We start from the raw sequence: 56,033 nt of genomic DNA, 5'->3' as shown, positions 1-56,033 counted from the left end.
GCGGGGCCGCGGCTTCCTCCGCCTCTCCGCCCACCTCTACAACACGGCGGACGACTACGCCCGCTTCGTGGAGACGGGGGTGCCCGCCCTCGCGCGCCTCCATGCGGATCGCATCGCCGACGAGGCCGCTCCGCTCGCAGCCCTCCCCACCGCGGCCGCGAACCTCTCCTGACCCCCCACCCCGACCCACCCCACCTGCACCACCCCACCGCACTCTCGACAGCACGGAGGAAACATGAAGCACCGCTCAGCGTCGTTCGTGGCCATGATGGCCGCCGGCGCCCTCGCCCTCACCGGTTGTTCCGGCTCGACCGGTGACGACGGAGACGTCACCCTGCAGATGGTCGAAACCCTGACGAACCCCGCCAGGCAGGAGATCCTCCAGGAACTCATCGCCGGCTTCGAGGAGGAGAACCCGGGCGTCACCGTCGAGCTCGTCTCTCCCCCGACCGAGCAGGCACTCACGACCGTGCAGCAGATGTTGCAGGCCGGGAACGGTGTCGACGTCCTGGAGGTCCAGGACTCCACCGTCGGACCGTTCACCTCCAACGACTGGCTCTACGACATGAACGACGACCTGGCCGATTGGGAAGGCTGGGACGCCCTCACCCCGAACGCCGCGGCGTTCGCCAACCAGGAGGGCCCGACCTACCTCATCCCCTACGGCTTCTACGGGCTCAGCCTCTTCTACCGCACCGATCTCATCGAGGAAGCCGGCTTCGACGGGCCGCCGAAGAGCTGGGACGAGATGATCGAGATGGCCTCCGCCATCAACGACCCCTCCGCGAACACGTACGGCTACGCCTTCCGCGGCGGGACCAACGGATCGTCGAACGCCGTCGCCATCATCACCGCCTACGCGGCCGACGAGATCGACCCGGAGAACGCCTTCCTCCTCGCCGACGGCTCCTCCGTCTTCGCGACCGACGAAGCGCAGGACGCGATGGACGACTACCTGGATCTCTTCACCAACGGGTCGCCGCCCTCGTCGATCGCCTGGGGCTACCCCGAGATGGTGCAGGGCTTCGCGTCCGGCTCCACCGCGTTCCTGCTCCAGGACCCGGAGGTGATCGCGACGATCCGCGACGACTCCACCCTCGAGGAGGACCAGTGGAGCACGACCCCGCTCCTCGTCGGCCCGTCCGGCAAGGCAGCCCAGCCCCTCGCGTCCGCCGGTTGGGGAGTCGCGGAGAGCAGCGAGCACAAGGAGGAGGCCGTGGCCCTCATCGAGTACCTCTCGACGGGCGAAGCGCCGCTGACGTTCGCGAAGGGCAACTCGCTCGTGCCGATCCTGACGAGCGCCGAGGACGACCCCTTCTTCAGCGAGGGACCGTGGGCGACCTACGTCGCGATGAACGAGGACCCCGACACCTACATGAACGTCATCCAGCCGCGCTCCGTGTCCTGGTGGCAGGAGTGGCAGGAGAAGTCGGATCGAGAGCTGCAGTCCGTGCTCCTCGGTGAGATGACGAGCGAGGAACTGCTCGCCGAGTGGGACACCTACTGGTCCGAGAAGTACGCCTCGGAGGAATGACGCCGTGACGACAACCGCACCGGGGCGGCGGGCCGCAGAGCCCGCCGCCCCGGCGGACCCGCCCGGCGGACGCTCCAACCGCCGGGCGTTCACCCGCCGACGCGCCCTCACTATCGGCGCCTTCCTGGCCCCGGCCTTCATCGCCGTCGCCGTGTTCACCTACTACCCCATGCTCGTCGGCAGCCTGGGCGCATTCCGCACGTGGACGATCTACAACGTCGCGGACCAGCCCTGGTCTGGCCTCGACAACTTCCGCACGATCCTCGCGGACCCCCTGTTCTACGGGACCGTCATGAACACGATCGTGTGGGTGGTCGGCTCGATCGTCCCGCAGTTCGTGATCGGCTTCGCTCTCGCGCTGTGGATGCGCCGGAAGTTCCGCTTCCGCGGCCTCTACCAGGCGCTCGTGTTCTTCCCGTGGGCGATCTCGGGCTTCCTCATCGGAGTGCTGTTCCGCTGGATGTTCAACAGCGAGTTCGGGGTGATCAACGACCTCCTCCTGCGCAGCGGGCTCGTCGAGAGTCCGCTGCCGTGGCTCGCGTCGCCCGCGCTCGCGATGCCCGCCGTGATCATCGCGAACATCTGGTACGGCGTGACGTTCTTCGCGATCATGATCCTCGCGGCCCTCCAGTCGGTGCCGGACGAGCTCTACGAGGCCGCGGCGCTCGACGGCGCCGGGAAGGTGCGCGTCTTCTGGAACGTGACCGTGCCGTACATCCGCACGACCCTCGCGCTCACCGTCCTCCTCCGGACCATCTGGATCTTCAACTTCCCCGACCTCATCTTCGGCATGACCGCCGGAGGACCGGGAGGGCGCACCCACATCGTCACGAGCTACATGATCGAGATCACGCAGCAGGGCGAGTACGGGCGTGCGAGCGCTCTCGGACTCATCGTCATGCTCGTGCTCGCGATCTTCGCCGTGTTCTACCTCCTCGCGACGCGGGAGAAGAAGGAGGCGTACCGATGATCACGTCGCAGTCCCTCTCGGGCAAGGTCGTGCGCTTCGTCGCGCTCGGTCTCTGGCTCGTCATCACGCTCTTCCCCCTCTACTGGATCGTCATCACCGCGGTGAAGCCGCGCAGCGACATCTACGCGTTCCCCGTGGAGTACTGGCCGCAGTCGTTCTCGCTCGAGAACTTCATCACGCTCTTCCGGGTGTCGAACTTCGGGACCTACCTGACGAACAGCATCATCGTGTCGGTCTCCGCCGCGACGTGCGTGACGCTCATCTCGCTCCTGTCGGGATACGTGATCGCCCGGTTCGAGTTCAAGGCGAAGGGCGCCGTTCTCATGGCGTTCCTCGTGACGCAGATGATCCCCGGTTTCATCGCCCTCGGCCCCCTCTACCAGCTCATGGTGAACCTGGGACTCGTGAACGAGCGCAGCGGGCTCACCCTCGTGTACATCGCGATGTGCATCCCGTTCTCGACGATCATGCTGCGCGGGTTCTTCGAGAACGTGCCGGACGCACTCGAAGAGGCCGCGATGATCGACGGCTGCAGCCGCATCGGCGCGCTCTTCCGCGTTCTCGTGCCCGTCATGACCCCGGGTATCGTCGCAGCCTTCATCTTCAACTTCGTGAGCTGCTGGAACGAGCTGTTCCTCTCGGTGACGCTGCTGACGTCGGATGCGAACAAGACGGTGCCGACGGCGCTCAACGGCTTCATCACGAGCTACAACATCGACTGGGGTTCGATGTCGGCCGCTGCGGTGCTAACGATCATCCCCACGATGGTCATGTTCGCCTTCGCGAGCAAGTACATCGTGCAGGGCCTCACGTCGGGCGCGGTGAAGGGCTGATCGGGTCCGGCATCCGATTCGTCCTCGCGGCGGGAGGCGTTGGTCCTCGCGGCGGACGCCCCGGACGGCGTCCGATCCGTATGGTCGTCGTATGAGCACCCGAGCGCGGACAGCGAAGCGGCGACCGACCATCAAGCGGCGGCGGCGCCGCGCCGTCACGCTGCTCGTCGGCACCGCGATCCTCGGCGCCGTCGTGGTCGGGGCGATCTCGTCGTTCGGTCCGGGCGCGGGCGACGATGCCGACGCACGCGGCGACGGCGCCCCGATCGAGCTGTTCGCCGGCCCCCCGGAGGACTGCGCGGGCGGGGCCGTCATCGACGGCTGGACCGAGGGCACGCTGCACCTCGACGTGCGCGACGTCGAGTCGGGGGAACCCGTGCGCGAGGTCCGGAGCGAGGACCCGGCCCCCACCGGCAGCACCATGAAGCTCCTCACCGCGGCGGCCGCCGTGACGTCGCTCGGGCCAGACACCACCCTTCAGACGCGCGTCGTGCAGGGCGACGACCCGGGCACGGTCGTGCTCGTGGGCGGAGGCGACCCGACGCTCAGCCGCCTCCCGAGCGGGCAGGACGGCGTCTACCCGGGCGCGCCCCACCTGGACGAGCTCGCCGCGCAGGTCCTCGACGCGCGCGCCGCCGATCCGCGGCTGCGCGACGAGCCCATCGTGCGCCTCGACGTCGATGCGAGCCTCTTCGGCGGGTCCCCGTGGCTCGACAGCTGGCCCGAGTCGGCGCGCACCTCCGGCTCGGTGTCGAACATCACGGCCGTCATGGTGGACGGCGATCGCGACGACCCGACGAACGCGTACTCGCGCCGCGGCGAGGCCGCCGTCGATCGTGCCGCGCAGGCGTTCGCGAAGCTCCTCGGGAAGGACGTGTCCGTCGGCCCCCTCGTCGAGGCCCCCTCCGACGCCGCCGAACTGGGCATCGTGCGCTCCGCCCCCGTGCGCGAGCTCGTCGCGCACCTCCTGACCCACTCGGACAACACCCTCGCGGAATCGCTCGCCCGACTCGTGGCGGTCGACGAGGGGACGGGCAACGATTTCTCGGCCGTTCAGGCGGGCACGACGGCGGCCCTCGACCGTCTGGGGCTGTCGACCGACGGTCTCGTGCTCGCGGACGGCTCGGGGCTGAGCTCGGAGAACGCGGTCCCCGCCGGCGCCCTGTCCGAGCTGCTCGTCGAGGTCGCGCGCGGTGCCGGCGACCTCGCCATCGTGGACGACGGCCTCGCGGTGGCCGGGCAGAGCGGCACGCTCGCGGAGGACGGTCGCTTCTCGGGTGAGACCGCCGACGCCGCGGGGCACCTCCGGGCGAAGTCCGGAACCCTCACGGGTATGTCCGGCCTCGCGGGCATCGCCGAGGCCGCCGACGGATCGACGGTCGCGTTCACCATCTGGGCGGAGGACCTGGAGCCGGGCGCCGCCACGACGACCGCGCGCGACGCGGTCGACACCCTCGCCGCCGAGGTCTACCGCTGCGGCGCGTCTCTCTAGCGGTACCCGGGAACCCTCAACCGACCAGGCGGTGGTCGTGGGCGAAGACCACGATCTGAACGCGGTCGCGGAGTGTGAGCTTCGCGAGGATGCTGCTGACCTGCGTCTTCACCGTCGACTCGCTCACGAACTCGCGCTCGGCGATCTCCGCGTTCGACAGGCCGCGGGCGACGAGTCGGAACACCGCCTGCTCGCGCGTGCTCAGCTCGCGGAAGGCGGGAGGCGGCGGGGGCGGGGGTGCGGCGAGCACGTCCGTGGCGAACAGCTCACCCAGTTCGTCGGCCGCGAGCACCGTGTTACCCGCGTGTACCGCCCGGATCGCGGCCGTGAGGAACGCGGGGGTCGCGTCCTTCAGGACGAATCCGCTCGCGCCGTGGCGGATGGCCGTGGCAGCGGCACGATCGAGGGCGAAGGTCGTGAGCACGATCACGCGCGGGAGCGCGGCCTGTTCGAGCGACGAGCGGCCGCCGTCGAAGAGCGCCCGTACCGTCTCGACCCCGTCCATGACGGGCATCCGGATGTCGAGGAGCACGACGTCGGGGCGGGTCTCGTCGATGACGGCGAGGGCCGCGGCACCGTCGCCGGCCTCCCCCACGACCTCCATGTCGGTCTGGGCGTCGAGGGCGACCCGGACGCCGCCACGGAAGAGCTCCTGGTCGTCGACGAGCACGATGCGGATCACGGCGCACTCACCGTCCGGTCGATCGACGGGGTGACGGGCTCACGCGGCGGCGCGGCCGGAGCGATCGTGGTCGCGGGCGCCCCGTGCCGGACGGGCCCGGTGGAAGGTCCCGTCAGAGGTCCGGCGACCGGGCTCGCGAGGGGCACGCGCGCCCGAGCGGTGAACACGCCGTCGACACCCTCGGCCTCGACACTCCCGCCGATCGCCTCGACGCGGGCGCGCATCCCGGAGATCCCCGAACCGGACCCGGACGCCGTGTCCGCACCCGGCGCGACCGGCGTCGCCGCGTTCTCCACCTCGAGCACGACGTCGCCGGAACGCCACACCTCGCGCACGTGGATCGTTGCTCCCGGGTCGCCGTGGCGGAGTGCGTTCGTCAGCATCTCCTGCGCGACGCGGCGCACGATCACGGAGCCCGACGCATCGAGCGGGCGGTGCGCGCCCCGCACGGAGCGCTCGACCGTGACCCCGGCCGCGCGGATCTGCTCGACGAGCGTGTCGAGATCCGCCGGTTCGTCGTCGGCCCCCTGCGGGGTCATGCCGCTCAGCACCTCCCGCACCTCGTGGAGCGAGCGGCGGGCGGTGTCGGCGATCGTCGCGGACACCGAGCGGATGCGGGCCGTGTCGTCGAGGAACTGCACCGAGTCGGCCTGGGCGATGATCACGGCGAGGGAGTGACCCACGATGTCGTGCACGTCGCGCGCCATGTCCGCGCGCAGCTTCTCCGCCTCCGCGACGCCGAGCGCCCGCTCGGTGCGGTCCTCGGCGAGGACCCGTCGCTCGGATTCGTGGCGCTGCGAGCGGAACGACCGCACGGCGAAACCGGCGAGCCAGGACGCGGCGAGCACCCCGACGGGGGCGATGGCGGCGGCGAGCGGGATGCCCATCGCGAAGATGAGGTAGCGGGTGCCGGACTGCACGAGGTAGTCGGTCGCGACGAGCCCGCCGACGAGGGCCGAGGCGCCCGAGGCGACGAGTTCGACCCGGGACCCGTGCCGCGCGGCGGAGTACAGCACGAGCAGGATCGCGATCGCAGCGAATCCCGGCCGCTCGTTGACGAACATCTGGGAGAGCGCCATCGCCCACGCCGCGATCAGCGCCGTGCCGGGGGTCACGCTGCGCAGCGCGATCGTGACGAAGGCCAGGATCGCGACGGGGATGCTCGCCGTCTCCACGTCGAACGGCGGGAAGAGCCCGAGCAGCGTCACGACCATCGCCGTCACGACGTCGGTCGTGAAGCGCCAGCCCTTCAGGCGGTCGAGCAATAGAGCGGTGTCCATCGTCCAGGTCCTCCCGCGCGGCGGAGCCCATCGAGCAGGCACGGTCGCGCGGAGCCAGCCTAGGAGGCCAGGGGGTGATCGCGCGTCCTCCTGACGTACCAGTTCGCTCGGATCGCGGTCAGTCGGCGGAGGGAAGCGCGACGGGCCAACGCCCGCGGATGCGCGCGCGCCAGCGGCGCACGGGCGAGGCATCCCGGCCGCCGACCCGCAGCGTGTGGAAGGCGCGACGGTTGCGCGTCCACATCGAGGCGAGACCCGAGAACGGCCGGGCGGAGATCGGCATGGTCAGTTCGCGGTCCAGTCGGATCCGGTGGTGCCGCCCGAGTACGACGCTGAGGTCCATGTCGTCGTGCACCTCGGGGTCGTCGCGCCGCACCGCGCACCGCACCGCGCGCCAGGCGGACGCGCGCATCGCGAAGTTCGATCCGAAGAGCGGCCAGTGGGCGAGCGCGCTGCCCACGAGCAGGAAATACGCCTCCATGTAGAGGTAGCGGGCCAGGTGCACCGCCGGGCCGCTCAGGTCGGGGAACGTGCCGGGACCGGTCACCGCGTGCACCTCGGGGTCGGCGAGGTCCGCGACGATGCGTTCGATCCACCCCGCCGGCGGTTCCGAATCGGCGTCGATCCGGGCGATGATGTCGCCGAGGGCCGCGTCGTAGCCCGTACTCGCCGCCGCCGCGATGCCCGGGTGCGGCTCGAACACGACGCTCGCCCCGCCGGCGGCGGCGACCGCCGCACTGTCGTCGACGCTCGCGTTGTCCACCACGATGACCTCGAACGGCGCAACGGTCTGCGCGGCGAGCGCAGCGAGGCACACCCGGAGGTGGTCGGCGTCGTCCTTCACGGGGATGACGACCGACACGCGCGGCGGCCCGATGGCCCGCCGCGCGTGTCCGGGTGGTGCCGGGGAATCACCACTCACGGCGTCGGAGCCCCGCCGTTGACGTTGAGGGTCTCGCCGACCACGTAGCTCGACTCAGCGGACGCGAGGAACACGTATGCCGGGGCGAGCTCGGCGGGCTGGCCGGCCCGGCCGAGGGGCATACCCTTGCCGAACTCGGGCAGGTCCTCCTTGGGCTGCCCGTCGGACACCTGCAGCGGCGTCCAGATCGGGCCCGGCGCGACGGCGTTCACGCGGATGCCCTTCGGCGCGAGCTGCTGCGCGAGCCCCTTCGTGAAGTTGTTGATGGCGGCCTTCGTCGAGGCGTAGTCCACGAGGGTCGGGGACGGCGTGTACGCCTGCACCGACGTCGTGTTGATGATGGTGGAACCGGCGGGCATGTGGGCGAGGGCCGCGCGCGTGATCCGGAACATCGCGAGGATGTTCGTGTCGAAGGTGTCGATCAGCTGGTCGTCGTCGATGTCCTCGAGGGACTCCTGCGCGACCTGCTTGCCCGCGTTGTTCACGAGGATGTCGAGGCCGCCGAAGGCCTCGACGGCCTGCGTCACGATGTCCTGGCAGTAGGCGGGATCACGGAGATCGCCGGGAGCTGCGACGGCCTTCCGGCCGGCGTCCTCGATGAGGCCGACGATGCGCTGCGCATCCTCCTCCTCCTCGGGCAGATAGGAGATGAGGACGTCGGCGCCTTCACGCGCGAAGGCGATCGCGGTGGCGGCTCCGATGCCGGAATCCCCGCCCGTGACGATGGCGCGGCGTCCCGCGAGCCGACCGGTGCCCCGGTAGGTGAGCTCGCCGAGGTCGGCCTGCGGGCCGAGCTGGGCGTCGAGGCCGGGCTCCGGCTGGTCCTCGTTCGAGGAGGGGGTGATCGAGGGGTAGCGCGTGGTCGGGTCGTCGAAGGTGTACTGATCGGTGGTCATGGTGTCTCCCTCTGTCGCGTTCGTCGGTCGTACTCGGGGTGATGCGTCTCCACGCTACGACCGGGCGGAACGCCCGCCTCCCCATTGTCAGCCCTCCCGCGCGGGTGGTAGGCCCAGAACCGTCGTGGGCCCGCAGGACCAAGGTCCCTGGTCGCGTCTGTGGCCCCTGGGAAGACTTCAGGGGTTCCCACGAAAGGACCAGTGGTGCACTCCCTGCTCGACCCCCACTTCGCCTCGGCCGGCTCTCCATCGGCCGGTTCCCGATCGATCACCCTTCCCGCGATCGCCCCGGGCCCCGACGGCCCCGTGTGTATCGTCGCCCGCCGCCCCCGTCGTTCGGAACGGGCGACCGACCGCTCGCCCCTCGGCGTCGTGGTGCTGTGCGTCTCCCCTCTCGCGGCGCGCCGGCACGTGGTGGAGGCCGTCGCCGCGAGCATCGTGGCGGGAATCGCACGCTCGTGTCGTTCCCCGTCGGCGCCGCACCGCTCACGCGCACAGCCGTGCGCCTGCTCGTCGACCGGTTCGGCACCGAGCGCATCTCGATCGTGACGGGGGCCGCGCTCGCCGGGGACCCCGACGCCGAACTCGGCCACCTCGTGTCCGTCGACGGGGTGGCCGTCGGGATCCCCGACGGGGACTCGCTCCCACATGGTTCCGGGGACTCCGCGTTCCGGCGTCTCGCCCTCGCCGCTCTCCTCACCGATGCTTTCCCCCTGGCCGAATGGTCCCGGCGTCTGGCCGCCGCGCGATGACGCCGTCGGGCCACCGCGGGACGAAGGTCCCTCGCCTCGGACCCGTCCCGGACGGAGACTGGAAGAGGACGAGCAGACCGCACCGGTGGGTGCGCGCGACTCCGGACGGACGGAGGCCCGCGGTGGACGACAACACGATCGTCGTCGGTGTCGACGGCTCCCAGCCCTCGCACGCGGCACTGCGGTGGGCCGCTGCGCGAGCGGAGCGCTCCCGCAGCCGGTTGCTCATCGTGCACGTCCTCGACGGGAGCCGGACGGGAGTCGGCGACGGGCCGGACGACTCCGCCCTGCGCGACGCTCGCGCCCTGCTCGAGACCGAGCGCGGGATCGCGGCGAGCGCCGCTCCCGGAGTGACCATCGACACGGACGTCACGGACGGGGATCCGGTGTGGTCCCTCGTCGACGGCTACCCCGCCGCGCGGCAGATCGTCGTCGGATCGCACAAGACCGGCTTCCTCCGCGGTGCGTCCTTCGGCTCGCGGTCACTCCAGCTCGCCGCGGCGGCGGCCGCTCCCGTCGTCGTCGTCCCGCCGACGGGCGATCCGGTACGCGCCGGTGTGGTCGTGGGCGTCGACGAGTCCCCCGACGGTCGGACGGCCCTCGAGTTCGGCGTGCGCCACGCCCGCGCGGAGGCGCAGGAGCTGATCCTCGTCCGGTGCGTGCCGTCGACCCGCACCCTCGGGCGGTTCCGTAGCGGAACGGAGGACGCTGACGCGTCCGCCGCCGTGGCCCGCGCCCGTCGACGCGTCGCGGACCTCGACCCCGACCTCCGCGTGCGGTCCCGCATCGTGCACGGCGACCCCGCCCAGGCACTCATCCGCGCCTCGACGCGCGCCGCGCTCCTCGTGGTCGGACGCTCGCAGGGGGACGCCCACCCCTCATCGATCGGCCGGGTGACCCACGACGTGCTGTTGAACCTCGGTGTCGCGACGGTCGTCGTGGGCGCCGTTCCGTCCCCCTCCGCTCTGCGCTAGCCGGTACGACGGGACGTTCGGCCCTGGGATCGGCGGGCCGACCCGGTGAGGATTCGATCATGAGCCGCGACGACGAGAGCATCACCGACACGATCGAGCACCTGACGACGGCCGAATGCTGGCGCCTGCTGGAGCGGGCCGACCTGGGACGCCTGGCCATGGAGGGCACCGACGGTGCACCCGACGTCTTCCCCGTGAATCACGTGGTCCGGTCCGGTCACCTCTACTTCCGGACGGACCCGGGGTCGAAGCTCAGCGGCGTCGTGCGCACACCGACGGTCGCGTTCGAGGCCGACGGCTGGGACGGCGCGTTCCGCTGGAGCGTCGTCATGCGGGCCGCGGCGTCCGCCGTGCGCCTGCTCGACGACGCCCCGCTCGACGAGATCGCACCCGCGCAGGCCGGTGACAAATCCATCGTCGTGCGCCTCGTGCCGACGTCGATCTCGGGCCGCCGCTTCCGCGACGCGCGGACCGTCTCGACGCCGGTGTCCTCGGACGACGAGGTGCCCTCCATCGACCGCAAGCCCGTGCACATCCCGCGGTTGCCGCCTCCCGGAGGCGACGTCACGTCCGGACCGAGGGATCACCGACCCTGAGTACGAGCGGACAGCGGAGGGCGGACGGACCATACTGGGGGAGTCCCCGCCGTGACCGATCGCGGGAGACACGACGGCTCGGAGGCGACGACGTGCACGAATCGCGCGACAGGGACTCCGCGGAGCCCTCCGACTCCCCCGGCTTCGCAGCCTCCACAGACGGCGCGACATCCCCCGATCGCACGGAGTGGGCCGAGCGCGTGCTCCAGTCACAGGAACGGCTGCGGGCCCTCATCACCGCGAATCGCGCGATGGTGGACGAACTCGACCTCGAGCGCGTCCTCCGCACGATCGTGGAGGCAGCCGTCGACCTCGTGCACGCCCGGTACGGCGCCCTCGGCGTCATCAGCCCGGAGGGCGGGCTCGAGCGGTTCATCCACGTGGGCGGCGAGCCCGATCTCCCCGACGTCATCGGCCACTACCCGCACGGCCGCGGCCTCCTCGGCGCTCTCATCGACGACCCGCGCCCCATCCGCCTCGAGCACCTCTCCGGTGACAGCCGCTCGAGCGGTTTCCCCGAGGGGCATCCGCCCATGGACAGCTTCCTCGGGGTCCCCATCCGTGTGCGCGACGAGGTCTTCGGCAACATCTATTTGACGGAGCACACGGATGGCGGGTTCTCCGAGGAGGACCAGGAGCTGCTCATCGGCCTCGCGGCCACGGCGGGCGTCGCGATCGACAACGCCCGGCTCTTCCAGGAGACCCGGCGGCGGCAGCAGTGGAGCGCGGCCTCCGCCCAGATCGCGGCGTCCCTCCTCTCCGGCGGTCGCGACGACGCCCTCTCGACCATCGCGGAGACGACCGCGCAGCTCGCCGACGCCGAGGTCGTGTGCGTCGTGCTCCCCCACCGCGACGACCTGCTCGTGGTCGACACCGTCGGCGGCGTGGACGGCGACCGGTTCCGCACCCTCGTGTTCCCGCGGGAGGGCAGCGTCTCCGCTCGCGCGCTCGACTCGGGAGCCCCCCTCCGCCTCGACGACCTCGGTGCGGTCTCGACGAACGAGCCGGGCGTCACCGTCCTGCTCGGGCCGAGCATGGTGATCCCTCTGCACGCCGATGACACGACGATCGGCACCCTCACGATTTCCCGCTCCGCCGGACGCCCCCGCTTCTCGGACTCCGACCTCGAGCTCGCCTCGGACTTCGCCGACCAGTGCGCGATCGCGCTCTCCCTCGAGCAGGGTCGCGCCGCGCGGGAGAAGCTCTCGGTGCTGCAGGACCGCGGCCGGATCGCGCGCGACCTGCACGATCACGTCATCCAGCGCCTCTTCGGCGCGGGCCTCAGCCTGCAGGCCGTCGGGTCCGAGATCGACGACGATCGGGTCCGCGAGCGGATCGACGAGCAGGTCACGGCCCTCGACGACGCGATCGGATCGATCCGCACCGCGATCTTCGCCCTGACGTCGCGGCGTCCGCGGGAGTCGGTCAAGCACCGCATCATGGACGTCGTGACGGGGCACGACCACACCGGCGGTCCGTCCGCCCGGCTCCTCCTCACCGGCCCGATCGACTCGACGGTGCCGGAGGACATGATCGACGATCTGCTCGCCGTCGTCTCGGAGGGACTCGCGAACGTGGCGAGGCACGCCCACGCGGCCTCGGCCACCGTGAGCGTCACCGCGGAGCCCGACCGGCTGCTCGTCCTCGTGGAGGACGACGGCCGGGGACCGGCGGGGGCGTCGCGGCGCAGCGGCACCGCGAATCTCGCCGAGCGCGCCGCCCGCTGGGGCGGCGGCGCGAGCCTCGGCCCGCGGGAGCCGAGCGGATCCATCCTCGAGTGGTTCGTCCCACTCACCACTTCATCCGGGAGACGCGCATGACGACGGTATTCCTCATCGACGATCACGAAGTGGTGCGGCAGGGGGTCGCCGGCCTCCTCGGACGGGAACCCGATCTCGAGGTGATCGGGGAGGCGTCGACCGCCAGGGAGGCCCGAGCGCGCATCGCCGCGACCATCCCCGACGTCGCCGTCATCGACGTGCGCCTGCCCGATGGCAGCGGCATCGACGTGTGCCGCGACATCCGCTCGGCCCACCCAGAGGTGCACTGCCTCATCCTCACCGCGTACGACGACGACGACGCGATGTTCGCCGCGGCCCTGGCCGGAGCAGCGGGTTACGTGCTGAAGGACATCCGCGGGGCGAAGCTCGTCGAGAGCATCCGCGCCGTGGCCGCTGGACTCAAGCTCATCGATCCGCACGTGAGGCGCTCGATCGTCACGGAGGCGGCTCCCCCGCCCGACCGGATCGAAATCGCCCTGTCCCTCCGCGAACGGCAGGTGCTCGACCACATCGCCGACGGGCTGACGAACCGCCAGATCGGCGAACAGCTGGGCCTCGCGGAGAAGACGGTCAAGAACTACGTGTCGTCCCTGCTCGACAAGCTCGGGATGGAACGCCGCACCCAGGCCGCCGTCTACGGGGCGGAGCGCCGCACGCCCTGACGCGGGCTCGAGACCGCGGGGACGACGAGCACCGGGCATGCCGCGTGCCGCACGCATTGATCGCTCACGGACCCGAGGAGCAGCGACGCGAAACCGCCGCGACCGCGCGAGCCGACGATGAGCATCCGCGCCGGGTGCGCGGACCGCAGCAACACCTCTGCCGCGTGTCCGAGGACACCTCGGTACGAGACGGCGACGCCCGGATACCGGGCCACGATCGCCGCACTGTCCTTCTCGAGGCGAGCGCGCACGACCTCGTCGACGTCCGTGAGCGGTGCCGCGTACCCCTCGACGAAGATCGCCCCCGGCGGGGCGGTGTCGATCGTCCACGAGCGCACCACCTCGACGTGGGCACCGAGATGCGTCGCGAGGTCGAGTGCGGCGGCGAGAGCCGCATCCGCCCCCGATGAGCCGTCGTGTCCGACGACGAGCGGCCCGTCCGCCCCGTCCTCCATTGCCTGTCCCGTTTCGCGGCTCATCGTCTTCCCGTCCTCCGTCGAATGCACGGGCCTCGTCGCCCACCTCCGTCGATCATCCGCCGAGCGGTGCGAATGGGACAGAGTCTTTGGTCCCGCTCCGGCGCCAGGACGAGCACGGCACCCACAGGGACTGGCCGATCACCCGTTCGACCCACGGGACGTTCGGCCCTGGGCGAGATGCGGCCGGCCGGTCATCCTGAAGACGACCGGCCGCAGGGCCTCGTCACTGTCACTGTCGATCGAGGAGGATCTCCGATGACCACCACACGAACCACCGAGACGCCCAAACCGCGCACGTCGAGGACGGAGGCGTCCACGTGCATCGGCGTGGGTGTCGACGCGTCGGTCGAGTCGTCCGTCGCCCTCGCCTGGGCACTCGATCGTTCCCGCCGCACCGGCGACGCCCTCCGGCTCGTGACGGTGGTCGAGGAGGAGGCCGGGTCCATGGGAGCCGACTACGCCCGAACCGTCACGCGGGAGGCCTCCGAGAGGATCGCGTCCGTCGCCCAAACCGCTCGCGCCGAGGCCCCCGAGACGACGATCGATCTCGAGGTCGTGCACGGACCGGTGTCCTGGGCGCTGTCCCGCGCCGTCGGGCCGGCAGACCTCCTCGTGGTCGGCACACCCGTCGGCCATCCCGGCGGTGACCGCGTGCTCGGATCGCGCAGCGTGCAGATCGCGGCGGCCGCCCGGTGCTCCGTCGTCGTGGTCCCGCCGCGGCTCGGGGATCACCGCTCGGGGGTGGTCGTGGGCGTCGAGACGGTCACCGACATCGAGACCCTGATCGAGGCCGGGAGACGGGAGGCCGCACTCCTCGGCGAGCCGCTCCTGCTCGTCCACTGCTCTCCGCACCGCGGGTCGAGTGCCGACCGGGTCCTCGCCGCCATCGAACGTGCCGTCGCGCGCACGGCGGACGACGCGACCGCCATCGCGGTCCGCGGCGTCGTCGGCGATCCCGTCGAGAAACTCGTCGAGCTCGCCGGCGACGCCTCGCTGCTCGTCCTCGGACGGTCGCGGTCCCCCGAGCTCAATCCTCTGGGCACGACGTGTCACCGGGTCCTCTCCCACGCGCCCTCCGTCGTGTTCATCGCCGGGATCGACGCGGCGAGCGAACGCCTCGTGGTCTCCAGCGACACATCGGACCTGGACGTGTCGGACTGATCAGCCCGGGACGAGATGATCCGGCGTCACCCGAACAGCCGCTCCGAGGCGAGGCGTGCTCCCTCGCCGAGGGAGGCGAGCTTCGCGACGGCGATCTGCGGGTGGATGCGTCCGCCGAGCCCGCAGTCGGTGGACGCGATGACGTTCTCGGCGCCGACGAGCGACGCGAACGCCTCGATGCGGTCGGCGACGAGCTCCGGGTGCTCCACCACGTTCGTCGCGTGCGAGACGACACCGGGCAGGATCTTCTTGCCGGCGGGGAGTTCGAGGTCCCGCCAGATCTTCCACTCGTGGGCGTGACGCACGTTGGCCGCTTCGAACGAGTACTGGCCGGCGTCGATCGCGAGCATGAGGTCCGCGATGTGGCGGAACTCGATGTCCGTCGTGTGAGGGCCGTGCCACGATCCCCAACACAGATGGAAGCGGATGCGGTCCTGGGGCAGGTCGCGGAGCGCGTAGTTGAGCGCCTCCACGCGGATGCGCGTGAAGGCGCGGTAGTCTTCGACGCTCGGCTCCGGGTTGATCTGGTCCCAGTTCTCCGCGATCGACGGGTCGTCGATCTGCAGGGTCAGTCCCGCGTCGAGGATCGCGGTGTATTCCTCGCGGAGGACGTCGGCCCACGCCCAGATGTGCTCCTCGTCGGTGGCGTAGTGGTCGTTCGCGATGCGCGCGCCGCTGCCCGGTGAGAGGGAGGTGATGAAGCCCTCCTGCGCCCCGGTCTCGGCGAGCGCCGCTTTCAGGTTCGCGATGTCGGAGGCGATCGCCTCGTGTCCCACGTACGAGAGCGGGCCGGTCGTCGACGGGAACGCGGTGGCCGTGTTCCCGGTCGAGATGCCGGACGTCGGGTCCTGGTAGGCGTCGGCGAAGATCGTCCAGTCGCGCCGGTCGGGGAAGCTCGTGAGCCGCACGTCGCCAGGAGCCGAGCGCACGGGCTGCTGGGAGAAGATGTCGGATCCCGTCACCGAGAGACCCGCCACCCGCTGGAACGAGTACGACCACCACGCGCCGTAGTCGACGGCGCTCGTCATGGCCTTGCCGTATTCGCCGTCGCCGACGATCGTGATTCCGAGATCGAGCTGCCGGCGCACGAGGTCCGCGACGGCGTCCGTCAGCAGGCGCTCGAACTCGTCTGTCCGCTCGAGCGTGAAGCCGTCGTCCGCGAGGCGGCGCGCGTCGTTCGCGGCGATCAGTTCCGGGGTGCGCGGCAGGCTGCCGGCGTGGGTGGTCTCGATCCTGCGCGTGGTCATCGCCAGTCCTCCGTCGATCGGGCGCCGGCTTCGGCGCGTCGGTGCAGTCATCCTCCCGCGCCCCACCTCCGCCGTCACCCCCGGAGGTCACCGTCCGTCACACACGCCCCACCCCGTAAAATGGGGAGTCACCCTCCGCAGCGTCGCGGCACACCCACCACCGCTGCCCGGAAGGCCCCATGTCCACGCTCACCTCCCCGTCCACGCGCCTCGCGCGAATCGTCGACCACACCCTGCTGAAGCCCGAGACGACCGCGGCCGACATCGCCGCCCACATCGACGAGGCCGTCGAACTCGGCGCATTCTCGGTCTGCGTGTCTCCGTCGTTCCTGCCCCTCGACATCCCGACGGGCGCCGATCTGGCCGTCGCCGTCGTCGTCGGCTTCCCCTCGGGCAAGCACACGACGGCCGTCAAGACCGCCGAGGCGATCGAGGCCGTCGGGCGCGGCACGGATGAGATCGACATGGTCATCGACATCGGAGCGGCGAAGGCCGGCCGGTTCGACCTCGTCGAGGCCGACATCGCCTCCGTCCGGGGCGCGATCCCGGCCCCGCGAATCCTCAAGGTGATCATCGAGTCCGCCGCGCTCACCGACGACGAGATCGTCGGAGCCTGCCGCGCGGCCGTCGCCGCCGGCGCCGACTTCGTCAAGACCTCCACGGGCTTCCACCCCGCCGGCGGAGCGACCGTGCACGCCGTGCGTCTCATGAAGCAGACCGTCGGCGACGCGGCCGAGGTGAAGGCGAGCGGCGGCATCCGCAGCCTCGCCGACGCGCAGGCCATGATCGATGCGGGCGCGACGCGCCTCGGCCTCTCCGGAACGCGCGCGATCCTCGCGGAGGCGGCGGGAGAATCCCCCGCCCCGTCCACCCCCGACGCCTACTGAGTTCTCTCCTCGTCGCGCATGCCCGCGGGGAACGGGCGACCCTCACGACCCATGACGTCCGGGTCGCCCGATACGGTGGTCCCGTCCTCCTCGTCTGAGCCCACCCTCACCTCTCCCCACGGTCAGGAGCAGTCCGATGCCGATCATGCGCACTCCGCACGCCGAACTGGAGTACCTCGACGAGGGCCCGACCGACGGCCGCCCCGTCGTGCTCGTCCACGGATTCCCGGATGAACCCTCGACCTGGGACGGCGTCGTGGCGGCGCTCCCGGAGGGTCTGCGCGTCATCCGGCCGACTCTCCGCGGGGTCGGCCGCAGCCGTGTCATCGACCCGCTCGCTCGATCCGGGCAGGTCGCCGCACTGGCCACGGACCTGCTCGACCTCATCCGGGCCCTCGAGGTGGGCCCGGTCGTCCTCGTCGGACACGACTGGGGCGCGCGCGCCGCGCACGCTGCCGCATCGATCTCTCCCGCGCTCGTCGACAGGCTCGTGACGATCTCCACCGCGTACGGCCCCGGTTCCGACCTCACCCCGCGCGAGCGGCTGCACGACGCGTCCGTCGCGTGGTATCGCTACTGGCTCTGCACCTCCGCGGGCGCCGATGCCTTCCGCGCGAATCCCCAGGCGCTCGTCCGCTGGGCGTGGGACGACTGGTCGCCGCGACTCGAGCTCCCGAGCGCCGAGATGAGTCGCATCCTCACCGCGGTCGACACACCCCAATTCGCCGACACGGTCGTGCACTACTACCGCCACGGGGCCGGCGAAGCCGCCGGTTCGTCGGTCTACGCGCAGACGCAGGCGCTCCTGGACACCTGGCCGACGATCGACGTGCCGACGACCTTCCTCATCGGGACCGAGGACGGCTGTGAGACCCTGCCGCCGGCCCGGACGAACGCCTCCCTGTTCTCGGCCGGCCGGCGGCTGATCGAACTCGACGGTCTCGGCCACTTCATCCCCCGTGAGGCACCGTCCGCCGTGGCCGAGGCGATCGTCCGACAGCTCGAGGGCTGACCCCGCGCCCGCGGCCACGCCCTTGCCCGGGCGGCTCACCAGACGGTGAGGCCCCGGGACCGGAACTGTCCCCGCACGCGCTCGACGAGGGCATCGTCCGGCGGCCTCGTGTCGGCGAGCGTGTACGGCACGCCGAGCCGCTCCCACTTGGACGACCCCATCTGGTGGAACGGCAGCACCTCGACGCGCTCGACCGTCGGCCAGCGCGAGACGATCTCCGCGACCGCCTCGACGTTGTCGAAGCCGTCGGTGAGGCCGGGCACGAGCACGAAACGCACCCAGATCCGATTCCCCCGTGCCGAGAGGCGGTCCCCGAAGGCGACGGTCGGCGCGAGCTCGCGCGTCGTCACCTGCCAGTAGGTCTCCGCGAGCCCCGACTTCACGTCGAGGAGCACGAGGTCCGTGTCGTCGAGGAGCGCATCGGAGGCACGCGCGCCGAGGTTGCCCGACGTGTCGAGCGCCGTGTGCACCCCCATCGCGCGGCACGCCGCGAAGATCCGTTCCACGAACGTCGGCTGCATGAGCGGTTCGCCGCCCGAGATGGTGAGACCTCCCCCGGTCGCCGCGAACACCGACCGGTAGCGCGCCACGCGCTCGACGATCGTGTCGAGGGTCGTGTGCGTGCCGTCGCGCATGTGCCACGTGTCGGGGTTCTGGCAGTACTGGCAGCGCAACGGGCAGCCCGAGAGGAAGAGCGTCATCCGCGTTCCGGGGCCGTCGACGGCCGTCACGAGTTCCCACGAGTGCACGATCCCGGCGTCGCCCGTGCGCCGGGCCTCGAGTTCCGGTGACCGAGCAGGCTCTCTTCCGAGGCCCACGGGGATCCGAGTCCTGGTCGTCACGGTGTCCGCCTAGACCGAGCCGTGGAAGGTGCGGCTGATGACGTCGCGTTGCTGCTCCGGTGTGAGCCGGACGAAGTTCACGGCGTATCCCGACACCCGGATCGTGAGCTGCGGGTAGTTCTCGGGGTGTGCCATCGCGTCCTCGAGCGTTTCGCGTGTGAGCACGTTGACGTTGAGGTGGTAACCGCCCGCGCCCGTGTAGGCGTCGAGCAGGCCCACCAGGTTGTGCGCCCGTTCCTCCGGTGTGTGGCCGAGGCCGGTCGGGACCACCGTCGTCGTGAGGGAGATCCCGTCCTGAGCGGACTCGTATGGCAGCTTCGCGACGCTGAGCGCCGACGTGAGCATGCCGTGCGTGTCTCGACCGTTCATGGGGTTGGCTCCCGGGGCGAACGGGGCACCCGCGCGGCGACCGTCCGGCGTGTTGCCCGTGGTCTTGCCGTAGACGACGTTCGACGTGATCGTGAGCACCGACTGGGTGTGCACCGCATCGCGGTAGGTCGGGTGGGTCCTGAGCATCGCCATGAAGCGTTCGACCACCTCGACCGCGATGTCGTCGGCCCGATCGTCGTCGTTCCCGAAGGTGGGGAAGTCCCCCTCTACCGCGTAGTCGACGACGAGTCCGCGGTCGTCGCGGACCGCCGTGACGCGGGCGTAGCGGAGGGCGGACAGCGAGTCGACGACCACCGACAGGCCGGCGATCCCGCACGCCATGGTGCGGAGGACCTCCCCGTCGTGCAGCGCCATCTCGAGCCGTTCGTATGCGTACTTGTCGTGCATGACATGGATGCAGTTGAGCGCGTCGATGTACACGCCGGCGAGCCATTCGAGCAACTCGAGGTAGGCGGGCCACACGGTGTCGTAGTCGAGGACGTCGCCAGCGAGGGGCTCGCGCCCCGGGACCACGAGTTCGCCGGTCAGTTCGTCGCGCCCGCCGTTGACCGCGTAGAGCAGCGCCTTCGCGATGTTGACGCGGGCTCCGAAGAACTGCATCTGCTTCCCGACGCGCATGGGTGAGACGCAGCACGCGATCGCCGCGTCGTCGCCCCAGCTGTCGCGGATGAGGGCGTCGGACTCGTACTGGATCGCCGAGGTGTCGATCGACACGCGAGCGCAGAACGTCTTGAACCCCTCGGGGAGCGCATCCGACCAGAGAACGGTGAGGTTCGGTTCCGGAGCGGGTCCGAGGTTGTAGAGGGTCTGCAGGAACCGGAAGGCGGTCCGGGTGACGAGGGGGCGTCCGTCCTCTCCGATCCCTCCGATGGTCTCGGTCACCCAGGTGGGGTCGCCCGAGAAGAGGGCGTCGTACTCCGGCGTGCGGAGGAAGCGCACGATGCGCAGCTTGATCACGAGATCGTCGATGAGCTCCTGCGCCTCGGTCTCGTCGAGGAAGCCCTCGGCGACGTCCCGTTCGATGTAGGCGTCGAGGAACGCCGTGTTCCGTCCGAACGACATCGCGGCGCCGTTCTGCTCCTTCACCGCCCCGAGGTAGGCGAAGTAGAGCCACTGCACGGCCTCCCGCGCGTTCGCGGCCGGCCTCGAGACGTCGAAACCGTAGGACGCGGCCATCGCGATGAGCTCGCGGAGCGCGCGGATCTGTTCGGCGTTCTCCTCGCGGTCGCGGATGACGTGTTCGGAGGAGGTCAGCTCGTCGAGCCGGGCGCGCTCCTCTCGCTTCGCCTCGATGAGTCGATCGACTCCGTAGAGCGCGACCCGGCGGTAGTCGCCGATGATGCGTCCGCGGCCGTAGGCGTCGGGCAGACCGGTGATGAGGTGGCTGTGGCGCGCCCGCTTCACGGCCGGCGGGTACACGTCGAAGACACCGTCGTTGTGCGTCTTGCGATACGTCGTGAAGATCTTCTCGAGATCGGCCGGCACCTCGTAACCGTAGGTCTCGAGGGCGTTCGCGACGAGACGCCAGCCACCGAAGGGCATGATGGCGCGCTTCAGCGGCGCGTCCGTCTGGAGGCCGACGATGATCTCGTTGGCCTCGTCGATGTATCCGGGGGCGTGGGAGGTGATCGTCGAGGGCGTCGAGGCGTCGACGTCGAGCACGCCGCGCTCGCGTTCGGCGGGGAAGAGGGCAGAGACGCGATTCCATACGGCCGTCGTTCGCGGGGTCGCACCCCTCAGGAAGGCGGCGTCACCGGCGTACGGCGTGAACGTGCGCTGGATGAAGTCGCGGAGGTCGATGCGTTCCGTCCAGGGCCCGCGGGGGAACCCGCGCCAGGCGTCGAGCGCCGTATCGGCTGCGAGCGTGTCGGCGGGGAGAGCGTCGATGGGGATCTCACTGATCGTCATGAGGCCGACGCTAGGCCTCTCTCGCGCGCGCCGACAGGGACTTTGGGCCCACCGCATCCCACGGGACGAAAGGCCCTCGTCCCGCTCCCACGGACGGCGCAGAGTCGGACGTGACGAGAGGATCACGCCGTGAGCAAGAGAGTCGACAACGACGAATGGGCCGCCCTCAAGCGTGCCCTCCGTCGCCGGATGGATGCGCGAACCGCCGCTGGACGTCGCGGGACCTTGGACCCTAGGGCCGAGCGGAGCGGCTCGGAAGACTGAGGATCACCGAGAACGACCACCCCACCGCTTCACCTCTGAAAGGAACGACACCATGACCGCCACAGCCCCTCGAGTGAGCACCACCCCTCGGACCGCTCCGCTCGAACCGCTGGCCCTCGCCACCGAGAAGAGCATCGTCACGACGGCCACCGGTCGTCGCAGCCTCGCCGTGCTCCGCCTCGCCACGGGGTTCATCTTCCTGTGGGCGTTCCTCGACAAGACATTCGGTCTCGGCTTCTCGACCCCCGTCGAGCGGGCCTGGGTCAACGGAGGCGCCCCCGCACAGGGCTTCCTCATGAGCGAGGGGGTCGTCGGTCCGTTCAAGGACGTGTTCGCGAGTCTCGCGACACCCCTCACCGACTGGTTGTTCATGGCCGGCATGCTCGGCATCGGCGTCGCGGTGATGGCGGGGATCGGCCTCCGCGTGAGCGCCGTCGTCGGCTCCCTCATCATGGTCCTGATGTACGTCGCGGAGTGGCCCTTCATGGCCAACGCCGCCTCGACCAACCCTCTCGTCGACTACCACATCATCTACGCGCTCGCCCTCATCGTGATCGCGGCCGTCTCGGCCGGCGACACCTGGGGAATCGGCGCCTGGTGGAAGAGCCTGCCCCTCGTGCGGGCGCAGCGCTGGCTCGTCTGAGTCCTCGAGGCTCTGACTCGAGGAGAAATGGACGGTGCCGCCGGGATCCCCCGGCGGCACCGTCCATTTCGTCGATCAGCGAGTCGTCAGTTCCGTGCGGCCTTCGCGGCCTTCTCAGCCTTGGCCGCCTTCTCCGCCTTCTTCTCGGCGGCGAGCGCGGCCTCCTCACGGACGGCGGCGAACGTCGCGCGCTCCGTCACGAGCCACTCCGGCATCTCCTCGAGGAGAGCCTTGATCTCGGCGGTCGTGAGCACGTCGGGGGCCTCGGCCCGGGCGAGACCGGAGTTGGAGATGCCGAGCTTGCGCGCCACCTCGGTGCGCGGGTGGGGGCCCGTGCGGCGCAATTCCGCGAGCCACTCCGGCGGGTTCGCCTGCAGCTCGACGAAGTCGTCGCGCGTCAGCGGCCCCTCCTGGAACTCGGTCGGGGCGGCGGGCAGGTAGATCCCGAGCTTCTTGGCGGCCGTCTCCGGCTTCATCGTCTGGGTCTTCTTCTGCTCACTCACGTCCCCAGGGTATCGCCTCCCCCGGCGGACTCAGCGCGTGACGTCGTGGAGGTGGTGCTCGGGGTCGTGGAGCAGGTACCGCGCGAGGGACGAAACGGTGAAGCGCGAACCGTCACCGCGGAGCGCCGTGCGCTCGAGAGCGGTGTCGGGGATGACGTCGAGCGCTGCCGTGAGCCGCTCGGCCGCCGCGACGAGATCGTCCGCCACGACCGCGGGATCCTGCGCGGCGTAGTCCTCCTCGATCGCCGTCGCGTCCTGGTCCCAGTTCGGGAACGCCGGATCATCCCGCTCGAGCATGAGGCGGAAGCGGCCGTCGAAGATCCGGAAGACGTCGCGCACGTGCGCACCGTACTCGAGGGCGGACCAGGTCCCGTCGTCCGGGCGCTCGCGCACCTCCGGCCGAGCGAGCACCGCCGGCCATGCGGCGGCGTTCGTGCGAAGGCGGTCGGGGACGTCTCGGAACGTCAGGCCCTCGGGGTCGAAGCCGCACTCGGGGCACGGCTCGTCGAGGACCCAGGTCCAGTTCTTGGTGTCGGGGACGATCGGCATGGCCGCAACGCTATCCGGACGCACACCCCCGGCACCGTCGAGGAGCCGTCAGCCGGGAGCGATTTCCCGCCATCCGTCCGAGCGCCGAGCGAGCGACGCCCTCAGCACTCGATCACGTTGACGGCGAGCCCGCCGCGCGAGGTCTCCTTGTACTTGACCTTCATGTCGGCCCCGGTCTCGCGCATCGTCTTGATGGCCTTGTCGAGGGACACCGTGTGCACGCCGTCCCCGCGGAGCGCGATCCGCGCGGCGTTGACGGCGGTGTTGCTCGCGATCGCGTTGCGCTCGATGCACGGGATCTGGACGAGTCCGCCGACCGGATCGCACGTGAGCCCGAGGTGGTGCTCGATCCCGATCTCCGCGGCGTTCTCGACCTGCGCCGGGGTGCCGCCGAGGACCTCGCACAGCCCTCCGGCCGCCATCGAGCACGCGGAACCCACCTCGCCCTGGCACCCGACCTCCGCGCCCGAGATCGACGCGTTCTCCTTGAAGAGGATGCCGACGGCGGCCGCGGCGAGCAGGAAGCGGACGACTCCGTCGTCGTCGGCGCCGCGCACGAAGCGCGTGTAGAAGTGCAGCACGGCCGGCACGATCCCCGCGGCCCCGTTCGTCGGCGCCGTGACGATGCGCCCACCCGATGCGTTCTCCTCGTTCACCGCGAGGGCGAAGAGGTTGACCCACTCCGTGGGGTTCGGCTCGCCGTCGACGGCCTCGGCGGTGAGCTGGCCGAACAGTCGGGGGGCGCGTCGCGGGACGCGGAGCCCGCCGGGCAGCACGGTCTCCTCCGTGGTGCAGCCGGCGATCACGCAGTCCTGCATCGTGCGCCAGATCGAGAGCAGGCCGCTGCGGATCGCGTCCTCGTCGCGCCAGGTGCGTTCGTTCGCGAGCATGACGTCGCTGATCGACAGTCCCGTGCGTCCGCAGTGCCCGAGGAGCTCGACCCCCGTCGTGAAGGGGTTCGGCACGTCCCCGTCGCGCACGACGACACGGTCGGCTCCCACCGCGACCTCGTCCACGACGAAGCCGCCCCCGACGGAGTAGAAGATCCGCTCCCGCAGGAGCGACCCGTCGCCGTCCCATGCGGCGAAGCTCATCCCGTTGGGGTGCGCGGGGAGCGAGCGACGACGGTGCATGATGAGATCGTCCTCGCCGAACGGGATGCGGTGCCCGCCGAGGAGGGTGATCGCTCCGTCCGCGCGCACCCGATCCGCTCGCGCTCCGGCCGTCCGGGTCTCGACGGTCTCGGGTTCCTCCCCCTCGAGCCCGAGCAGCACGGCCTTCTCGGACCCGTGTCCGTGGCCCGTGGCACCGAGCGAGCCGAACAGCTCCACGCGCACGCGTCCGCAGCGCTCCAGGAGGCCGTCACGCTCGAGACCCACGACGAACCGTCGGGCCGCGCGCATCGGTCCGACCGTGTGGGAGGACGACGGGCCGATGCCGACGCTGAAGAGGTCGAACACGCTCAATGCCATGGTCGGCGCCGACCCCCTACTGGCAGACCGCCGCCCGGGCGGACTGCTCCTGCATCTGCTCGGCGGACCAGGGCAGGGACGGCTCGGGCACCGTGTTGTCGCCCGTCGCCGCGGCCGTGGACGCGTAGGACGCGAGCTCGAGGGCGAGGGACTGCGCGAGCTGCGGGCCCGCATTGGACGCGTTGAACATCACCACGACGGTGAGACCACTCGTCGGGTCGCTGAAGGCCGCCGTCGTGAACCCGGGGATGCTGCCGAACTGCCCGCGCATGGACCCGAACTGGAACGCCCCGTAGCCGTAGCTCTGCCAGGTGGGGCTGTCGCCGCCGAGCGGCACCGTGCCCCACTGCCTCTCGGCCGTCGCGTCGGAGAAGGGCGCGCCCGTCGCGAAAGCCTGCGTGAAGCGGCGCAGGTCGTCCGCCGTGGTCACGGCACCACCCGCCGCACCGAGCATCGACGGGGAGAGCTCGCTGATGTCCTTCGGGGAGGCGCAGTCGCCCCCCACCACCTGGTACCCGTGCGGTGCCGGATCCGGGAGCTCCGTCGTCGAGGCGCTGGGCATCCTCGACTCCGACATCCCGATCGGTCCGAAGACGTACTCCTGGTAGAGGGACGGGAGCGACGCGTCGCCCGCGTTCTCGAGCGCCATCCCGAGCAGGACGTAGCCGGTGTCGTTCAGGGAGTAGCCGGTACCGGGGGCGGCGTCACCCGAGCGCGCGAGCCCGTCGGTCACGAGTTCCTCGACCGCCCAGGATCGCGTGGGGTTGCTGATGAACTGGCCCTGGAAGGTGCCGCGGTAGTCGCCCACCCCCGATGTGCTCTGGCAGAGCTGACCGAGGGTGATGCCGTCGACCCCCAGCAGGGCGACGTAGTCGGAGACGAGATCGTCGAGGGCGACGCGGCCGTCGTCGACGAGACCGAGCAGCACCGTGCAGGTCATGGACTTCGTCGTGGCCGCCGCTCGGAAGTGCATGTCGGTCGTCATGGGCTCGTCACCACCCGCCTCGGTGGTGCCGTAGGCCTCGAGATGGAAACCGGACCAGGGTGCCCACACGCCGACGATCGCACCGGGAGACGCCGCGAGACCCATCGCACGCGTGACGGCGTCGTCGATCCGCGTCGAGACGTCGTCCGGGAGCGCCGTGTCCGCCTGCGTCGGCAGGTCCACGGTGACGGACCCCTCCGACGAGCATCCCGCGAGGGCGAGCAGGGACGTTGCGATCGAGACCGCCAGAAGGCGACGACCGACACCAGATCCGAAACGCACGTTTCCTCTTCCCCCACTTGCCCTGAAGAGCGATTCTACCGGCGTGTCGGCGACCGGACCGGCTCGATGGACCCGACCGTGACCGCACCGTTAGATCCGACTAAGCTTCGCCGCCGCCGCCGCCGCCGCCGCCGCCGCCGCCGCCGGCCCGCGGCATGGTAGCCCACGGCGGCCGGGCCCGTGAAGGGGACGCGATCGCCGAACGCGCGCTGGGAGGATCGATGCAACCCGCCGATCGATCGCCTCCGAACCCACAGTCCATCTGTGAGGACCGTCGGGAGCGACTCGGCGCACCAAGGAGGAACAGCCATGCGATCATCCGTCAACCGCCTCGTCGCCACCATCTTCGGCGTCGTCTACCTGCTCGTGGGAGTGCTCGGCTTCACCGTGAGCGGCCAGGCCGGCTTCATCGACACCGAGGGCGGACTGCTCCTCGGCATCTTCGAGGTGAACCCGCTGCACAACATCGCCCACCTGCTGATCGGCGCCGCGCTGCTCATCGGGGGCCTGTCCAGCACGGCGGCGGCGAAGACCGTCAACACCGTCGTGGGCGTCGTGTACCTGCTGCTCGGCATCGTCGGCTTCTTCATCGTCGACTCCGCCCTCAACATCCTCGCCCTCAACACCGCTGACCACTTCCTGCACCTCGGTAGCGCGATCGTGCTGCTCGGAGCAGGACTCGGCGCCGACAAGAACACCCGCACGCGCACCGTCTGACACGGCGCACGACGAGGAAGGGAGAGGACGGAGTCGCCATGTCGAAGAATCTGAGCGTCCTCGTAGCCATCGCGACCCTGGGGTCAGGGCTCGTGCTCCTCGCTATCGGCGCGGGCGCGCCCCTCCCCCTCCTCGTCGTCTTCGTCGCGATCGGGGTGGCCGAGCTCGCCTGGGCCGTCGCGACGCTGCGGACCGATCGAGTGCCAGCACCCCGGATCTTCCTCGGGGTGGTGCTCGTGCCTCTCGCGGTGTGGGCGGCGAGCCTGGCCCTCGGGGCCGCCGCATCGCTGCCGATCGGGCCGCTGGCCGCCGCTTCGGCTCTCGGCGTCTCGGTCGCGGCGATCGTCGTCGTGACTCAGCGCCGGTCGCGGGAGGCCGGGACACGCGCCGGGCCGCCCGCGACCGGCGCGGTGGTCGACCCGGCGGTGGATCCCACGGCCGAACACCCGTGGCGCTTCATCGGGACACTCGCGGCGTCCGCGGCGATCGTGGCCGGCATCGTGACACCCGCCCTGTCGGGGACGTGGGCCGGTCAGTACGCCGTACCGCACGGTTCGCACGAGGTCCCCGGCCTCGAGATCGACGAGCACGGCGGGCACTGATCGCGTCGGTCTCGACGCACGGGCGGCGGATCAGGTCGGGTCAGGCCTGCGGCCGGGAGCGGCGGACGTCGGCCATGAAGCGCTGCACGTCCGTATCCACGATGATGTCCGCCGGTCGGAGCGGCCTCGACAGGTACAGGCCGTCGAGCGACGTGAGGCGCGAGAGCGCGACGTATGTCTGGCCGGGGCTGAATGCCCGCTGGCCCAGGTCGACGATCGCGCGATCGTACGTCTTGCCCTGGCTCTTGTGGATCGTCACGGCCCACGCGAGCCGCAGGGGGAACTGCGTGAACTCGGCGACGATGTCGCGCTTCAGCTGCTTCGTCGTGGCCGAGTAGCTGTAACGGTAGCGCTCCCACGTGGCGGGCTCGACGTCGAACTCCTCGCCGTCGACGTCCACTCGCACGTTCCCCTTGATGCGCGTCACGGTGCCGATCGTGCCGTTCACCCACCGCATACCGCCCTCGCCGGCCGTGTCGTTGCGGAGGAACATCACCTGGGCACCCACCTTGAGCGCGAGCGCCTCCTCTGCAGGGAAGTTGCGGCCGCCGAAGTCGCCACTCACCTCGGCGTCGGCGGTGAGGGCCGTGCCCGGCAGTCTCTCGAGCGCGACCCTGTTGATGCGCGTGACGGCGTCGTTGCGAGAGGCGAGGGTGATCACGCCGTCATCCGGCGGTCGACGGGCGCCCGTCTCGTTGAGCACTCCCGCGATCTCCGCCGTCACCTGACCGTGCCGGACCGCGTTGAGCATGAAGCGGAAGTCCTCGTCGTGCTGCCGGTGGATCTCGCGCAGCTCGACGATCCGCAGGTCCGTCTCCTGCCACACCCGGGCGTCGAAGAACCACATCGACCGGTAGGTGTCCTCGAAGTAGGCGCGCTCATCGCCGTCCCCCGGCACCGGGGCGAGCTGGTACGGGTCGCCGAACATCACGACCTGCACACCGCCGAACGGCTCGAGGGGACGCTGCCGCGCCTGGCGGAGACTGCGGTCCATCGCATCGACGAGGTCGGCGTTGACCATCGAGATCTCGTCGATCACGAGGGTCTCGATCGCGTTCAGGAGCTTGCGCAACTGCGGATTCTGGTCGATCGGGTGATCCGCGATGACACCGATCGGCAGCCGGAAGAGCGAGTGGATGGTCTGGCCGCCGACGTTGAGAGCGGCGACCCCCGTGGGCGCGGCGATGACGATCTGCTTCGACGTGTTCCACGACAGGTGATTGAGGAGCGTCGACTTCCCGGTGCCCGCTCGCCCCGTCACGAAGACGTGATCCATCGTCGTCTCGATCATGTCGAAGACGTCCTGCTGCTCCGCCGAGAGGGGGACCGTGGTCACGCGCACCCTCCCTCTCTGTCCTCGGTTCGGCATGTGCCGAGCCCACCCTAATCGACCGTGCGGGACCCGGTTCGGCCGCCGTGCCGAGCCCATCGCGGATCGATCACCGATGCGGTGTCATCGCCCGATCCCGCCCCGGCGTCAGTCCCTCAGCCCGTCGGCGTCCGCACGTCGCGGCCCGCGAGCGCCTCGAGACGCGCGTTGTACTCCTTGAGTTCCGCGTCGTCGTCGCGGTCCGCCGCCCGGTCGAGCCGCTTCTGGTCCTTCGTGTCCATGCGGCCCCACTGGATCGCGACGACGATCGCGAGGATCACGGTGGGGATCTCCCCGATGCTCCACGCGATGCCGCCCCCGACCACCTGGTCCTGCAGCGGGGTGGCCCCCCACGTGCGGCCCATCGCGCCGAACCAATCGGCGAGGAAGAGTCCCTGCGACGACATGATCGTGAGGCCGAAGAACGCGTGCGACGCCATGGTCGCGAGCAGCAGGAAGAGGCGAAGCGGGTAGGCGATGCGGTGCGGCACCGGATCGATGCCGATGAGCGCCTGCACGAAGAGGTAACCCGTCGCGAGGAAGTGCACGATCATCCACTGGTGGCCGATGTGGTCGGTCATCGCCCAGCGGAACACCGGGGTGAAGTAGAACACCCAGAGCGATCCGGCGAACAGCACGGCCGCGACCACCGGGTGGGAGAGGACCCCCGCGTACTTCGAGTGCACCGCGAGGAGGATCCACTCGCGCGCCCCACGCGACGCGTCGCCGCGCTTGCGGATGGCCCGCATCGCGAGGGTCACGGGAGCACCCGGCACGAGGAGGATGGGCACCGCCATCGCGAGGAGCATGTGGCCGAGCATGTGGATGCTGAAGAGGTACTGCTGGTAGACGTTGACGACACCGCTCGTCACCCAGAAGAGCAGGAGCATGCCCGTGATCCACGAGGCGGTGCGCAGCACCGACCAGTGGTCACCCCGGCGGCGCAGCCGCACGACGCCGGCCACGTAGAAGAAGATGCCGAACGCGCAGAGGATCGCCCACAGCAGGTCGATGTTCCACGACGTGAGGTACCCGATGGGGTCGAGCGGCGGAGGGAGCGGCTCGTCCGTGAGGACCTCGGCGGGTGTGCGCACGGTCGGCAGCGTCTCGCCGATCGGGGACGCCGTGCGCGCGAGGGCCGCGGCCACTCCGGAGGCGACCCCCATGAAGCCGAGCTCGGCGACAGCGATCCACCAGAACCGACTGCGCTCGCGTCCCGAATCGGCCATGCGGCGCAGCATGATCGAGCGGTAGTACGCCCCGAAGAGCCCGAGGATCACGAGTGCCGCGACCTTCACGAGAACGAGCAGCCCGTACGGCGTCGCGAGTCGATCCAGGCTGCCGATGCGCAGCTCGGCGCTCGCGTATCCGGAGAGCGCCACGACGATGAAGCAGACGAGAGCGAGTGTGGAGTAGCGGGCGAGCACGACGGGCAGGCGGCCCGCGTCCAGGGTGGGGCGCACGACGACGATCGCGATGAGTCCGCCGAGCCACACGGCGGCGAAGAGGAGGTGCAGTCCGAGGGCGGTGATCGCGGCGTCGTGTCCGGAACTGCCGGCCGCGTGACCCTGTTGCGCCATGGGCAGCAGGCTCGCGGCCGCGAGCAGGCCGACGAAGAAGAGAGCGGTGAGATTGCGGACCGCGAAGCACAGCACCGTCACTGTGGCGGCGAGCAGGGTCGTGATGAGCCACGCCTGTCCCGCCTCGACCTCGGTGAGGAAGAACCCGAGCCGCACGCCGAAGTCGTCGTCGAGGGCGAAGGGCGTGTTGGTGATGACGAGAAAGCTGAAGAAACCGGTGAGCCCGGACGCGACCGTGAGGATCGCGGCGCTCGCGGACGCGAGATCGAGGACCTTCGGGAACTCGTCGCGCTCGGGGCTCAGCGCGAAGAGGGCGAGCGCGATCGCGCCGATGACACCGGCGGCTCCGAGGTTGACGAACATCTTGGACAGCGGCAGGCCCCACCGGGCCACGGGTCCCGCGTCACCGACGGAGAGCGGGTCGGCTCCGCCACCGACCACGAGGGCCGCGACGAGGGCGAGGGTGCCGACGAGCACGAGGGCCGCGGGCCCGAGGATACGCGTCGCACGATTCACCTCTCAAGGGTACGCGGTGCGGCCTGGGCATCGTCCGTGATGCGCCACCTCACGGTCGACGGGGCGGGTCGGAGACAACGATGGATACGCGTCGCACGATTCACCTCTCACGGGTACGCGGTGCGGCCTGGGCATCGTCCGTGATGCGCGCTCGTGCGGTGTCGCATTCTGTCGCGTCCGGCCCGCCGGGGCGACAGATTGCGCCACCTCGCGGATGTGAGGTCGGGGGCGGAGACAGCGATGGGGCGGCCGACGCAGTGCGTCGGCCGCCCCATCGGCAGCTGTTGAGCTCGGTGACTACTTGACGGCAGCCTTGAGCTTCGAGCCCGCCGAGACCTTGACCGAGTGGCCGGCCGCGATCTGGATCGTCTCACCCGTCTGCGGGTTGCGACCCGTGCGAGCGGCACGCGAGGTGCGCTCGACGGCGAGCCAGCCCGGAATGCTGACCTTGACGTCGTTGCTGACGGAGTCAGCGAGAACCGAGAACAGAGCGTCCAGAACGCCGCTCACCGCAGCCTGGCTCTGGCCCGACTCCGAAGCGATCTTTGCAACGAGCTCGGTCTTGTTAAGCGACTTATCAGCCATGAAGTGTCCTCCTCGGACTTTGTTACGAAGTACAGTCGGTTTCTCCTGTAGCGCTACCGCGACGCGAACGCCCGGCAGCCGGTCTCTCGACCGCCTCGAATGTAACAGAAAACCCCGGGATTCCGCGGAACTGCACGCTTTGCGTCAGGATCGACGTCGGCGTGTCGGCCGGATCCGGGCCCTCTCAGCCGTCGGAGGAGGGCCCGTCGAGCGTCAATCGCCGGCCGAGACCGCCCCCACGAGGTACTGCCCGCCCGAGTCGAGCACGCGGATCTGGACGGAGAACTCCCGGTCACCGGTCGTGAAGCCGCACGCGAACTCCGCCCCGGCCGACGCGCTCGGCTCCTCCGGGCAGGTCACGTCCTGCACGTCGGCGAGACCGAACTCGTCCTCGAGGACCGACTGCACGCCCTCCTCCACTGCGGCACCCGTGAAGACGGGGCGCACGAACTGCCCGCTGACCACGAGGGTGATGACGGTGGCGGCCGCCGCTCCGACGAGGGCTGCGGTAATCGCGGTGCCCCAGGCGAATCGGCGCTTCTTCGCGGCCGGGTCGGGGGTCTGGTGTCCGCCGCCTGCCGCATACGGGGAGAACACCTCGGTGTTCTGCTGTCCAGAGGACGAGGTGCTCTGCGTGGTCGTGGGATAGGACGAGGTCGAGTGCTGCTGCCCCGGCCCTGCCGCATACTGCACTGGATAGCCGGGGCCCTGCTGCACGGGGCCCTGCTGGGTGGGTCCCTGCTGCGTGGGGCCCTGCTGCGAGGGGCCCTGCTGCGTGGGAACGAATCGCTCGGTCGGGGCCGTGGAGCCGGTCGGGGCCGTCGCCCGCGGGTACTGCTGCGTCGGCTGGGGAGTCGATGACGATGGGGCCGCTGCCGATGCGGCTGATGCCGGAGCGGCCGACGCAGGAGACGGGGAGGCCGGGGTCGCCGCGGACGTCGCGGGCCTATACGTCGACGCCGGCGGCCGGTCCTGCTGGCCTGGACCGGACTGACCCTGACCCGACTGACCCTGACCCCGACCCTGACCCTGACCCGACTGACCCTGACCCGACTGGTGCTGAGCCTGACGTGGCTGGTTCTGGCCCTGGTCCTTGCCCTGGTTCTGGCCCTGCTGACCCGGGTTGTACTGACCGGCGTTGTACTGACCGGGGTTGTACTGCCCCGAGCCCTGCTGGCCCTGACCGTACGGGCTGGCATTCTGCTGGCCAGGGTTCTGCTGTCCCTGGCCGTACGGGCTCGGGTTGTGCTGTCCCTGGTTGTACGGTCCCTGTCGCTGTCCCTGCTCGGGAGCGCGATTCCCCGGCGCCCACTGATTCGGGGCGGCCTGCGGCTGACCCGACTGCGGCGGGCCCACCTGGGCCTGCGACGGGCCCACCTGGGCCTGCGACGGGCCACGATAGGCCTGTCCGGCGGCAGGTGGAGGTCCTGCCGGGTTCTGCTGCCCCGGCGATGACTGTCCGGTCGTCGGCGCCCGGCCATCACTCGACGGCGTCGGAGCGGGCGGTGCTGGCGGTGCTGGCGGTGCTGGGTACTGACGCGCCTGCGCCTCACGCTGCGCCTGGGCCTCACGCTGCGCCTGAGCCTCACGCTGCGCCTGCTGCCACGCCTCCTGCTCGTTCCCGGATCCTGTCGGGGTGCGGCCGTCACTCATCTCTCAACCTCTGGATCTCTTCGTAGAAAGCGTCGACGTCGGATGCGTCGATCGTCGTGACATCGAATGGCGACGGTGCCGCGGGGACCTCGTCCTCGTCCACCGCTCCGGTCGACTCGAACCCGACGAGGAGACGACCGCTCTCACCGCCGAGGGGAGCCGACAGCTCGAGGGCCGTGAACGCACCCTCCGCATCGCTCTGGATGGTGATCGTGGCCACCGACCCCTCGTCGACGGTCTCCGCGTCGACCAGACCGGACGGCAACGCGAGCGTGCCCGCCTGGGCCGCGAGGTTCGCGAGGGATGTCGTCACGCTGATGCGCGATACGCCCGCGTCATCGGTGGACAGGTCATAGATCGGTGCCTCGTTGCCCTCCTCCGCCGCGAGGGCGGCGGTCGCTCCGCAGAAGATGCGACTGGCCGGGAGCAGGCACGGGTCGTCCTCGGCGCCGATCACCGTGGGCACCTCGGTCCACAGCGTGGGACTCAGTTCGGAGAACATCGATCCGAGGAGGAGGAAATCCGTGTCGGATCCGCCCTCGTGATACAGATCGATCGTGTCACCCTCACGGCTGGAGCTCTCGCGGACCACGACGGTCGCGGGCTCGCCCACGAGGGTCACCTCGCGGGTCAGATCGAATTCATCGGCACCGCCGAGGATCGAGACGTACTCGAGGCCGGCGAGGTCGGAACCACTGGAGAACTGCTCCGTCGCGGCAGCCATCCGCTCCTCGAAGGTGGTCGCGAGGAACTGCTGGCGGGCCGCCGTGTCGGCGTGGGCCTCGCCGTCGACCTCCTCGGTCGCACAGCCGCTCACCCCGGCGACCACGACGACCGCGAGAGCTCCTGCGGCGAGCAGGCGAGCGCGGCCCCTCACGCCCCTCCCCCCGCCTGGTTGTACAGAGCGAGGGCGACTTCGCCGAGCGCGGCGCTCAGGAGCTTGCCGCCACCGCCCCGTGAATTCGATCCGATGAGGTAGCCCGCGCCCGTCGTGGAGTCGAACTTCGTGAGCCAGGCGCCGCCGGAGCATCCGCCCGTCATGTCGCAGTTGAGGACGTAGTCGTTGGTGTACCGGTCGGCGACGTTGCTCGCGGAGCAGTAGCGCTCCGACATGCCGTCGAAGGGGGGAGCCGCCGGGTAGCCGATGGAGAGCACGCCATTGAGTTCGCCGCCGAAGGAGATTCCCTGGCCCCCGGTCACGTCCTGGATCTGCTGCCCGTCGCTGTTCGCATCCATGGTGAGGAACGCGAAGTCGTAGTACCAGCCATTGCCCGCCGTGCGGCCGCTCGCGTCGGCCTCGGCCTGTTCGATGAACTCCTTCGGAGCGAAGATCTTGTTCGCGTACCAGATGCCGTAGGGCGTCTCCTCCATCTGGTTGCGATCCGCCGGGACGAACTGGAGCTTCTGGGCGTACCGCTTGCTGAAGGCGTCGTAGACGCAGTGCGCCGCCGTTGCGACGATGTTCTTTCCCGCCGAGTTCACGACCGTGGCCGAGCACACGTAGGCGGACTGGTCGTCGAACGCACCGTAGAGGCGGCCGTGCACCTGACCGGAGAGGCCGGGGGACGCGAAGGGGTTGCCGGCCGCCGAGTCCTGCAGGCTCTCGGGGTCGACGTCTTCCACAGGCCCCGTCGTGGGATCGACGAGCACACCCGTGGGCTTGTCGGTGAGCGCCTCTTCGCCCTCGGGCGGCGGCTCGTAGGCCGGAGCACTCGCGTTCGAGGCGTTGTCGTCCCAGAAGTCGTTGGTGGCGCCCGGGTCGCTGTCGATGTCGATGGACTCGCCGGCGGCCAGGACGTCGACGTTGATCCCGGGAGCGCTGTCGGCCGGGACCGCTTCGCCATCGACCGTGACGGTGCAGGCCGTGAGGCCGGCGGCGGTGAGCAGCGTGGCTGCGAGCACCGCGAGTCCCCTGAATCTTCGAGTGCTGGGCATGAGGCGATGCTAACAGCCGGGTCCGACAGTGGAGAGGGGCAGAACTCCCCCTCTCCGGGGAGCCGGCGCTCGCTCGTGCGGGGCCGGGAACGACGACGGCCGGCCCCCATCGGGGACCGGCCGTCGTACGTGCGAGGGGGTAGTGACTACCAGCTCGACTTGGTGATGCCGGGCAGCTCGCCTCGGTGCGCCATGTCGCGGAAACGCACACGCGAGATGCCGAACTTCGAGAGGTGTCCACGGGGGCGACCATCGATCGCGTCGCGGTTGCGGAGACGGACCGGCGACGCGTTGCGCGGCAGCTTCTGCAGTCCGAGACGAGCGGCCTCGCGGGCCTCGTCGGTGGCGTTGGGGTCGACGAGCGTCTTCTTGAGCTCGAGACGCTTCGCGGCGTACCGCTCCACGATGACCTTGCGCTGGTTGTTCTTGGCGATCATGCTCTTCTTGGCCATGGTTTAGCGCTCCTCTCGGAAATCGACGTGCTTGCGGATGACGGGGTCGTACTTCTTGAGCACGAGACGGTCGGGGTCGTTACGACGGTTCTTCTTCGTCACGTAGGTGTATCCCGTGCCGGCCGTCGAACGGAGCTTGATGATCGGACGTACGTCCTGCTGCTTCGCCATTAGATCTTCTCCCCACGTGCGAGGACGTCCTTCACGACGGCTTCGATGCCACGGGCGTCGATGACCTTGATGCCCTTGGCGGACAACGTGAGGGTGACGTTACGACGAAGGGACGGCACGTAGTACGTCTTCTTCTGAACGTTCGGGTCGAAACGACGCTTGGTGCGCCGGTGCGAGTGCGAAATGTTGTGTCCGAAGCCGGGAACGGCTCCGGTCACCTGGCACACTGCTGCCATTGGTTATCTCCTGTCGATACCGCGGAACGAGTGTTCCGCCCAAGATCTCTTGTCGGCGCGACTCAACACCCGAGTGATTCTGATGGGGGTTGTCGCACGTGCATGGACGAAAGGAGTCCGCCCAGCCAAGGAGCCATCCTACACGGAAGCGGTGCCTGCCGCGAACGTGACCCTCAAAGAGGGACGCGCGAGCCGAGTCGGGTGTGCGCCACGATCATCGAATGCCCGCTACCGACCCGACCGCCGTCGTGCCGCTCGCCGCATCGGATGCATCGTCGCCCACGGTACCGGCTGCGAACACGAACGCCAGCACAAGGACCGGCGCCGGATTCGCCCCCATCCTCCCGCCCGCGGCACCGATCTCTCCGGCACCGACCTCCTCCTGGGCCACGTGGGGCGCGTACCCCGCCGTTGCGGCACCGTCCGCGCACATCGCCCCACCTCGTGTCGCGCCAACGCACCTCGCTCCGCCTCACCTCGCTCCGCCTCACCTCGCTCCGCCTCACCTCCCACCGCTTCAGCCCGCTTCTGCTCGACCCGCGTCACCGTTCGACGCGACCGACCGACCCGGCCCCGCGCGTTCCCTCGGGGTCGCGTCCCTCGTCCTCGGCGGATTCGCGGCCCTCGGGGCCGCCCTCCCCGTGGTCAATCTCGCGAGCGCCGCGTTCGCCGCCACCGGAGCGGGGCTCGGTATCGCCGCCCTCTTCCAGTTGAGCCGGTCGCGCGGCGTCGCGCTCGCCGGCGCGATCGTGAGCGTCGTGGCACTCACGGCCTCCGTCGCGCTCGCGACGGTCTACACGGGAGTCGCGAGCACGGCGGCGAACGGACTGTTCGGCGGGGTCGCCTCCATCCCGGCCATCGTCGACGAGTACGAAGACGAGACGATCGGGACGACGGATCCCAATGGACCGACCGGGACCGTCGGCGACCCCATCCCTCTCGGCGAGACGATCGTCGTGACTCGCAACGGCGAGACACGGTGGGAGATCACCCTGACGGAGGCGACGTACGACGCCGAGGAGGAGGTCCTCCGCGGGAACGGTGCATCGGATGTCATCCAGGACCTCACGGGCGATCCGGCCCAGTACGCGTACGTCTCCGCGGAGATCACCTACCTCGGCGAGGACGTCGCAAACCTGTATGAAGAGGTCTACGTCTGCTTCTCGACGGTCGATGAGACCTTCTACTGCACCGGTGAGGTCATGGCCATCGCCCCCGGAACCGATCTCGCCATGACGGACGAGATCGATTCAGGAGAGACGGTCGAGGGCAATTTCCTCGTGGCCATCCCTGCTGCTGCCGAGGACGACGGCCACTGGGTCGTGGCCGGCGAGTGGACGGACTTCCTGCACGTCACGACGTCCTAGCGGGATCGAGAACCCGGGGGTCCGCCGACGTGATTCGTCCCGCCACCGGCCGGGCCGCTGTCCCTTCTGGCATGCCAGCACCACCGAGGCACGCTGGCGCGACGGGGCAGGCGCCTAGGCTCGCACCCGTCCACAGACGCTCTCGGCTTCACGGATTCCCATCCGCGGACGCGGAGGGCGGTCTGGTCCTGCTCTTGGTGGTGTGGGTCCATGTCCAGTGGCCTGGACCACGGACATACGGGACTCCGTCCGGCATGGACAACTCCCACGGCCCCGAATCGATGATCTGATGGTGGCCCCAACAGAGGAGCACCCCGTTATCGGTGTGGGTCGGTCCGCCGTCTCGCCAGGGGATCACGTGGTGCACCTCGCACCAGCCAGCCGGTGTCGTGCATCCCGGAATGACGCACCCTCCGTCGCGAGCGTTGATGGCCCGCCGCTGCGACGGTGTGAAGCACCGCTGCACGGATCCCAGCGACAGCACCCGGCCACTTCCATTGAAGGTGACCTGTTGCATACCGCGAGAGTCGATGAGCCGTCCGATCGCTTCGACCGAGAGGGGAATGTCCAACCCGTCGATCGCACCGACACCCTCACCGGAGTCGAGCGCCGCCTGCGTGACCGCGACGGTGATCGCAGGGGCCGACCCGGCCAGCTCGGGCGCATCCTTCACACGCGCCGCGGCGCTGAGGATGTCGGCGAAGGTGTCGTGGCGTTTCTGGTGCGGGAATCGGTCGTCGACGTGTTCGACCATCGAGTCGGGGTCGTCGGAGAAGGAGACCTTGCGAACGTGTGCGTCGATGAGGCGCTTCAGCGACGCCCCGACCTCGAGCGTGAGCAACCCATTCACGGGGATGAGCCCGTCCTGAGTCTCGCGTCCGATGGTGAACCGCCGCTTCCGCCGCGCGACCTCTTCCCGCGGGAGGACCCCCTCCGGGTCGAGGACTTCGACGAACAATTGCGCCTGTCCGCGGACGAGGTCCGCTCGCAGCGGCGGGTGCTCCGGGGTACCTGCGGCGACCTCGACGAGCGCCTCCTCTGCCTGCAGCAAGACGGCGTCGTCGACTCGACTCCCGACACCATCGAGGGCGTCGATGAGGATCGTCGCGACGTCGATGCTGAGGTTCCCCGCGAACACAGACGCCGCGATCGCGGGGTGCGTGCAACCCGTCTCCGCACCCGTCAGCGAGACCCCGGAGTTCAACGATTCGCCGACGCGGATGCGTCGCTTCGCGTCCCGGTCCGCCGCTGACGTGATCATCGCGACGGCATCCACCGCGGACGCGTAGCCGAGGGCGCCGAGCGTGTCGATGGGGCCCTGCGTACGCTTCTCCGCCTCACCCGCCAGAGCGATGCGGGCGGCGTCCACGAGCCGACCGAGGTCCTCGACCTCCCGCAGCGCGGCGATGTACTCGGAGGCCGACAACCGCGCGGGTGCGAGCGTGCCGACGGGCTCGGCGAGGGCCGAGATCGCGGTCGCGATCCCGTCTCGAAGTGCCGTCCCGTGGGTGCTCATACGTCTAGTGAACAGCACACCACCGACATTCGGACGGTATCCGGAAAAGGAGTCGATCTCTCGACCGAATCCACCCTGTGGACGACAGGTGGGCGCGGGATCCGAGATGGTTGCCACTCTTCGGCGGGCCCCGAGGACCACCATCGAGGGCTACATGTCCACCCCGAGGGCGCCACCTCTAGGTGGCGCCCTCGCTCGGGAGTAGCCCCCTGGGGAATGCGGGAGACCCGGGTACGTTGGGGTTCTCGTGCACACTCTCGACGGAACGACTCCATGACCTCCACCGACGCTCAGGTCGGCTTCCGCTCCGATCGCGGCCCCATCCTCGTCGCCCTCATGCTCGCGACGGGGCTCATCGCGATCGAGTCCACGATCATCGCGACCGCGGTGCCGTCGATCGTCGACGACCTCGGCGGCTTCGCGCAGTTCCCGTGGCTGTTCTCGATCTACCTGCTCGCGCAGGCGGTCTCGGTACCCGTGTACGCGAAACTCGCCGACACGATCGGCCGCACCCCCATCATCCTCACGGGCATCGGTCTGTTCCTCGTCGGCTCCATCCTGTGCGGGTTCGCCTGGGACATGACCTCCCTCATCATCTTCCGGGCGGTGCAGGGACTCGGAGCCGGCGCTGTGCTCCCTGTCTCGGTCACGATCGCCGGTGACATCTACTCGGTGCGCGAGCGGGCCAAGGCGCAGGGCTACCTCGCGAGCGTCTGGGCGATCTCCTCCGTCGTGGGCCCGACCCTCGGCGGGCTCTTCTCCCAGTACCTCGACTGGCGCTGGATCTTCTTCGTCAACATCCCCCTGTGCCTCCTCGCCGCCTTCATGATCAAGCGCAACCACAAGGAGAGCATCGAGCGCACCACGCACCGCGTCGACATCGCGGGCGCCTCCGTCCTCACCGTCGCGCTCACCCTGATCATCCTCGCCGTGCTCGAGGGCGGGAACGCATGGGCGTGGAACTCATGGCAGAGCATCGGATCGTTCGCCATGGGCGCCGTGCTCCTCGTGATCTTCGGACTGATCGAGCACCGCGCGGCCGAACCCGTGCTGCCCCTGTCGCTCTTCCGGCGCCGACTCATCACGACGACCTCGCTCATCTCCCTCGGCGTCGGCGCGATCCTCGTGGGGCTCACCTCGTTCGTCCCGACGTTCCTCGAGGTCTCCGCCGACGCGACCCCGCTCATCGGCGGTCTCGCCGTGGCGGCCCTCACCCTGGGGTGGCCCGTGGCCGCCTCGCAATCGGGGAAGATCTACCTGCGGATCGGCTTCCGCCCCACGGCCCTCATCGGTCTCGCCATCTCGGTGATCGGGGCCGTCATGCTGTGGACGACGGCGGAGACACCGAGCCCGTGGCTCGTCGCCGCGTCGTGCTTCGTGGTCGGACTCGGGCTCGGTCTCGTCGCCACCCCCACGCTCATCGCCGCCCAGTCGTCCGTCGACTGGGAGGAGCGTGGCGTCGTCACCGGCACGAACCTCTTCATGCGCTCGATCGGCAGCGCCGTGGGCGTCGCGATCTTCGGGGCGATCGCCAACTCGATCATCGCCCGGTCGGGCGGCGAGGAATCGGCCGCCGCCGTGCAGGCGGGCTCGAGCGCGGTCTTCCTCGCCGTGGTCGTCGCGGCCGTCGCGACGATCGCCGCCGGCATCATCATGCCGTCGGTGAGGGCTCCGCAGAGCTGATCCGAGGGCGTCGGCCAGGTCCCGAGGGCACTAGCTCTCCGTGGCGCCCTCGGGCCTCGTGAGGGCCGGCGTGGCCGGGCCGGAAGGGCGGGAGGGCGGGCATCAGCCGCCCGTGAACTCCGTGACCCGCGGAGAGGCCGGGGTCCCCGCGACGGCGCACGAGAAGACACCCTCGTTCGTCGTTCCGTTGTCAGCCGTCACCGTGCCGATGAGGTCGACGGTCCACTGGTCGCCGTTCTGCCGGACGACCTCGGGGCTGTAGTCGTTCCACGTCGAGGCGTCGGGGTCGAACCCGGCGGCCTCCGTCTTCTTCCGGTGGAAGGCGATGCACGCATCGTAGGCCGTCTCGCCGGTCCACGTCGCTGCGGGCGTGGGAGCCGTCGTCTCGGTCGGCGCCGGGGTCGGCTCGGGAGACACCGACGGAGCCGGTGCCGTGGCGCTCGGGGTCATGCTCGGTGTCGAGGTGGCGGCGTCGGTCGAGACGGACCCGGCCGTCCCGTTCCCACATCCGGCGAGCGCGATGACCAGCGCGAGCGCCGACGTCACGAGCAACGGTCGCTTGTCCATGAGTCCCCCTGAGATCCTCGTGCGGCACGATGGCCGCTGACCCCAGGGTAACCGGGCGCCGCCTAGTCCGTGGGCGGACGCGCGCACCACGGGAGGTCGAAGCCGTCGACGGAGGACCGCACCTCCGCGCTCGCCCGATCGATGATGAGTGTGGAGGTGCCGCGCGGCATCGGGAGGATCGGGTACAGGTCGCTGCCGAGCTCCGCCTGGTCCTGCGCCTCGACCACAGCGACGAACTGCCCGTTCGGCGAGGCGCAGACCTGGAGCACCGACGAGCTTCCGTCGTTCACGCGGTACAGCTCACGCGAGACCCCGTTCGCGACGAGCACGACGGACTGCGTGAGCGCGCCGCTCTCGAGGTCGTAGTCGGAGTAGATGCGCGCGTACCCCGTCGCGGAGAGCGAGGCGAGTTCGCCCGGCGTGCCGACCACGTCGGACGGCACCGGGAACGGGGATTCGTCGCCCGTGAGCAGGTCGACGAGCACGATCGCGTCGACACGTTCGATGATCGCGGTCTGCTCGCCCGCGACGAAGCCCTGGATCTGGAGCGCGTTGCCGAGGATGAGGGGGTCCCCCGGGGTCACGACATCGGCCGCCACGAGCTCGTCGTCGAAGGTCCGCAGGAGGACCGACGTCGTCGACGGGACGAAGGACCACTGCGTGACGTTGGTCTCGTCCGCTCCCGTCGCCTCCACGCGCTGCGGCTCGTTCCCGGCCTTCAGCTGTACGACGTAGAGCCCGCTCTCGATGCTCGTCGCGGTCCCCGCGTCCTGCGAGTAGAGGAAGCCGACGAGGAACTGGCGCGCGGACGACTGGAGCTGCTCGAGGCGCCCGTCGCCCGGCAGCGGGATCTCCGTCGGGTCCCCGCCGCCGACGGGCACACGCAGCAACTCGGAATGGTCGTCGTCGGTGATGGTCGCGACGACGATCTCGTCGCCGATGAGCTCGAACTGCTGGATGCGCGGCGCCGTGAACACGGGTTCGGGGTCGGACCCCGCGATGTCGGTGCGCACGATGTGATCGTCGCCCGCGTCGTCCCGCTGCAGGACGTAGAGCGGCGGTTCGCCGGTCGTGAAGGCGTAGTCGAACGTCGACAGCGGCGTCGATCCCGGGGAGCGGACGTCCGTGACGGTCACCGAGTAATCGGTGTCGTACTCGAGCACCGCGTCGAAGCGCACGAGGATCGATGTGCCCTCCGTCTGCACGGTGATCGGCACGGCGGGCTCGACCGTCACGTCGTCGGCCGAGATCTCACGCACCGGCCGGTCGGCGTAGAGGATGAGGCGAGCGCCCGAGTCGCTGACGGTCGACGGTACGTCGATGTCCACGCGCGCGAGCTGCGGCCCCTGCAGGAGACCCACCGCTCCGGCGCCGATGGCGACGACCACGAGGGCGATGATCGTCGCGGCGAGGGTGCGACGGAAGACTGTCCGGCGGCGTTGCTCGGAGCGGCGCGCCCGGTCACCCGTCGCGCCCGGCCCGTTCCGCGCCCGCGAGATCCCGCGCGCCTCCGTCCCCCCGCGGACCTCAGTACTCATAGGGGACGTCCGGCTCGGGCGTCGGGTCCACCGATTCGGGCGCCACTGAGACGGGGCTCCCCGCCGATGAGTCAGGGGCGGTCGCGAAGGACCCGTCCACGGTCACCCACGCGCCGACCTCGAAGCGCTCCTCCCAGCCCGGGGAGTAGACCGTCACGCCCACCGGTTGCGCGTCGATCGCGCAATGGCTCACGACGAAACGCGTGAGGACGAAGGAGTCCTCCGACTCGTCGCTCGCCGTGACGAAACCGATGGCCTCGAACGGTGTCGCGATGAGGCTCTCCGGGTGCGTGCTCTGCCGGAGCAGGGCCGCCCACTCCCGCAGGCCGTAGGTGGAGTAGTCGGCGTCCGCGGCGAGCTGCACGGTCTGGTCGGTCGCGTCGGTGAGCAGGAGTCCACCGTTGACGTCGCGGATCTCGGCGACCGATGCGCTGAGCGCGCGCGGCGGGAGCACGAGGAACGCGAGCGCGAAGATCGCGCAGAACGCGGCGGTCGCCACCCCGAGCACACCGGAGAGCACGCGGCGGGTGGGGCGGGGATCCCCCGTGAGTGCGGACGTGGAGCCGTCGACCTCGTGCACGAGGTCGTCGAGGTGAGGATGCTCGTGCTCGTGGTCGTGCTCGTGCTCGTGATGGTGGTCGTGGCGCACCCGTGGGCGGGCGAGCACGGCGACGCTCAGCACGACGGCGATCGACGACATCGTCGCGATGAAGGGAGTGTTCCCCGGGTTCACGTAGATCGCGAGCTGCCCGGTCACCGTGAGCCACAGCGCGCAGACGCTCATGACGAGGATGAGGCCGGCCCCGAGCCAGCGGGAGCCGCGCTCATTCGTCTCGTCCGATCCGTCCGTCCCGATGGCTCGGTCACGGGCGGCGTCCCGACGTCCGGTGTCAGCTGACAAGGTTCACCACCAGACCGAGTGCTCCCGTGAAGAGCACAGCTATCAGGGTGATCTGAGTGAGCGTCCGTGTCGTGAAGGTCGTGCGCATGAGGGCGAGCAGCTTCACGTCGACGACGGGGCCGAGCACGAGGAATGCGACGATCGCGCCGGGGAGGAAGGTCGAGCCGAAGCTGAGGATGAAGAAGGCGTCGACGTTCGAGCAGATCGAGATGACGAGCGCGAGCAGCATGAGCGCCGCGACCGAGAGCACCGGGTTGGTGCCGAGCGCCACGAGGGCCGAGCGCGGCACGAGTACCTGCACGGCGCCGGCGAGCGAGCAACCGATGATGAGGGCCGGCATCACGGCGCGCGCCTCCGTCTGGAACTGCTCGACGCTGCGACCGAGGCGCGTGCCGTGGGTGTGCTCCTCGCGGCGGCACGCCTCCTCGAAGGCCGGGGTGAGGAGCGACGTGGGGCGCGGGTGGCGGCTGTAGATCCAGCCGATGAGGTTCGCGAGCACGAAACCGCCGAGGATGCGCCACACGAGGATGCCGCTGTCCCACCCGAACGCCGCGTGGGTCGTGACGATGACGATCGGGTTCAGGATCGGCGCGGCGATGAGGAACGTGATCGATTCGGGCACCGTGAAGCCGCGCATGATGAGCCCGCGGGCGAGCGGCACGTTGCCGCATTCGCACACGGGGAGGAGCATGCCGAGCAGCGAGATGCACGCGCGCCGCAACACCGGGTTCGCGGGCAGGTAGCGCTCGATCACCCCGGCGGGCAACCACACCTGGACGAGGATCGAGAGCAACACGCCGAGCACGATGAACGGCAGGGACTCGATGAGCACGCTGAGCGTGAGCGTGAAGAAGTCGTTGAAGGCCTGGGGCAGGTCGAGCTGCTCGGGACTCAGCGCCCGGATCGCGACGAGGACCAGGAGCACGATCCCCGCGCCGATCGCCGGGGTGCGCCAGGAGCCCGACGGGTTGCGGACCGTCGCTCGAGCGGAGTCCGACGGCGGCACCGCTGTCGTGGTCGTTCTCGAGGGGTCGGCTGGCACCAGTCCAGGGTAGCCGCCAGGACATCGGTTCTCTCTGGGAGGGAGGACCCGTCGGGCACCGGCTCCCGCATGCCTGACCGACAATTTGTCGCTCGAGCACCGTCGCGACTCGACAAATCGACATTGTCAGGACAAACCGATCGAACTAACGTGGACCTCGATGCGGCCAGCGTCCGACGCCTTCCCACGCGAGAGAGATCATGACGACCAACACCCCCACAGACCTCCCCGTCGTCCCCCACTGGATCGACGGAGCGGAATCCCCCTCGACGAGCGGGCGCACCGCCCCCGTCTACGACCCGGCGCTCGGCGTCGCGACGAAGCACGTCGCCCTCGCCGACCAGTCCGAGATCGAGAAGGCGATCGCCTCGGCGCACGCGGCCTTCCCGGCCTGGCGCGACATGTCGCTCGCGAAGCGGCAGAGCATCCTCTTCTCCTTCCGCGAGCTCCTCAACGAGCGCAAGGGCGAGCTCGCCGAGATCATCACGAGCGAGCACGGCAAGGTCGTCTCCGACGCCCTCGGCGAGATCTCGCGCGGCCAGGAGGTCGTGGAGTTCGCCACCGGCCTCGCCCACCACCTCAAGGGCGAGTACTCCGAGCAGGTCTCCACCGGCATCGACGTGTACTCGACGAAGCAGCCGCTCGGCGTCGTCGGCATCATCAGCCCCTTCAACTTCCCGGCCATGGTGCCGGCATGGTTCTTCCCCATCGCGATCGCCGCCGGCAACACCGTGGTGCTGAAGCCGAGCGAGAAGGATCCGTCCGCGGCTCTCTGGATGGCGAAGCTGTGGAAGGAGGCCGGTCTTCCCGACGGCGTCTTCACGGTGCTCAACGGCGACAAGGAGGCCGTCGACGGGCTCCTCACCCACCCGCACGTGCGCGCGATCTCCTTCGTCGGCTCCACCCCCATCGCGAAGTACGTCTACGAGACGGGCACGGCGCACGGCAAGCGCGTCCAGGCCCTCGGCGGCGCGAAGAACCACATGCTCGTCCTGCCCGACGCGGACCTCGACCTCGTCGCCGACAGTGCGATCAACGCGGGCTTCGGCTCCGCCGGCGAGCGCTGCATGGCGATCTCCGTCGTCGTCGCGGTCGAGCCCGTGGCCGACGACCTCATCGCGAAGATCAGCGAGAAGATGTCGACCCTGAAGGTCGGCGATGGCCGTCGTTCGTGCGACATGGGCCCGCTCGTCACCGAGGTGCACCGCGACAAGGTCGCCTCCTACATCGGTATCGCGGAGGAGGACGGCGCGAGCGTCGTCGTGGACGGCCGCGGCATCGAGGTGGACGGCGACCCGAACGGCTTCTGGCTCGGACCGACGCTGCTCGACAACGTGCCGACGACGTCGCGCGCCTACACCGAGGAGATCTTCGGACCGGTGCTGTCCGTGGTGCGCGTGCAGACGTACGAGGAGGGCGTCGCCCTCATCAACGGTGGAGCGTTCGGCAACGGCACGGCGATCTTCACGAACGACGGTGGGGCGGCCCGCCGATTCCAGAACGAGGTCCAGGTGGGCATGATCGGCATCAACGTTCCGATCCCCGTTCCCGTCGCGACGTTCTCGTTCGGTGGCTGGAAGGACTCGCTCTTCGGCGACACGAAGGCGCACGGTGCCGAGGGTGTGAAGTTCTTCACGCAGCAGAAGGCGATCACCTCGCGCTGGCTCGACCCGTCCCACGGCGGCATCAACCTGGGCTTCCCCCAGAACTAACCCTCTCTCCCCCTGAAAAATCCCGCGGGTGCACGAATTCTCGAGCACCCGCGGGATTGTCAGTGGGGGGAGGAGGGGGTGGGGAAGAGGAGGTGGAGGGCGGACCAGAGCTCGGTGCGGGCGGGGAAGGTCCCGAGGTCGAGACCGAGTAGCGTCTCGAGCGCGGTGACGCGGTTGCGGAGCGTCTGGCGGTGCACGCCGAGCTCCTTCGACGGCGGGTCCCATGCACCGTTGTGCGCGAGCCACACCGTCGCCGTGCGCACGTACATGTCGCGCTCGTTCTCGGGCAGAGCGAGCAGCGGGGCGAGCAGCCGCCGCGCGACGGAGTCGGCGCCACTCGCGCGGAGGACACCGAACATGCCCTCGTCGGCCAGGCGTTCGAAGCGCACGACGGGCTGATCGGGTCGGGTCCGCGCCGCAGCCTGCCGCGCCTCGGTGAGGCCGCGCGGGAGCTCGTCCCACGCGATGGGGGCCGAGAATCCCACGGGCATCGCGTGGCGGGCGAGGACCCGTTCGAGCGCTCCACCATCCTCCGCTCCCACGACCGCGACCACCTCGACATCCCGCTCGGCGACGAAGACGCGACCGGCGTCCTCGCCCGCGAGCAGCTCGAGTTCGTCGAGCAGCGACTGGCCTTCGACCGCGGCCCCGAGCACCGCGACCCGCACGGGCGCCTCGGGCAGTCGCGCTCCGAGTCGCTGCGCGGTGCGGCCGGCGACATCGATGACTCCGGCGAGGAGCAGTTCGAGGAGCCCCGAACGGAGCTGACGTCGCGCCGTCTCCACCGTGCGGCTCTGCTCGAGCGCGATGCTCGCGAGGGCGATGACGCTCGCGACGAGATCGCTGCCCGCCGCGTCGAGGGGCGCGGCCGTCCCCACGGCGAGCGCCCCGCGGATCCGCCCGCGCTGCCCCACGGTCTGCACGGTGACCGCGTCGGTGCCGACGATCACGCGCGCGCTCGACCGGTTGCCGCGGGCGAGCGCCGCCCGCACGGCGTCCTCGACGACGACCTCGGCCTCCGCCGGCATCGCGATCCGGGTGCGCACGTCGATGCGGTTGCCGATCGAATCGAAGAGCGCGACCCAGCAGTCGAGTCGCCGCTCGAGCTCGGTGAGGATCGCGCCGAGCCCGTCGGGCCGGAGCGCCGCCCGCGCGATGGCCCGCTGGGCGTCGAGGGAGGATTCGAGGCGCTCGCGCTGTTCGGCCGCGAGCACGTCGGATACGTGCCGGATGATGCTCATGAACGGCGTGCGGTCCGCGACCTCGAGCAGGGGTAACCCGCGCCGCGCGCTCGCCTCGCGGAGCACGGCCGGGACCTCGTCGTGGATGATCCCCGTGGCGAAGCCGAGGGCCCGCGTCCCGCTCTCCACGAGCCGGCCGACGTACGCGTCGACCTCGACCGGGTCCGAATCCGCGGACAGATGCATGCCATCGGTGAGCAGGAGCCCGCCGGGCTGGAGCCACGGGGTCGGGTCGAGCAGATCCGAGTTGTGCGCCCAGAGGAGCGGCTCGTCGAGAACGGGCGAGGCCGGGTCCGCGCCCGCGAGCAGCGTCAGGTGGAACGCGGGAGCGGCGAGCAGCGCACGCAGTGTCGTCGGCACGTCCACCTCCCTCATCGCGACCAGCCCGACCGGTCCATTCGGTTGCAATTTGTCGATCGGACTCCGATCGTATCGACAGATCCGCCACCGCCGAACGCGACGGAACGCGGTTTCATGGACACATCCCCCGACCGACGCTTCCGAAGGACCGGCTCGCCATGACCACGACCTCCCCGACGTCCCCCGCAGCGACGTCCACCGCCACGAACGCCTCCGTGTCCGAAGCGGACCGCAGCTCGGTCTTCCACTCCTGGTCCGCCCAGGGCTCCCTCGCGCCCCTCCCCCTCGCCGGCGGTCTCGGCTCCACCGTGTGGGACGTCGACGGCCGGGAGTACCTCGACTTCTCGAGCCAGCTCGTCAACGTCAACATCGGTCACCAGCACCCGAAGGTCGTCGCCGCGATCCAGGAGCAGGCCGCGCGTCTCACGACCGTCGCGCCAGCCCACGCGAACGACACCCGCGCCGAGGCCGCGCACCTCGTGCTCGAGCGGGCCCCCGAGGGCTTCTCGAAGGTCTTCTTCACGAACGGCGGTGCCGACGCGAACGAGAACGCCATCCGCATGGCTCGCCTGTTCACGGGCCGCGACAAGGTGATCTCGCACTACCGCTCCTACCACGGCAACACGGGCGGCGCGATCGTCGCGACGGGTGACTGGCGGCGCATGCCGAACGAGTACGCCACGGGCCACGTGCACGCCTTCGGGCCGTACCTGTACCGCAGCGAGTTCTGGGCGGAGTCGCCCGAGCAGGAGGCCGAGCGCGCGCTCCATCACCTCGAGCGCGTCGTGCAGGCCGAGGGCGCCCAGACGATCGCTGCGATCCTCCTCGAGACGATCCCCGGCACCGCGGGTATCCTCGTGCCGCCGCCCGGCTACCTGGCCGGCGTGCGCGCGATCACCGACCGCTACGGCATCCTCCTCATCCTCGACGAGGTCATGGCCGGCTTCGCCCGCACGGGCGAGTGGTTCGCGTTCGACGCGTTCGACGTGCGCCCCGACCTCATCACCTTCGCGAAGGGTGTCAACTCGGGCTACGTGCCGGTCGGCGGCGTCGTGATCTCCGACCCGATCTCGCACCACTTCGACGAGCGCGTCTTCCCCGGCGGCCTCACCTACTCGGGGCACCCGCTCGCCGCCGCGAGCATCGTCGCCGCCCTCACCGCTATGGAGGATGAGGGCGTCGTCACGAACGCGAAGCGCATCGGCGCGGACGTGCTCGCTCCGGCGCTCGCCGCCCTGTCCCGCCAGGACATCGTCGGCGAGGTGCGTGGCACGGGTGTCTTCTGGGCCGTCGAACTCGTCTCGGACCGCGAGGCGCGCACCCCGCTCGACGCCGCGACGATGGGGCGTTTCAAGACGGACCTCCTGTCGCGCGGGCTCCTGCCGTTCATCTCGGAGAACCGCATCCACGTGGTGCCGCCGGCCGTGGTGACGGACGAGGAGGCACGCCGCGGCGTCGCGATCATCGACGAGGCCCTCGCCGCGCTGTAGGTCGACTGCGCTTCATCCTTCCGACTCACCGCGCAGCGGCTGGCACGACGGACACCACCAGGTGCGCCGCCGCTCCGGGTCGCCCGGCACCTCGGCACGCACGCGGATGGTCGTGCCGCATCGCAGGCACGGCCGGCCGGCGCGACCCGAGACCCAGTGGCGCTCACCGCGACGCGTCGACCCGGTCGTGGTCTGGTACATGTTCGGGACGGTCGCCGACACCGTGAGCGCCCGCGCTCCCACGGCGAGCAGCGCAGGCACGTCGATCGCGCCGATCGGCGTGACCGGGTCGATCCCGCGGAGGAAGCACAGCTCGTTCGCCCAGAGATTGCCGAAGCCGGCCACGTTGCGCTGGTCGAGGAGCGCGGCCGCAACAGGCCGCTCTGGTCGCGACTCGAGCCTCCGCGTCGCCTCGTCGGCGTCCCAGTCCGCGCGCAGGGGATCCGGGCCCAGGTGCCCGATCGCGAGATGCTCGTCGCGGGTGGGGAGGAGATCCACGACGGGCACGTCGACACCCCACGCCGTCCGCCCGGAGTCCATCCGCATCCGGATGCGGACCTCGGGCTCGATCGCACGTGGCACGCGTTTGCCGGCCGCCGTGACCGACCAGGAACCCTGCATCTTCAGATGGGTGCGCAGGGTGAATCCGGAATCGAACCGCGTGAGCAGGTGCTTGCCGTGGGTGTCGTGTCCGAGAACGGTCCATCCGTCGAGCCGCGTGCCCGCCGCCGCCCCGGACCGCAGCTCCCCCGACGCGACGGCACGCCCGTCGAGCGGCTCGCGCAATCGCTTCGCGAGCCGGTAGACGCTGTCCCCTTCCGGCACGATCGCAGCCTAAGCGGGACCACCGACGGTGCCGCGACCGGGGTTAGAAGCTCGGCGTGAACGTCGGCGAGAGCTCACGCGGCGTCCTGCGCCGGCCCCGACGGGACAACACCAGGATTCCCGCGACGATCGGGGCGATGAACGGGAGATAGGCCGTGACCACGATCCCAGGAATCACCGCGTACCCGAGCCCGGCGAGTACACCGGACGCCACGGCCGCGATCCGCCCGGTTGCCGGGTACCGCCGTCGGACGAAGCGCGCCACGAGGGTCGCCACCGCGACACCGACGAGTGCAGAACCGATCATCCAGAAGGTCCAGGGATCGATGCCGGTCATCCCGGCCACGAGCTGGCCGCCTCCCGTGACGACCGGACCCAGGACAGCCGCGACGGCTCCGGGCCACGGAAGCGCCCCGGAGCGCACGAGTGCGAGAGCGGCGACGCCGACCGTCACCGCGGCGGCCAGGCTGCCGAGACCGAGGCCCAGATTCATCGCCTCCGTGCCGTCGAGTGCGGGGAGCCACAGGCTGCCGGTGAGGGCGACGACCACGGCCACGAGACCCGCAGCGAGTGCCGCGGTGAGCAGCGGCGTCCCGCGGAAACCCGATGCCAGCGGCGCTGTCCCCATCACGTAGCCGGGAAGGCTCGCCGGGGGCACGTCCGGGGGCGCCTGGACCCTGGGGGCGTCCGCCTGGCCTGTCGTGGTCCGCGCCGTCGTGGTCCGGCCCGCGACCAGCGCGAGAACGACGGCCCCGGCGGCGAACACGATGCCGGTCAGGGGTGAGAAGAGGGCGAACCCGATGATGGGCGTCGAGACGACAGCCGCGGCGAGACCTCCGACGGTCGCAAGAACGCCTCGCCCGACGAGCGGGCGTGACAGCACCCAGATGGTCGCGGCCCCGAGCACCCACGCGACGACGACACAGCCCAGCAGGAGGAGATTCTCCGCCTCGCTCGTCGGCCGGCCGGCGTCCGCTGCCTCGAAGCCGACGGACCAGAGGACGGCGGCGACGAACGCCGCACCGGACGAGGGCGCCCCGAACAAGATCGCCGCGAGAGCCGAGCGCGGGCCGACGCGATGCGTCGAGCGCAGGAGGGCCGAGACCGACACGACGAGTCCGATCGGAACGATCAGGAGCAGAAGAGCCGAGGCGAGCCAGCCGAGCCCGATGGACGCGAGCTCCACCGCCGCGAACAGGTACGCGGCAGCACCGGCCGTCGCTGCCCCGAACGCCGTCACCGCTGCCACGATCGACACGCGTCGATCGAGCCGGTGGGCCACACCGTCGGTCGCCAGCACCCACCGCTCCCCCGGGGCGGGGCGCTCCCGCCCCTCCGCCTCGGCGACGTCGAGCAGGCCGAGCACGACCTCCTCGTTCTCGGAACGCCAGGCGGACGGATACGCGCGCAGCAAACGACGGTAGCGTCCCTCGAGTCCGCCGCTCACCACGCGCCGCCGATCGCGACCGATGCGAATCCCGGACGGAGCCTCGTCCGAGCGAAACGGGCGCGCTGCTCGATCCGCTCCACCTCGGTCTCGAGCCGCTCACGGCCGGGGTCGGTCAGCCGGAAGTAACGCCGTGTACGTCCGTCGACGACCTCGTCGCCGTCGGCCGCGACCCACCCGGTCGCGGCCAGCCGTTCGAGCGCGGCGTAGAGGGTGGCGACCTTGAGCGTCGAGCGCCGTTCGGACGCCTCGAGCGTCTCCTGCAGGATCGCGTACCCGTGGCGTCGCCCACCGGCGAGTGCGGAGAGGATCCAGAAGGTGGCCTCGCTCAGTTCCCTGTCGTCGTTCATGAAGGCGACCATACTCAACCCGACTGAGTATTACAACGGACAGAGTATCCCCGACTGGGCTACTCCCGAGCGAGGGCGCGCGTTGGACCTGCCACCGTCGAATGAAAGTGCAGCCCTCGAGGACTCCCCCGGGCGTCGAGGGCGGGGTTAGACTCGTCCCGTGAATCCCTCCTCGTGCTCCTCGATGCCCTCCGGGCGATCGGAGGTCGTCGGCGTCTCGATCGCCGGCGGCAGGTAACGCTGTCCTCGTCTCGTGGTCGCGTGCGCCAGGCGCCGCGTCACGGGTCCGCTCGTCGAGCGCGCCGTCCGGCCGCCGCGCGGATCCGCCCACCCGATTCACTCGCGCCGCCTTCCGGGCGGCGACATCGACAGCAAAGGCATTCCCATGCGTCCCCTGACCGAAAAAGACATCCGTTCGTCCGTCGTCAACGCCTCACTCCGTGAGCGCAACGCGATCGTCCCGCCGCTCGATCTCGTCGAGCTCGACTGGGACAAGCTCGACTACCTCGGCTGGCGCGACCCCAAGGCGCCTGCGGTCGGCTACGTCGTCACGCACCTCGGCGACGAGCCCGTCGGCATCCTCCTCCGCCAGAGCGGCGACCGTCCCGGCGCCCGCGCCCAGTGCTCCTGGTGCGAGGACGTGACACTGCCGAACGACGTCGTCCTCTTCAGCGCCCGCCGCTCGGGCCGAGCAGGTCGCAACGGCGACACGGTCGCGACCCTCGTGTGCGCGAACTTCGAGTGCTCGCGCAACGTGCGCGTTCTTCCGCCGTCCGCGTACCTCGGATTCGACCGCGAGGCCGCCCGCGAACACCGCATCGAGGTGCTGCGCTCGCGCGTCGCATCGTTCGCAGGAGACATCGCCCGCGACGCCTGACGCCTCTCCGCGCAGCCTGCCACGCGCGCGCTCGAGGTGCGGACATTCGTCGCTCGTTCCGCCGATGTGCGGACTTCCGCCCCCTGATACAAGCGGATCGGGGGCCGAAGTCCGCACGTCGGGAAGAGACGTCCGCACGTCGCCGGAGAGAGCGCTGGTACGTAGCGAGGAATGCGCGAGGGGAAGGATCTAAGCCAGGGCAGCGGCCTTCGCCGTGCATTCGGCGCAGAGGCCGAAGATGTCGACGACGTGCTGCGCCTCGGTGAAGCCATGCTTCGACGCTTGAGCGACGGCCCAGCGCTCGACCTCGTTCGCCTCGATCTCGACGGTGAGGCCGCACGAGCGGCAGATGAGGTGGTGATGGTGGCCCGACGTCTCGCAGGCCCGGTAGAGGCTCTCGCCCTCAGGAGATTGGAGCGAGTCGGCCGCGCCGTCACCGGCGAGATCGGCGAGGGCCCGGTACACGGTCGCGAGTCCGATCGGCGATCCGCCGCCCTTCAACTGGGAGTGCAGGGACTGCGCGCTGATGAAACCGTTGGCGCCATCGAGCGCCTCGCGCACCGCTTCCCGCTGCCACGTGTTCCGCTTCGCCATCACCACTCCTCACGGCCCGTCGTCCGTCCCACCAGGATAGCCGCCGGACCGCACTCGTGGTCCTGGCCGGTAGGCGCGAGAAGCCGACCCGATCGTCCAGGTCGAACCCTTTCAGGCTCGGAGCGACCCCGTTGCACCGCTACGAATCGTCAGGTTTACTGAAGACAAGCAACTCGCTAGACCGTCTAGCTAGTGACCTGGCGAGGAGAAGCCATGAACATCGTCATACCGATGGACACGCGTCCCGTCCCGCGGCAGCCGATGATCTGGTCGGGTGCCGACCGTATCGTCGCGTGCACCGCTGACGGCTCCGTCGTCGGCACCTTCTCGACCGTGTCCGAGGCGCAGCGCGCTCTCGCCGGCACTACCCGGCGCTGGTCCGGGATCATCGGCCGGCGCCCGCGCTACGCACGGACCGCGGCATGACCGACGAGTCGTCCGCGTCCCACGGTCGTCCTGCCGAGGAATCGTCCAGGGAGCCGTCGTCCGGATACTGGTACCCGCAGCACCGCGGAGCCACGAGCGTCGACGTGCTCAACCTCCTCCGCCGCTACCGGACGGCGGAAGCGGACATGCGGGCGCGGACACGGTCGTCCATGAACATGAACGAGACCGACCTGATCGCGCTCCGCTACCTGCTGAAGGCGCAGCGTGAGGATCGGATCGTGCTGCAGCGCGACCTCGTCCGCACGCTCGGGGTGACGTCCGCATCGGTCACGGCGCTCGTCGATCGGCTCAGCAAGAGCGGACACGTCCGCCGCGAGTCGCACCCGAACGACCGACGCGCGGTCATCGTCGTACCCACGATCGACAGCGACAACGAGGTGCGCGAGACCCTCGGCGCGATGCACCAGCGCATGATCGCGCTCGTCGACGGTCTCGACGAGAACGAACTCGCCGCGGTCGCGAAGTTCCTCGGCGGCATGGTCTCGGCCGTGCACGCGTCGCAGAGCCTCGACGACGAACTCCGCGAGGCCGTCCGCGAGCACAATTCCGGCCGCGGAGACCCTCGCCCCTGACCTCCCGGGGAGGTGGACGGGTCAGACGGCGGCGGCCAGCCGACGTCGGGAGCGCGTGCGCCCGCCGACGAGGCGGCAGACGACGTAGATCAGGAACGAGATCGTCGTGATGTACGGGCTGATCGGCAGCGAGCCGGCGATCGCGAGCAGGATGCCGCCCACCGCCGAGACGAAACCGAAGACGCTCGCGAGCACGGGGACGAGCACCGGGGAGGACGACACGCGCAGCGCGGCGGCGGCCGGTGTCACGAGGAGTGCCATCACGAGGAGCGCACCGATGATCTGCACCGACACGGCCACGATGAGACCGAGCAGCACCATGAATGCGAGCGCGACGAACCGCGTCGGAACGCCCCGGGCGGCGGCGACCTCGGGGTCGAGGGAATCGAAGGTCAGCGGTCGCCAGATCACGAGCAGGCAGACGAGGACGACGATCGAGATCCCGATGAGCCACGCCAGCTGCGGCGAGTCGACGGCGATGATCTGTCCCGTCAGCAGGCTGAACTTGTTCGCGCTCCTGCCGGGGTAGAGCGCCAGGAACAGGATCCCGAGGCCGAGCCCCGCCGGCATGAGCACTCCGATGATGGAGTTGCGGTCTCGAGCACGCGCACCGAGCACCCCGATGAGGATCGCGGCGACGAGCGACCCGATGAGCGACCCGGCGACGACGTTCGCGCCGAGGAGCAGCGCGGCCGCCGCCCCGGCGAACGAGAGCTCGCTGATGCCGTGCACCGCGAACGCCATGTCGCGCTGCATCACGAACACGCCGACGAGACCACCGACGAGACCGAGCACGGCTCCCGCGATGATCGAGTTCTGCACGAGGCCGAGGAGCTGGACGTAGGTGTCGAGATCGATCATCCGTGGGCCTCCGGATGCTCGTCCGCGTGGTGGTCGTGGTGGTCGTGCGTCTCGGCGTCCGGGATCCCCACGACGACGATGCGCCCGCGGGAGCGGAACACGTCGACGGGCGAGCCGTACAGGTCCGTGAGGACCTCCGAGCGGAGGACCTCGTCCGGCGTTCCCTCACGGAAACGCCCGCCGGCCAGGTAGAGGATGCGGTCGACCTTGTCGAGTACCGGGTTCACGTCGTGGGTGACGAAGAGCACGGCCGTGTCGTGCTCGCGACGACGACGGTCGATGAGGTCGGACACCCCGCGCTGGTGCGCGAGGTCGAGGCTCAGGAGAGGCTCGTCGCAGAGAAGGAGTACAGGATCGTCGGCGAGGGCCTGCCCCACCCGCAACCGCTGCTGCTCGCCCCCCGAGAGGCTCCCGACGGGACGATCCGCGTATCCGGTGGCGCCAACCGAGTCGAGGAGCTCGTCGACGCGTTCCCGCTCGCCTTTCCGCGTGACCGGGAATCCGAAGCGGTGACCGTTGACGCCGAGCGCCACGAGGTCGCGACCGCGCATGGGCGTGCCGGCGGGGACGAGCTTCTGCTGCGGGATGTAGCCGATGCGTCGGTCCCCGCGATGGACGGGGCCGCCGTCGAGAAGGACACGGCCGGAATCGAGGCGCTGCTGGCCGAGGATCGTCTTCAAGAGGCTCGTCTTGCCGGAGCCGTTGGGGCCGAGCACCGCGAGGAATTCGCCGGGGCGCACGCTCAGGTCGAGGCCGTCCCACAGGGTGCGGCGCCCGAATCCCAGCGACGCGGACTCGAGGCGCAGCACGTCAGCGCGCTCCCGTCGTC

Annotated in this window: 56 protein-coding genes (2 of these 56 cut by a window edge); 23 read left to right on the top strand and 33 right to left on the bottom strand. The window is 70.2% G+C overall.

What is annotated here, in order from left to right:
- From ELQ94_RS01605 to dacB, 5 genes are all read left to right on the top strand, one after another.
- Positions 1–172 carry the final stretch of an aminotransferase class V-fold PLP-dependent enzyme gene (locus ELQ94_RS01605; protein ID WP_127046498.1) on the top strand. It extends 1,109 nt beyond the left edge of the window, so 172 of the gene's 1,281 nt are visible here — the last part of the coding sequence; the start codon falls outside the window, past its left edge; the stop codon is at positions 170–172.
- A gap of 63 nt (positions 173–235) precedes the next feature.
- Complete coding sequence (locus tag ELQ94_RS01600) at positions 236–1,534, top strand: ABC transporter substrate-binding protein (RefSeq protein ID WP_127046496.1); 1,299 nt, start codon at positions 236–238, stop codon at positions 1,532–1,534.
- 4 nt (positions 1,535–1,538) lie between these two features.
- Positions 1,539–2,504 (top strand): carbohydrate ABC transporter permease, encoded by a 966-nt coding sequence (locus tag ELQ94_RS01595; protein ID WP_127046494.1) that lies wholly within the window; start codon positions 1,539–1,541, stop codon positions 2,502–2,504.
- Positions 2,501–3,337: a carbohydrate ABC transporter permease gene (locus tag ELQ94_RS01590; protein WP_127046492.1), complete on the top strand. Its 837-nt coding sequence runs from the start codon at positions 2,501–2,503 to the stop codon at positions 3,335–3,337. Before ELQ94_RS01595 ends, ELQ94_RS01590 begins: the two co-directional genes overlap by 4 nt.
- A 91-nt stretch (positions 3,338–3,428) precedes the next feature.
- The gene (dacB, locus tag ELQ94_RS01585; RefSeq protein WP_127046490.1) at positions 3,429–4,829 is read left to right on the top strand and encodes a D-alanyl-D-alanine carboxypeptidase/D-alanyl-D-alanine endopeptidase; all 1,401 of its coding nucleotides are present in this window, start codon (positions 3,429–3,431) and stop codon (positions 4,827–4,829) included.
- A 16-nt stretch (positions 4,830–4,845) separates the two neighbouring features.
- Here dacB and ELQ94_RS01580 read toward each other — a convergent pair whose 3' ends face one another.
- The 4 genes from ELQ94_RS01580 to ELQ94_RS01565 all read right to left on the bottom strand — a co-directional run bounded on the left by ELQ94_RS01580 (position 4,846) and on the right by ELQ94_RS01565 (position 8,609).
- Positions 4,846–5,511, bottom strand: a complete 666-nt coding sequence (locus ELQ94_RS01580; RefSeq protein ID WP_127046488.1) for a response regulator — start codon at positions 5,509–5,511, stop codon at positions 4,846–4,848.
- Entirely contained in the window at positions 5,508–6,791 is a 1,284-nt protein-coding gene (locus ELQ94_RS01575; RefSeq protein ID WP_127046486.1) for a sensor histidine kinase, read from the bottom strand. Before ELQ94_RS01575 ends, ELQ94_RS01580 begins: the two co-directional genes overlap by 4 nt.
- A 118-nt stretch (positions 6,792–6,909) precedes the next feature.
- Entirely contained in the window at positions 6,910–7,653 is a 744-nt protein-coding gene (locus tag ELQ94_RS01570; protein ID WP_243696812.1) for a glycosyltransferase family 2 protein, read from the bottom strand.
- 56 nt (positions 7,654–7,709) lie between these two features.
- The gene (locus tag ELQ94_RS01565) at positions 7,710–8,609 is read right to left on the bottom strand and encodes a glucose 1-dehydrogenase (RefSeq protein WP_127046482.1); all 900 of its coding nucleotides are present in this window, start codon (positions 8,607–8,609) and stop codon (positions 7,710–7,712) included.
- A 458-nt stretch (positions 8,610–9,067) separates the two neighbouring features.
- On the opposite strand from ELQ94_RS01565, the gene ELQ94_RS01560 reads away from it, so the two are divergent.
- The 5 genes from ELQ94_RS01560 to ELQ94_RS01540 all read left to right on the top strand — a co-directional run bounded on the left by ELQ94_RS01560 (position 9,068) and on the right by ELQ94_RS01540 (position 13,374).
- Entirely contained in the window at positions 9,068–9,361 is a 294-nt protein-coding gene (locus tag ELQ94_RS01560; protein ID WP_127046480.1) for a hypothetical protein, read from the top strand.
- Between the two features lie 122 nt (positions 9,362–9,483).
- Positions 9,484–10,335 carry a universal stress protein gene (locus ELQ94_RS01555; RefSeq protein ID WP_166404623.1) on the top strand — a complete coding sequence of 284 codons (852 nt, stop codon included), beginning with the start codon at positions 9,484–9,486 and terminating at the stop codon, positions 10,333–10,335.
- A gap of 59 nt (positions 10,336–10,394) precedes the next feature.
- Entirely contained in the window at positions 10,395–10,931 is a 537-nt protein-coding gene (locus ELQ94_RS01550) for a pyridoxamine 5'-phosphate oxidase family protein (protein ID WP_127046476.1), read from the top strand.
- Positions 10,932–11,023: 92 nt separating this feature from the next.
- Positions 11,024–12,751 carry a sensor histidine kinase gene (locus ELQ94_RS01545; protein ID WP_127046474.1) on the top strand — a complete coding sequence of 576 codons (1,728 nt, stop codon included), beginning with the start codon at positions 11,024–11,026 and terminating at the stop codon, positions 12,749–12,751.
- Positions 12,748–13,374, top strand: a complete 627-nt coding sequence (locus tag ELQ94_RS01540) for a response regulator (protein ID WP_127046472.1) — start codon at positions 12,748–12,750, stop codon at positions 13,372–13,374. Before ELQ94_RS01545 ends, ELQ94_RS01540 begins: the two co-directional genes overlap by 4 nt.
- Here ELQ94_RS01540 and ELQ94_RS01535 read toward each other — a convergent pair.
- Complete coding sequence (locus ELQ94_RS01535) at positions 13,347–13,853, bottom strand: universal stress protein (protein WP_127046470.1); 507 nt, start codon at positions 13,851–13,853, stop codon at positions 13,347–13,349. The genes ELQ94_RS01540 and ELQ94_RS01535 overlap by 28 nt on opposite strands.
- 255 nt (positions 13,854–14,108) lie before the next feature.
- On the opposite strand from ELQ94_RS01535, the gene ELQ94_RS01530 reads away from it, so the two are divergent.
- Positions 14,109–15,014: a universal stress protein gene (locus ELQ94_RS01530; protein WP_166404622.1), complete on the top strand. Its 906-nt coding sequence runs from the start codon at positions 14,109–14,111 to the stop codon at positions 15,012–15,014.
- A 26-nt stretch (positions 15,015–15,040) separates the two neighbouring features.
- Here ELQ94_RS01530 and ELQ94_RS01525 read toward each other — a convergent pair whose 3' ends face one another.
- Positions 15,041–16,261 (bottom strand): cobalamin-independent methionine synthase II family protein, encoded by a 1,221-nt coding sequence (locus ELQ94_RS01525; protein ID WP_127046466.1) that lies wholly within the window; start codon positions 16,259–16,261, stop codon positions 15,041–15,043.
- Between the two features lie 179 nt (positions 16,262–16,440).
- Between ELQ94_RS01525 and deoC the strand changes: the two genes are divergently transcribed.
- A complete protein-coding gene (gene deoC, locus ELQ94_RS01520) occupies positions 16,441–17,148 on the top strand; it encodes a deoxyribose-phosphate aldolase (RefSeq protein ID WP_127046464.1) in 708 nt (235 codons plus the stop codon).
- 145 nt (positions 17,149–17,293) lie between these two features.
- Positions 17,294–18,160 (top strand): alpha/beta fold hydrolase, encoded by an 867-nt coding sequence (locus tag ELQ94_RS01515; protein ID WP_166404621.1) that lies wholly within the window; start codon positions 17,294–17,296, stop codon positions 18,158–18,160.
- A 35-nt stretch (positions 18,161–18,195) separates the two neighbouring features.
- On the opposite strand, the gene pflA is transcribed toward ELQ94_RS01515, so the two are convergent.
- Entirely contained in the window at positions 18,196–19,002 is an 807-nt protein-coding gene (gene pflA, locus ELQ94_RS01510) for a pyruvate formate-lyase-activating protein (protein ID WP_208007501.1), read from the bottom strand.
- Positions 19,003–19,011: 9 nt separating this feature from the next.
- Positions 19,012–21,300 (bottom strand): formate C-acetyltransferase, encoded by a 2,289-nt coding sequence (pflB, locus tag ELQ94_RS01505; protein ID WP_127046460.1) that lies wholly within the window; start codon positions 21,298–21,300, stop codon positions 19,012–19,014.
- 316 nt (positions 21,301–21,616) lie between these two features.
- Between pflB and ELQ94_RS01500 the strand changes: the two genes are divergently transcribed.
- Positions 21,617–22,207, top strand: a complete 591-nt coding sequence (locus ELQ94_RS01500; RefSeq protein ID WP_243696811.1) for a DoxX family protein — start codon at positions 21,617–21,619, stop codon at positions 22,205–22,207.
- An 86-nt stretch (positions 22,208–22,293) separates the two neighbouring features.
- Here ELQ94_RS01500 and ELQ94_RS01495 read toward each other — a convergent pair whose 3' ends face one another.
- The 4 genes from ELQ94_RS01495 to ELQ94_RS01480 all read right to left on the bottom strand — a co-directional run bounded on the left by ELQ94_RS01495 (position 22,294) and on the right by ELQ94_RS01480 (position 25,998).
- Positions 22,294–22,683, bottom strand: coding sequence for a DUF5997 family protein (locus ELQ94_RS01495; RefSeq protein WP_127047240.1), 390 nt, complete (start codon positions 22,681–22,683; stop codon positions 22,294–22,296).
- A gap of 57 nt (positions 22,684–22,740) precedes the next feature.
- On the bottom strand, positions 22,741–23,259 hold the full coding sequence (locus tag ELQ94_RS01490) for a DinB family protein (protein WP_127046458.1): 519 nt from the start codon (positions 23,257–23,259) through the stop codon (positions 22,741–22,743).
- Positions 23,260–23,360: 101 nt separating this feature from the next.
- Positions 23,361–24,731, bottom strand: coding sequence for an L-serine ammonia-lyase (locus ELQ94_RS01485; protein WP_127046456.1), 1,371 nt, complete (start codon positions 24,729–24,731; stop codon positions 23,361–23,363).
- Positions 24,732–24,747: 16 nt separating this feature from the next.
- Positions 24,748–25,998 carry a serine hydrolase domain-containing protein gene (locus ELQ94_RS01480; RefSeq protein WP_127046454.1) on the bottom strand — a complete coding sequence of 417 codons (1,251 nt, stop codon included), beginning with the start codon at positions 25,996–25,998 and terminating at the stop codon, positions 24,748–24,750.
- A 309-nt stretch (positions 25,999–26,307) separates the two neighbouring features.
- Between ELQ94_RS01480 and ELQ94_RS01475 the strand changes: the two genes are divergently transcribed.
- Both ELQ94_RS01475 and ELQ94_RS01470 read left to right on the top strand, forming a co-directional pair.
- A complete protein-coding gene (locus ELQ94_RS01475; protein WP_127046452.1) occupies positions 26,308–26,715 on the top strand; it encodes a DUF4383 domain-containing protein in 408 nt (135 codons plus the stop codon).
- Between the two features lie 38 nt (positions 26,716–26,753).
- A complete protein-coding gene (locus ELQ94_RS01470) occupies positions 26,754–27,317 on the top strand; it encodes a hypothetical protein (RefSeq protein ID WP_127046450.1) in 564 nt (187 codons plus the stop codon).
- A 40-nt stretch (positions 27,318–27,357) separates the two neighbouring features.
- On the opposite strand, the gene ELQ94_RS01465 is transcribed toward ELQ94_RS01470, so the two are convergent.
- The 9 genes from ELQ94_RS01465 to rpmB all read right to left on the bottom strand — a co-directional run bounded on the left by ELQ94_RS01465 (position 27,358) and on the right by rpmB (position 35,814).
- Positions 27,358–28,653: an ATP-dependent DNA helicase gene (locus ELQ94_RS01465; RefSeq protein ID WP_127046448.1), complete on the bottom strand. Its 1,296-nt coding sequence runs from the start codon at positions 28,651–28,653 to the stop codon at positions 27,358–27,360.
- A 149-nt stretch (positions 28,654–28,802) separates the two neighbouring features.
- Positions 28,803–30,782, bottom strand: coding sequence for a bifunctional copper resistance protein CopD/cytochrome c oxidase assembly protein (locus ELQ94_RS01460; protein WP_208007496.1), 1,980 nt, complete (start codon positions 30,780–30,782; stop codon positions 28,803–28,805).
- Positions 30,783–31,079: 297 nt separating this feature from the next.
- A complete protein-coding gene (locus tag ELQ94_RS01455; protein WP_106562368.1) occupies positions 31,080–31,367 on the bottom strand; it encodes an HU family DNA-binding protein in 288 nt (95 codons plus the stop codon).
- A 213-nt stretch (positions 31,368–31,580) separates the two neighbouring features.
- Positions 31,581–33,020 (bottom strand): DUF4333 domain-containing protein, encoded by a 1,440-nt coding sequence (locus ELQ94_RS01450; RefSeq protein WP_127046446.1) that lies wholly within the window; start codon positions 33,018–33,020, stop codon positions 31,581–31,583.
- Positions 33,013–33,897, bottom strand: coding sequence for a hypothetical protein (locus ELQ94_RS01445; RefSeq protein WP_127046444.1), 885 nt, complete (start codon positions 33,895–33,897; stop codon positions 33,013–33,015). The genes ELQ94_RS01450 and ELQ94_RS01445 overlap by 8 nt, the downstream gene beginning before the upstream one ends.
- Positions 33,894–34,955, bottom strand: a complete 1,062-nt coding sequence (locus ELQ94_RS01440; RefSeq protein ID WP_127046442.1) for a trypsin-like serine peptidase — start codon at positions 34,953–34,955, stop codon at positions 33,894–33,896. Before ELQ94_RS01440 ends, ELQ94_RS01445 begins: the two co-directional genes overlap by 4 nt.
- 146 nt (positions 34,956–35,101) lie before the next feature.
- Positions 35,102–35,407, bottom strand: coding sequence for a 30S ribosomal protein S14 (gene rpsN / locus ELQ94_RS01435; protein ID WP_106562373.1), 306 nt, complete (start codon positions 35,405–35,407; stop codon positions 35,102–35,104).
- 3 nt (positions 35,408–35,410) lie between these two features.
- Positions 35,411–35,578, bottom strand: a complete 168-nt coding sequence (gene rpmG / locus ELQ94_RS01430; protein ID WP_022897487.1) for a 50S ribosomal protein L33 — start codon at positions 35,576–35,578, stop codon at positions 35,411–35,413.
- Positions 35,578–35,814: a 50S ribosomal protein L28 gene (gene rpmB / locus ELQ94_RS01425; RefSeq protein ID WP_106562374.1), complete on the bottom strand. Its 237-nt coding sequence runs from the start codon at positions 35,812–35,814 to the stop codon at positions 35,578–35,580. Before rpmB ends, rpmG begins: the two co-directional genes overlap by 1 nt.
- Positions 35,815–36,035: 221 nt before the next feature.
- Between rpmB and ELQ94_RS01420 the strand changes: the two genes are divergently transcribed.
- Positions 36,036–37,181 carry a hypothetical protein gene (locus ELQ94_RS01420; RefSeq protein WP_127046440.1) on the top strand — a complete coding sequence of 382 codons (1,146 nt, stop codon included), beginning with the start codon at positions 36,036–36,038 and terminating at the stop codon, positions 37,179–37,181.
- 148 nt (positions 37,182–37,329) lie between these two features.
- Here the strand turns inward: ELQ94_RS01420 and ELQ94_RS01415 are convergent, their stop codons facing one another.
- On the bottom strand, positions 37,330–38,697 hold the full coding sequence (locus ELQ94_RS01415; protein ID WP_166404620.1) for an HNH endonuclease signature motif containing protein: 1,368 nt from the start codon (positions 38,695–38,697) through the stop codon (positions 37,330–37,332).
- Positions 38,698–38,970: 273 nt separating this feature from the next.
- On the opposite strand from ELQ94_RS01415, the gene ELQ94_RS01410 reads away from it, so the two are divergent.
- On the top strand, positions 38,971–40,380 hold the full coding sequence (locus ELQ94_RS01410; RefSeq protein ID WP_127046436.1) for an MFS transporter: 1,410 nt from the start codon (positions 38,971–38,973) through the stop codon (positions 40,378–40,380).
- Positions 40,381–40,482: 102 nt separating this feature from the next.
- Here ELQ94_RS01410 and ELQ94_RS01405 read toward each other — a convergent pair whose 3' ends face one another.
- From ELQ94_RS01405 to ELQ94_RS01390, 4 genes are all read right to left on the bottom strand, one after another.
- The gene (locus ELQ94_RS01405) at positions 40,483–40,947 is read right to left on the bottom strand and encodes a hypothetical protein (RefSeq protein WP_127046434.1); all 465 of its coding nucleotides are present in this window, start codon (positions 40,945–40,947) and stop codon (positions 40,483–40,485) included.
- A 62-nt stretch (positions 40,948–41,009) separates the two neighbouring features.
- Positions 41,010–42,485 (bottom strand): hypothetical protein, encoded by a 1,476-nt coding sequence (locus ELQ94_RS01400; RefSeq protein WP_127046432.1) that lies wholly within the window; start codon positions 42,483–42,485, stop codon positions 41,010–41,012.
- The gene (locus ELQ94_RS01395) at positions 42,475–43,386 is read right to left on the bottom strand and encodes a TIGR03943 family putative permease subunit (protein WP_127046430.1); all 912 of its coding nucleotides are present in this window, start codon (positions 43,384–43,386) and stop codon (positions 42,475–42,477) included. Before ELQ94_RS01395 ends, ELQ94_RS01400 begins: the two co-directional genes overlap by 11 nt.
- A complete protein-coding gene (locus ELQ94_RS01390) occupies positions 43,376–44,428 on the bottom strand; it encodes a permease (RefSeq protein WP_424976763.1) in 1,053 nt (350 codons plus the stop codon). Before ELQ94_RS01390 ends, ELQ94_RS01395 begins: the two co-directional genes overlap by 11 nt.
- Before the next feature lie 200 nt (positions 44,429–44,628).
- On the opposite strand from ELQ94_RS01390, the gene ELQ94_RS01385 reads away from it, so the two are divergent.
- The gene (locus ELQ94_RS01385) at positions 44,629–46,140 is read left to right on the top strand and encodes a CoA-acylating methylmalonate-semialdehyde dehydrogenase (protein WP_127046428.1); all 1,512 of its coding nucleotides are present in this window, start codon (positions 44,629–44,631) and stop codon (positions 46,138–46,140) included.
- 59 nt (positions 46,141–46,199) lie between these two features.
- On the opposite strand, the gene ELQ94_RS01380 is transcribed toward ELQ94_RS01385, so the two are convergent.
- On the bottom strand, positions 46,200–47,741 hold the full coding sequence (locus ELQ94_RS01380) for a PucR family transcriptional regulator (protein WP_166404619.1): 1,542 nt from the start codon (positions 47,739–47,741) through the stop codon (positions 46,200–46,202).
- Positions 47,742–47,899: 158 nt separating this feature from the next.
- On the opposite strand from ELQ94_RS01380, the gene ELQ94_RS01375 reads away from it, so the two are divergent.
- The gene (locus ELQ94_RS01375; protein WP_127046424.1) at positions 47,900–49,231 is read left to right on the top strand and encodes an aspartate aminotransferase family protein; all 1,332 of its coding nucleotides are present in this window, start codon (positions 47,900–47,902) and stop codon (positions 49,229–49,231) included.
- Positions 49,232–49,243: 12 nt separating this feature from the next.
- Here ELQ94_RS01375 and ELQ94_RS01370 read toward each other — a convergent pair whose 3' ends face one another.
- Genes ELQ94_RS01370 through ELQ94_RS01360 form a run of 3 tightly spaced genes read right to left on the bottom strand, consistent with a single transcriptional unit; the run spans position 49,244 to position 51,853 of the window.
- A complete protein-coding gene (locus ELQ94_RS01370; protein WP_127046422.1) occupies positions 49,244–50,056 on the bottom strand; it encodes a DNA-formamidopyrimidine glycosylase family protein in 813 nt (270 codons plus the stop codon).
- Between the two features lie 43 nt (positions 50,057–50,099).
- Positions 50,100–51,503 carry a hypothetical protein gene (locus tag ELQ94_RS01365; RefSeq protein ID WP_127046420.1) on the bottom strand — a complete coding sequence of 468 codons (1,404 nt, stop codon included), beginning with the start codon at positions 51,501–51,503 and terminating at the stop codon, positions 50,100–50,102.
- On the bottom strand, positions 51,500–51,853 hold the full coding sequence (locus ELQ94_RS01360; protein WP_127046418.1) for a PadR family transcriptional regulator: 354 nt from the start codon (positions 51,851–51,853) through the stop codon (positions 51,500–51,502). Before ELQ94_RS01360 ends, ELQ94_RS01365 begins: the two co-directional genes overlap by 4 nt.
- 385 nt (positions 51,854–52,238) lie before the next feature.
- Here ELQ94_RS01360 and ELQ94_RS01355 point away from each other — a divergent pair, with 385 nt between their 5' ends.
- The gene (locus ELQ94_RS01355; RefSeq protein WP_127046416.1) at positions 52,239–52,730 is read left to right on the top strand and encodes an FBP domain-containing protein; all 492 of its coding nucleotides are present in this window, start codon (positions 52,239–52,241) and stop codon (positions 52,728–52,730) included.
- Between the two features lie 189 nt (positions 52,731–52,919).
- Here the strand turns inward: ELQ94_RS01355 and ELQ94_RS01350 are convergent, their stop codons facing one another.
- Positions 52,920–53,324, bottom strand: coding sequence for a Fur family transcriptional regulator (locus ELQ94_RS01350; protein ID WP_127046414.1), 405 nt, complete (start codon positions 53,322–53,324; stop codon positions 52,920–52,922).
- Between the two features lie 213 nt (positions 53,325–53,537).
- Between ELQ94_RS01350 and ELQ94_RS01345 the strand changes: the two genes are divergently transcribed.
- Positions 53,538–53,750: a hypothetical protein gene (locus ELQ94_RS01345; protein ID WP_127046412.1), complete on the top strand. Its 213-nt coding sequence runs from the start codon at positions 53,538–53,540 to the stop codon at positions 53,748–53,750.
- Positions 53,747–54,343, top strand: coding sequence for a MarR family winged helix-turn-helix transcriptional regulator (locus ELQ94_RS01340; RefSeq protein ID WP_127046410.1), 597 nt, complete (start codon positions 53,747–53,749; stop codon positions 54,341–54,343). The genes ELQ94_RS01345 and ELQ94_RS01340 overlap by 4 nt, the downstream gene beginning before the upstream one ends.
- A 21-nt stretch (positions 54,344–54,364) precedes the next feature.
- Here ELQ94_RS01340 and ELQ94_RS01335 read toward each other — a convergent pair whose 3' ends face one another.
- Complete coding sequence (locus tag ELQ94_RS01335; protein ID WP_127046408.1) at positions 54,365–55,204, bottom strand: metal ABC transporter permease; 840 nt, start codon at positions 55,202–55,204, stop codon at positions 54,365–54,367.
- Positions 55,201–56,033 carry the 3' portion of a metal ABC transporter ATP-binding protein gene (locus ELQ94_RS01330; protein WP_208007495.1) on the bottom strand. Its footprint extends 10 nt past the window's final position, so only the last 833 of its 843 coding nucleotides appear in the window; the start codon falls outside the window, past its right edge — the gene reads right to left on this strand; it ends in the stop codon at positions 55,201–55,203. Before ELQ94_RS01330 ends, ELQ94_RS01335 begins: the two co-directional genes overlap by 4 nt.

Source organism: Labedella endophytica, from assembly GCF_003990045.1.
GTDB lineage: Bacteria > Actinomycetota > Actinomycetes > Actinomycetales > Microbacteriaceae > Labedella > Labedella endophytica.
The sequence above is the reverse complement of the archived record's forward strand: the minus strand, read 5'-3'. Positions and strand labels throughout refer to the sequence as shown.

Excerpts from the sequence above, each read along its gene's own strand:
- ELQ94_RS01600 (WP_127046496.1), top strand. The coding sequence starts at position 236 with ATGAAGCACCGCTCAGCGTCGTTCGTGGCCATGATGGCCGCCGGCGCC.
- ELQ94_RS01590 (WP_127046492.1), top strand. The coding sequence starts at position 2,501 with ATGATCACGTCGCAGTCCCTCTCGGGCAAGGTCGTGCGCTTCGTCGCG.
- dacB (WP_127046490.1), top strand. The coding sequence starts at position 3,429 with ATGAGCACCCGAGCGCGGACAGCGAAGCGGCGACCGACCATCAAGCGG.
- ELQ94_RS01575 (WP_127046486.1), bottom strand. The coding sequence starts at position 6,791 with ATGGACACCGCTCTATTGCTCGACCGCCTGAAGGGCTGGCGCTTCACG.
- ELQ94_RS01565 (WP_127046482.1), bottom strand. The coding sequence starts at position 8,609 with ATGACCACCGATCAGTACACCTTCGACGACCCGACCACGCGCTACCCC.
- ELQ94_RS01550 (WP_127046476.1), top strand. The coding sequence starts at position 10,395 with ATGAGCCGCGACGACGAGAGCATCACCGACACGATCGAGCACCTGACG.
- ELQ94_RS01540 (WP_127046472.1), top strand. The coding sequence starts at position 12,748 with ATGACGACGGTATTCCTCATCGACGATCACGAAGTGGTGCGGCAGGGG.
- ELQ94_RS01535 (WP_127046470.1), bottom strand. The coding sequence starts at position 13,853 with ATGAGCCGCGAAACGGGACAGGCAATGGAGGACGGGGCGGACGGGCCG.
- ELQ94_RS01530 (WP_166404622.1), top strand. The coding sequence starts at position 14,109 with ATGACCACCACACGAACCACCGAGACGCCCAAACCGCGCACGTCGAGG.
- ELQ94_RS01525 (WP_127046466.1), bottom strand. The coding sequence starts at position 16,261 with ATGACCACGCGCAGGATCGAGACCACCCACGCCGGCAGCCTGCCGCGC.
- deoC (WP_127046464.1), top strand. The coding sequence starts at position 16,441 with ATGTCCACGCTCACCTCCCCGTCCACGCGCCTCGCGCGAATCGTCGAC.
- ELQ94_RS01515 (WP_166404621.1), top strand. The coding sequence starts at position 17,294 with ATGCGCACTCCGCACGCCGAACTGGAGTACCTCGACGAGGGCCCGACC.
- pflB (WP_127046460.1), bottom strand. The coding sequence starts at position 21,300 with ATGACGATCAGTGAGATCCCCATCGACGCTCTCCCCGCCGACACGCTC.
- ELQ94_RS01500 (WP_243696811.1), top strand. The coding sequence starts at position 21,617 with ATGACCGCCACAGCCCCTCGAGTGAGCACCACCCCTCGGACCGCTCCG.
- ELQ94_RS01495 (WP_127047240.1), bottom strand. The coding sequence starts at position 22,683 with ATGAAGCCGGAGACGGCCGCCAAGAAGCTCGGGATCTACCTGCCCGCC.
- ELQ94_RS01490 (WP_127046458.1), bottom strand. The coding sequence starts at position 23,259 with ATGCCGATCGTCCCCGACACCAAGAACTGGACCTGGGTCCTCGACGAG.
- ELQ94_RS01485 (WP_127046456.1), bottom strand. The coding sequence starts at position 24,731 with ATGGCATTGAGCGTGTTCGACCTCTTCAGCGTCGGCATCGGCCCGTCG.
- ELQ94_RS01475 (WP_127046452.1), top strand. The coding sequence starts at position 26,308 with ATGCGATCATCCGTCAACCGCCTCGTCGCCACCATCTTCGGCGTCGTC.
- ELQ94_RS01470 (WP_127046450.1), top strand. The coding sequence starts at position 26,754 with ATGTCGAAGAATCTGAGCGTCCTCGTAGCCATCGCGACCCTGGGGTCA.
- ELQ94_RS01455 (WP_106562368.1), bottom strand. The coding sequence starts at position 31,367 with ATGGCTGATAAGTCGCTTAACAAGACCGAGCTCGTTGCAAAGATCGCT.
- ELQ94_RS01450 (WP_127046446.1), bottom strand. The coding sequence starts at position 33,020 with ATGAGTGACGGCCGCACCCCGACAGGATCCGGGAACGAGCAGGAGGCG.
- ELQ94_RS01440 (WP_127046442.1), bottom strand. The coding sequence starts at position 34,955 with ATGCCCAGCACTCGAAGATTCAGGGGACTCGCGGTGCTCGCAGCCACG.
- rpsN (WP_106562373.1), bottom strand. The coding sequence starts at position 35,407 with ATGGCCAAGAAGAGCATGATCGCCAAGAACAACCAGCGCAAGGTCATC.
- rpmG (WP_022897487.1), bottom strand. The coding sequence starts at position 35,578 with ATGGCGAAGCAGCAGGACGTACGTCCGATCATCAAGCTCCGTTCGACG.
- rpmB (WP_106562374.1), bottom strand. The coding sequence starts at position 35,814 with ATGGCAGCAGTGTGCCAGGTGACCGGAGCCGTTCCCGGCTTCGGACAC.
- ELQ94_RS01420 (WP_127046440.1), top strand. The coding sequence starts at position 36,036 with ATGCCCGCTACCGACCCGACCGCCGTCGTGCCGCTCGCCGCATCGGAT.
- ELQ94_RS01415 (WP_166404620.1), bottom strand. The coding sequence starts at position 38,697 with ATGAGCACCCACGGGACGGCACTTCGAGACGGGATCGCGACCGCGATC.
- ELQ94_RS01410 (WP_127046436.1), top strand. The coding sequence starts at position 38,971 with ATGACCTCCACCGACGCTCAGGTCGGCTTCCGCTCCGATCGCGGCCCC.
- ELQ94_RS01405 (WP_127046434.1), bottom strand. The coding sequence starts at position 40,947 with ATGGACAAGCGACCGTTGCTCGTGACGTCGGCGCTCGCGCTGGTCATC.
- ELQ94_RS01400 (WP_127046432.1), bottom strand. The coding sequence starts at position 42,485 with ATGAGTACTGAGGTCCGCGGGGGGACGGAGGCGCGCGGGATCTCGCGG.
- ELQ94_RS01385 (WP_127046428.1), top strand. The coding sequence starts at position 44,629 with ATGACGACCAACACCCCCACAGACCTCCCCGTCGTCCCCCACTGGATC.
- ELQ94_RS01375 (WP_127046424.1), top strand. The coding sequence starts at position 47,900 with ATGACCACGACCTCCCCGACGTCCCCCGCAGCGACGTCCACCGCCACG.
- ELQ94_RS01360 (WP_127046418.1), bottom strand. The coding sequence starts at position 51,853 with ATGAACGACGACAGGGAACTGAGCGAGGCCACCTTCTGGATCCTCTCC.
- ELQ94_RS01355 (WP_127046416.1), top strand. The coding sequence starts at position 52,239 with ATGCGTCCCCTGACCGAAAAAGACATCCGTTCGTCCGTCGTCAACGCC.
- ELQ94_RS01350 (WP_127046414.1), bottom strand. The coding sequence starts at position 53,324 with ATGGCGAAGCGGAACACGTGGCAGCGGGAAGCGGTGCGCGAGGCGCTC.
- ELQ94_RS01345 (WP_127046412.1), top strand. The coding sequence starts at position 53,538 with ATGAACATCGTCATACCGATGGACACGCGTCCCGTCCCGCGGCAGCCG.
- ELQ94_RS01340 (WP_127046410.1), top strand. The coding sequence starts at position 53,747 with ATGACCGACGAGTCGTCCGCGTCCCACGGTCGTCCTGCCGAGGAATCG.
- ELQ94_RS01335 (WP_127046408.1), bottom strand. The coding sequence starts at position 55,204 with ATGATCGATCTCGACACCTACGTCCAGCTCCTCGGCCTCGTGCAGAAC.